The sequence below is a fragment of the Citrobacter sp. Ca225 genome (assembly GCF_030337175.1).
GTDB classification, from domain to species: Bacteria; Pseudomonadota; Gammaproteobacteria; order Enterobacterales; family Enterobacteriaceae; genus Citrobacter_A; species Citrobacter_A amalonaticus.
This window is the reverse complement of the sequence record NZ_JAOWCD010000100.1, coordinates 341,727-398,919: the sequence shown is the minus strand read 5'-3', so window position 1 is coordinate 398,919 and position 57,193 is coordinate 341,727. Positions and strand designations below refer to the sequence as shown.

The window sequence follows — 57,193 nt, the reverse complement described above, 5'->3', positions numbered from 1 at the left end:
TCTATCCAGTACGTTTGTTGAAACACAGCCTGATAATAGCGGCGAAGGTAACAATGGTAACGAAATCAATGTCCTGAGGCCTGAGGCCGGTGCTTATTCTGCTAACGCTTATGCTGCTGATACTATGTTCAACACTACGCTTTCAGATCGTCTGGGAGAGACTGAATACACCGACATGATGACGGGGGAGCGTAAATTGACCAGCCTGTGGATGAAAAATACCGGAGGTCATAGCCGTATAAATGATTCTACCGGACAGCTCAAAACGAAAAGTAACCGCTATGTGCTGATGCTGGGCGGTGATTTTGCTACAGCTTTCACTGAAGGAGGCGGTGCTTTTCGTTTCGGGGCACTTGCTGGCTACGGGTATAATCATAGCAATACCCAGTCCAGTTTATCGAGATATCATGCGAAAGGGTCCGTTAATGGCTATACGACTGGACTTTATGCCACCTGGTATGCTGATGGAGATAGCGAGCAAGGTGCATACATCGACGGTGTTTTACAGCATAGCTGGTTTAACAACCGTGTGAATGGACAACTTCTGGAAGAAGAAAAATATAGTTCTAAAGGATTTAGCGCCTCTCTTGAGTCCGGTTATGTATTTCCTATGAGTAATGACGCTAAATCGGTTGCATGGTTTGTTCAACCGCAAGCAAAAATTCTCTGGTCAGGTATAAAATCAAAGGATTTAAAAGAAGCAAACGGCACGGTGGTGAAAACGGAAGGTGATAATAATCTAACTACCAGCCTTGGTTTGAAAATGTTCATCAAAGGGCATAATGCAATTGATAACCAGAAAGAACGTAATTTTAAACCCTTTGTTGAAGCAAACTGGCTTCATAACATGCATAATCGAGGTGTTGTTATGGATGGAGTAAGCGTTAATCAGTCCGGTACGCGTAACGTTGGAGAATTAAAACTGGGCGTTGAAGGCCGCATGTCACCAGAATTTAATATCACAGGGTTTGTTAATCAACAGATTGGAAATGATGGATACTCTGATACCTCAGCGGTTATTGGTTTTAAATATTCATTTTAGTGTTGACCCGGGTGGATGTGACGGCACAGTCCGGTACCACCCTGAACCTGATGAGCGGCAGTACCCTGACCGGGCGCATTCTGGATGACGGAACCGGGGGCGGGGATGTGACAGTTACCGGTCCTTCCGTCTGGCGGCTGACCGGCGATTCTGCCGTGGGCGCCCTGACCCTGAATGCCGGAACGGTGAATTTCCATGGCGGTCTCACCACCCGGCTGACGCCGGTGGCGCAGGCAGTGACCCTGACGGCCCGCACGCTGTCCGGCACCGGGACTTTCCTGATGAACACGGACATTGCGGCCTGGTCAGGTGACCTGCTGAATGTCACCGGTAATGCCAGTGGTCACTTTAATCTGGGAATTAAGAACACCGGTCAGGAGCCGGTCTCCCCGGGTTGAGCCACTGCGTGTGGTTCATAGCGGCGGCGGGCTGTATGCGGACGGGGTGGTCAAATTTAACCACTTCAGCAACACACTGCAAACACAGATGAGCGATGGCACACCGGTGTATGGAGACTACAGCCAGAACGGATATGGTGTCAGTCTGGAGGTGGGTAAGACCTTCCGTGTGAATGAGACTGTCTGGGCTGAACCTTATGTCCGCGGTACGGCATTCAGTGCGGACGGAAAGAATATCCGGCTGGATAACGGGATGAACCTGGATGTGGGCGGGACGGTGGTGAAGCCGTACCTGACGGCGGCAGTGAGTCATGAATTTGCGGACAACAATAAGGTCCGGATTAATGACAGGTACGACTTCCGTAATGACCTTTCGCGGACAACAGGTAAATATGGCCTGGGAGTCAGTGCGCAGCTGACGCCGAATGCAGGCGTGTGGGTTGAGGCGCGTTACGAGAACGACAGACATACCGAGTCACCGGTAACGAGCAGCGTCGGGTTCCGTATTAACTTCTGAGTTATGTCCTGAACACGGACATTAAACGGTGAATGGCGTGGGCTGGTGAAAAACTTCCCCCGCCATTACGGTTACCGGACCGTGTGTAACCCGGTCATAAATCTATGATGCCCGGCTAAGGGAGCGTGTGACGAACGCTATTTATATTTATTTCTGATGTTCAGGTTGCACCAGTGTTATTTTTTTTGAATGGTGTCCGTAATAACGCACACTTCTGTGTGGTTCTGATATTGGTTCATTATTTACATTACCCATTTACTGTGATTATTTTTTGTAATAAAAATGACTTTTATATATTTAAGACGTGCAATAATATTTGGGGTGGTTATTTTTGCTGTTTTGTTTTATATCAAAGAAGATATCCGTTACCTTTACCGGTTATATGAAAGATATAACGACAAGCCTTCAGCGCTGAATCTACGTGCATATGTGGCAGACATTGAAGGAAAAGAGGTTAAAGGCGTTAAGGATAATTTATCGGGGCTGACCTGGTCAGATAAACACAGACTGCTTTTTGCTGTGGTTAATAAACCGCCGGAAGTGGTCTGGCTGACATCTGATGGTGAGCGGACTGGCAGTCTGCCCATACCTGAAATTACGGATCCGGAAGCTGTGGAGTGGATGGGAGATAACCTGTTCCGGGTAGGCAGTGAGAAAGATGGGAGCGCCTGGTTGGTAAACATAGACATCCTAAAAGGAAACTACCAGCTTCTTTCTAATATACCGCTAGAAGGCTACACCCGACCCGGCAATAACGGTCTGGAAGGACTTGCCTGGGATAAAGAGAACCAGGTGCTGTTTGCGGCAAAAGAGAAAAAGCCGGTAATCATAAGCCGGGTGGACGTCCAGCGTGAAGAAAGCAGTGTCTCCACGTTACCGGCGTCTGTCACATCATCAGTCAGGGACGTGTCGGGGTTGCATTACCACTCCCCAACGGCCTCCCTCCTGGTACTCTCTGATGAATCAAACAAAGTACTGGAAATAAACAGTGAAGGGCTGGTGACTGATCGCCTGTATCTGAATGCCGGATGGGCAGGTCTGGCAGAGGATATTCCCCAGGCAGAAGGGCTTGCTCTTGATGACGAAGCTAATTTGTATATTGTGAGTGAACCTAACTTGTTTTACCGTTTCACCAAAAAACAAAATGGCAGGACAAGACTGTATCGTCCTGAGATGAGCCTGGAATAAAACGTACCTGTTACTGGTTTTGGTTTGTATAGGTACGAAAAAATAACTCGCTATCAGAGATAATAACTAAAAAAACCTCCGGTAGAGTCGGAGGGACAAAGAATATAAATTACACTCTATAATTTTTTAATTTTATATTACTATTCTCAAGTTTTCATTCTAAAAATTCAAGCATAAATCATCCTTCGCTCATATTTTCAGATGTTTTCAGTATGTCTATACTTAGGTGTTTGCCATATAATGTAAAACTGTGATAAGGGATAGAAGTTTCTGATTGTCGATTCATTTACTTCGGTGTGTGATGGTTTTGTAGTGAACTGGCGGTTGCCATAGGAAATGGGTAATTAAGTATTTATGGCAGTCCTGTAATTTAATTAACCATCTAAGCATACAATAACCGACTACTATGTTCAGTAATAGCTCGTCTATGTAGCGTGAAAGTGTTGGAATACTAACTCTATAGATGTACTTAACTAATTGATTTTATGAGTGCAAAATTTAAACGATATTATCAATAAATTGTACAACTTATTGAAAAATAAAAAAATGCGTTCGGTCTTGAAAACCGGCGACCCGAAAGGGTTCCAGAGTTCGAATCTCTGCGCTTCCGCCAGATTAAAAAAAGGGGTTACCGAAAGGTAACCCCTTTGTTTTTTTGGCTGTTGGTATAGTGTTGGTATATTCACTTGGTATATTTCCCCATACAGCCAATGAAATCAGTCATCTTTTCTTATCATTGTGCGATCCTGGTGCTCAGGCGAATAACGCTTGCCAACGATTTTTATCGTTTCAACCGCACATCGCTTCTATTTCTGTTTAAACGTCAAGGGTGCGGCCAGTCTGTCCGAATGGAACATGTCCACAGCATGGCGCGAATTTTTATGCCTGTAGAGTGTGTTTATCTCGTGCACGTTAAGCACAATAGCGCTATCGACGATATCCTGCATCAAGCCTGCGCTGCTATAAACAATAGCGTTGCTCATTATTTCTGCTTCTTGCGCACAACAGACTTAATGATCTTTTATTCTGCTCGCGTTATGCCAGACGCAGATAGGGTTAATGGAACATGTATGACCAATGGAGAGCAGACAATCCATGCGAATAATGTGTCTATTATTGGCCCTACAACGGAAGCGCGAACGACAGGTGTTCTGTCGCTCCCGTTTAGCCAACCACACAGGTGAGGTAATTATTATCATTTAAAAGGGTTAAGTGAATTTTACTCAGCTAAATAACCACCATCAATGGGATAAACGCCTCCGGTACAAAACGCTGAATTGTCTGATAGCAAAAACAATATGAAGTCTGCTATTTCTTGCATTCTTGCCATCCTTTTCATTGGGTGACTATTTGCGAAACTACGTACGATATTTTCAGGGAATTCACTCATTCGTGGGGTCTGGACATAGCCCGGCGCGACCGCATTGATTCGAATGCCTTGACATGCAAACTCAAGCGCTGCGGTTTGGGTTAAGCCGATTATACCATGCTTAGCCGCGGTATAAGGTGCCAACCCAGGAATGCCAACCAGTCCATTTACTGCAGATAAATTAACAATAGAGCCACCAGACTTTATCATCTGAGGTATCTCGTATTTTAAGCAGTAAAAAATGCCGCTCAATGAGGTGGCAATGACCTTATCCCAGTTTTCAACTGTCTGCTCTGTAATATTTTTATCATGCTCTCCTGTTAAGCCTGCATTATTTACAGCATAATCAAGCCTGCCAAAATGTTTGATAACGTCATCTATCATTTTCCGTACTTGTTCAGGCTGCGACACATCACATCCGATCCCTATTGCTTGTTGTCCCTGTGAAGATAACCGTTTCGCTTTTTGTTTAGCCTGCTCTGATGAGCGGGATATAATGACGACCTTCGCACCCTGTTTGTGTAATTGCTCTGCGACGGCTTCACCTATACCTGTAGTACTTCCTGTTATCACAGCTACTTTATTCTGAAAATCCATAATTCCCCCTATGAAGTAGGATTGAGTCTTACTGCTGGGGTAGTATACAAACTCGCTGTGACAGTTTTTGTCAGTACTCTTTCCCCACGCAGATTCCTTCTTTAATTCTCCATTTTTTCAATAAAGTCGTTCTGCTTTCCCTGTACGTGGAATCCAGTTGCACAATCTCTTCGATTTGGTCAGTTCTGAAATGACGAAAATCATTTCTCATCTCACACCATGCAACCAAAAGCCAGCATGATTCCATATATATCAACGCGATGGGCCATATGACCCGAGAAGAGTAAACATCTTTCTTGTCACGATACGTTATGTTGATTCTTTTTTGATTTTTAATAGCACTACGAATGTCTTCGAAAAATAACTCATTCTTTTCTGAAGGGCCGGTCAGATAGGATTGACTCTCAATAAGATTTTTTAATTCACCGGGGATAACGGCATGTATTTTGGCAAGCGCATTCCTTGCGGTGTTTTTGAAATCATAATCCGTATTATGAGAAACCCAATTTAACCCAAGTATAATAGCATTGATTTCTTCATGAGAAAGATTTAAGGGAGGTAAATGAAAGTCAGACCTGATGATATATCCAATTCCTGCGCCTCCTTCAATGGACACGCCCTGGTGTTGTAGCGTTTTAATATCTCTGTAAAGGGAGCGTACACTTATGCTTAATCGATCTGAGAGAGCGGAAGCTGTGATCGGATATCGTTGTGCCCTTAATATCTGTAATAATTCGAGAAGCCTTTCTGTTCTGGTCATGTTGAAAAATCCATCTTGATCCTGGACTTGAGCTTAAAGCACCTGCCGGATAAGCATCTTAATACAAAACAAATGTACCTGCTTAAGTTGAGTGACTCCCCGTTGATTGATATCCCCCATATGCTATGCGTCCTTCAGCGGTGATGATGGACATAAACATCTACTCTTTGTTCAATAGGGACCTTCAGTTTTACCAGCTTGTCCACGCTATGCCATGGGCAGACAGTGCGTACGTCACTACTGCGCCCGGGTTTTCCATTGAGGGGAATAGTGTGCATATCGGAACACCCGTTCCGGGGCAGATTTGTCCCTGGCTGGGGGAGCCCGGAATGCGATCCTCCCCAGAGGATATTCCGCTTATCCTCTGAGGAAGCTGTGGATTATTAAAGCTCGTGTTGGGTAGTCGAGAGTAAATTCAATATTCTCTCCGTAAGTTTATCCTCATAACCTTCCTCTACCGGGTGATTGAACTTTACAAGTGGAGCAGAACTTCTGGTTTGCTCATATGATCTCTCAAGTAAACCAGGTTCACCACTTAGGGTGTTTACCACCGTAGATAAAACGTTAATAGCAACCTTTGATGCGTGCAGATCGAGGCTCAGATCATTAAGGTTTTTCTCGAGGATTTCAATGCGTTCATTTACGTCAGCCATGTAATCTCCTGGGTATCTGGGAATAGAGGATTCAAACTAAATACGTATAACATCAAGGTTATATGAACCCTGGGTGGATAAATATTCAGCCAGAGCAACGATATCGTCCGCCGCGAGTGTATCGATGTTGACATGTTGAGAGCGCTGACAGGTCAGTACTTTCATCAGTCGTTCTCTCCTGTGGTTGGTCTCCACAACATTGTAAAACCGTCCAGTAACAGCATTTATCAGCGCCAGTCGCTTTGCCTGCGATTTTGTAAAAGCAACGATCGCCGCTTTGGTAATCCATAATATTGAGTAGACATAGGTCTTGAAGGTTGCTTTTTGCTGCCAAAAAGTCGACCACTATCCCGGATAGCTTTCTTCACTACGATCGGGGCAGCGGGACGTGGTTGCATTTTTCCGACAAGCTCCGCAAATGGTTGTTGTGGGTGTGGACAAGGCGAGCAGGAAAACGCTCTGTCTTTGTCATAATAGCCACCTTTTTTTCATTATATTTATTAGCCATTCATTCACCTCAGTCTATCTTTCTGACAAGCATAAATAAGCGTAGAACAAATTTAATGAATTCGAAGCATAATAAATGCGGACATATCTGCCTCAGCGCAAAGTGCGGTAGCCAGATGTCGATTCAGCTGTGGTCGCGGATAAGCCCTTGGCAATAAACGTCTTCGCGAACTGTTTCGTTAACACGCCAGCGGTTTTCGCTTCGCTATATGCCGATTTTTTCATTCTCTTTTTCCTTAATCCTCATCAGGAATAATTGAAATATGCCCATTACGCTCCAGAATGGCGTATTTAATTTTACCCGGCTCCGTAATGCCCTGGCTCTGCCGGGCAGCCACTAAGATATCGTCGAGAGAGACATCTACCATTTTCATCTTTTCCATTAATGGTTCGCCGTGTTCCAGCAGAATAACCGGTGATCCATCGAGAGCAGATTCAGCCCCATGCATCTGTTTTTTAATGAATCCGAACAATATGTCGATCGTCACCAACGTGACAATGGTGAGCATTGCTCCGGTAACGGAGAAATCATTGCCTAATAATGCCTGCTGTGTGGCTTCGCTAATTATCAACAGCAAAATCAGGTCGAAACTGGTCATTTGTAATAACGCCCGGCGTCCAGCAATCTTAAACACGACCAGTAAAATAAGATATATGGCTAAGGCCCTCAGCACCATTTCCATACAGACCTCCTACGGATAAATAAATTGCCTGAAATCGATTTCAGGGCCGGAGTTTAATTGAATAACACTTTTTGCGCTGCCAGGCTTTACGGGGGTAACGAGTAACCAGATAGAGGTATCTTGCTGATTTTCATGTGTGTTATACACCAGGTACAGATCGTCTCCCTTGCTGTACATGCTGTCAGGTTGAGGCCAGATATTCGCTGTCTCATAAAAAGAATTGAAATCTCCACCAATGCGATAAATATTCTTCCCGGATCGTTGGTCTGTAGCAGAGATTTTTAATTTAAATTCTGTTTGCAATCGACCAAACCGTTCAAAATTTAATGTCACCTCCCCGGTAGTATTCCTCTTCACCGAATCACTGAAATAACCACCAGAAAAAACACCGACTATGGCCAGGGAAATAATACACAGTAAAATGACAAACCCAATCTTATGAAATCTCGCTTCAAAATTCAGAAAACGCTGACTCTCTTCAATGCCGGGGACTTTTATGTTTTCTCTGGGCATCTTTAACCTCACCGTTTCGCTTGTATCCCGTCAGTTATCTGATTCGTAACACTATTACCTTTTAAGACTCTTCCAGTTTGCCAGATTAAGGAATAGCAATCAGACTTAATAAGTCAAGTCGACAATGAGATGAGGGTGAAATGAAATTATCCGTGGCACCATTACTATGTTGTTTTTTAATCCCGACAGTGTTTGCTGACGATAATGGTGGGCTGAAAAAAGATACGGCACCGCCGCCGCCTCACGCCCTGGATGAGGGGTATCGTGGTGTTGAAGATGCGAGAACCATGACGGTTCAACAAGCTAAAACCATGCATGACGGCGCAACCATCTCTCTGCGTGGTAATCTGATTGACGATCTGGGTGATGATAAATTTGTTTTTCGCGATAAAACCGGCAGTATCCATACGCTGATTCCACTCTCTGTCTTTGATGGTCGCACGGTAAAACCCGATCAAATGATCAGTATTAACGGCAGTCTGGACACCAAAACGCAACCGCTTGTGGTTCGCGTTAACAGAATACAAAAGTAACAATACTGCTGCTCGGCCCATTGCTGACGTTTGTAAGCTGTTAACAGTTGTTTTCTGATACCACGTGAAGGGAGGGGCGCCAGTGAATCGACAACGCGATCCACTGGCGAGAGGAGAATTAAAGAACCATGCTGGCGAGCAGGATAAATATCAGTCCGCAGATGGATAACAGCGTTGACATCAGCGTCCAGGACAGCAGCGTCTCTTTGGTTGTCAGGCCGAAGAAGTCTTTAATCATCCAGAAGCTGGCATCGTTGACGTGGGAGCAGATACAGGAACCTGCTCCAGTGGCCAGCGTAATCAACGCCAGGTTAGTGTTGGGATGTACCGCCAGCAGCGGGATAACCAGTCCGGCAGTCGAGATCGCTGCTACGGTGGCAGAACCCAGGCAAATACGCAGGAACGCGGCAACGCCCCAGGCCATCAGAATCGGATTAATATCCATGCCTGAGACCAGAGTAGAAATGTACTGACCCACGCCAGAATCGATGAGCACCTGCTTGAATGCGCCACCACCGCCGATAATCAGCAACAGTCCTGCGATACCGGCAATGGCTTTGCCGCAGGAGTCCATCAGTTCAGGGATTGTCTTTCCGCGACCCAGACCCATGGTATAAATCGCGAACAGCAACGAGATCAGCATTGCAATCGTCGAGTTACCTAAGAACAGTAATACGTTATAGAACGTGCCTGACTCCGAGGCGTTTTTAGCATGGGTCATCTGGATAATTGTCACTACCGCCATCAGGATCACCGGCAGCATCGCGGTGAGAAAGCTGATGCCAAAGCCGGGCATTTCGTTTTCGCTGAACCGGCGGGTCGCACCGAGGGAGGCAATATTCCCCTCTTTTTTAAACGCGTCAGGAATAATCCGCTGACAGAATTTGTTCAATATCGGCCCGCAAAGAATAAAGGTCGGAATGCCGACAATAATGCCGTAGATCAGTACCAGTCCCACATCTGCGCCATATTCACGGGCAATAACGGTTGGGCCGGGATGCGGGGGTAAAAAACCGTGCGCGACCAGCAAACCGGAAAGCATGGGCACACACATAAACATCGGCGATATTTTCGCTTCACGGGCGATGGCGAATAAAATAGGCACCAGAAGAATTAAGCCAACTTCGAAAAAGAGTGCGATACCGACGATAAAGGCTGAACAGACTACCGCCCAGTCAAGCCGCTTTTTACCGAAATAATTCAGCATGGTCAGGGCGATTCGCTGTGCGCCACCCGCGTCAGCCAGTAAGCGACCGAGCATCACGCCGAAGCCGAAGATTAAACCAATATGGCCCAGCGTACCGCCAAGGCCGGATTCGACCGACGTGACGACTTTATTCAGATCCATTCCACTGGCAATGGCGACAACAATCGAGACAATAATTAAGGAAACAAACGTATTGAGTTTAATTTTAATGGTTAAAAGCAGGAGTAAAGCAATCCCTGCCACAACGATAATTAGTGGCATAACGTCCTCTCATTGTAGGGTTGCGACCGGTCATAGTCCGACTACACAATGTTTTAATAATGTGTAGCCGGGTTATTTAGCGGTCAGGATATTATTATTTTTGCTTTAAGGTGTTATTCATATAATCGTTCAGGGCCGCACCGATTTTATTCACATCGTAAACACAGCCCGTCCATGTCCCACCGCTCACTGCCTGAAGCATCGCCCAAAGCCGGGTATCGTCTGGCAGTTCCGGATCAGGAAGTAAATCCTGATGGCTGGGTCTGGCGTTCAATATTGCGGTAGCCTCCTCCCGTGAGGGTAATTTTTCATCGTTACGGGTTCCGAGGAAATTGACTTCGCCCTGAAGTTCGCGGCAATCAATTTTGATTTCAATAATATCCCCGGTGCGTAATTTACTGATTGGCCCCCCGGCGAGGGCTTCCGGTCCCACGTGACCAATGCACGCGCCAGTGGAAACGCCCGAGAAACGCGCATCCGTGATCAGGGAGACATGCTTACCATAAGACAGATGTTTCAGGGCGCTGGTGACCTGGTAGGTTTCTTCCATCCCGGTACCGGAAGGGCCAACGCCGATAATGACCAGAATATCGCCTGCTTTAATTTTGTCGTGCTTGATATCGTAAATTGCTGTTTTCTCGGACAGATAAACCTTCGCCACCCCTTTATGGTAATAGATGCCTTGATCATCAATTACCGAAGGGTCAATGGCGGTGGACTTGATCACCGATCCTTCCGGAGCAATATTGCCAACCGGGAAGGTGATCGTTGAAGTCAGGCCACGCTCCCGCGCGCGTTGCGGTGACATGATCACCTCGTCGGCGTCGATCTGTTCCTGGTCGCGCAGCAGCTGTTTGAATCGCTGCCGCCGCTCGGAATGTTCCCACCAGTCGAGGTTCTCCTTCAGTGTGCTGCCGGTTACGGTCATCACGTCTTCATGCAGCAATCCAAGACTGCGAAGATGTAACATCACTTCCGGCACACCGCCTGCCATGAATGCATTCACTGTCGGGTGATAAACCGGACCATTCGGGAGCACACTCACCAGTCGGGGCACACGCTTATTGATGCGGATCCAGTCGTCAACGGTCGGGACATGGCAGCCTGCCTGATGGGCAATCGCCGGGATGTGCAGCAGCAGGTTTGTTGAACCGCCGAACGCTGCATGAACCGTCATCGCATTCTCAATCGCTTTGTCGGTAAGGATTTCCCGGGTAGTAATACCTTTTTTACATAAGTTCAACGCTGCCCGCGCGGAGGCTCTGGCGATCTCTTGCCATACCGGCTCACCGGAAGGGGCTAGCGCAGAGTGCGGGATCGCCAGCCCAAGACCTTCGGCCACCACCTGCGATGTCCCGGCGGTACCCAGAAATTGACAGCCGCCGCCAGAGGAGGCACAGGCCTTACAGCCAGCACGACGAGCGTCCTGTAGCGATAACTCGCCATTGGCGAAGCGTGCGCCAATGGTCTGCACTTTGCCGTTATCTTCTCCATCCTTCGCGGGCAGCGTCGCGCCACCAGGCACCAGCACTGTCGGTTTGTCATGCTGCGCGGCGAGGGCCATCATGGTGGCCGGGAGTCCCTTATCACAGCTCGCCACGCCAATAACGGCTTTCGCATCGGGCAAGGAGCGGATCAGGCGGCGCATCACCATTGAGGCGTCATTACGGTATGGCAGTGAATCAAACATGCCCGTTGTACCCTGTGTTCGTCCGTCGCAGGGATCGGAAACATACACGGCATAGGGTAGGGCGCGGTTCGCTTTGATCACCTCTGCTGCCGCTTTCATCTGGATATCCAGCTCGTAGTGACCCTGGTGCAGCGCCAGTGCGATGGGCTTACCGTCTTCCCCGCGTAACCCTCCCAGCGTGCTGAGCAGCAAAATGCCGTCGCGATCCAGCTCATCCGGAGACCAGCCCATTCCGGCATTCATCGTCATCCCGAACAGATCCCCGCTCGGGCGGTTGATGAGCATCTCCGCCGTCAGCGGCAGTTCACCGTCAGGCCCATCGGCGTGCGTTCTGACGGTGTAGATATCGTGACTCTCGTCAGCAAAAATAGAGCGAACAGACATGATCTTCTCCTCAGAGCGATATAATTCCCTGCGCGACCAGCAGCGCATGGACTTTTTCTTTGGCTTCTTCTGACACATCGAGAATCGGCGGCAAGCAATACGTCTCCACCGGCAATCCCACGCACTGCATGCTGTATTTGATCAGTGAGACAAACGGCGTTTCCAGGGCGTAAATCGCCGGCAGTTGCAGCAGCTTTTGATTCAGGGTAGCGGCAGTTGCCAGATCGCCCTCGCGCCAGGCGTGATAGATACCGACAGAGAGCTCCGGAGCAAAGTTCGCGCTGGCGGATATTGCGCCATCGCCGCCCAGCAGCAGGGTGTTGAGTAAATGGTCGTCGTAGCCGCAGAAGACCGAAAATGACGGGCGCACTGACTTAACGGTGTTAATCATCGTGCGCAGATGGCCGACGCTGTCGATAGTGTCTTTGATCCCGACGATGTTCTCATTTTGCAGCGCCAGACGTTTCACGGTCTCTGGGGTTAAGTCCTGACCGGTCAGATCCGGAAAGTTGTACAGGATCACCGGCAGCGTGACGCTACGGGCGATCTGCTGGTAATAGTCGTCAAGATTGCGTGACGCGACTTTCCAGTAGTAGGGGTTAATTGCGACGACGCCGTCAGCGCCGCAGGCCTGGGCATGTTGTGCCAGTTTGACCGCTTCATCAGTAGAAGGCGAACCGACGCCAATCAGGACCGGAACCCGACCACCGACAACGGCAACGGCTTCTTCGGCGAACGCCATTCGCTGGGCGGTATTCATCTGGCTAAATTCACCCCCGGTGCCAAGGTAAAACAGCCCGTCGACTCCCTTATTGATCAGGAAGTCGGCAACCTGACGCATTGCTGTTTTATCAATGGTCCCGTCACGATGAAACGTGCTGGATACCGGTGGAATAATGCCGCTGAATTTTCTCATTACCTCAGTTTCCTTTTCGTAAATACTCATTTTCGTTTCTGTAGCCCAGCCCATAAGATATTTGCCCGGCACATTTGCGGAGCAGTTCCAGATAGCCGTCGATCTTATTTCCTGAATAAACCACAGGATCGCCTGACAGCGAGATCGCATAGTTGACCCGGTTATACATATTGAATACCGGCATACTTAAACATACCGCGCCATAGGTTGATTCTTCACTGTCTATGGCCCATCCCCGAAGTCGTGTTTTTTGCAACTCCTCCAGAAATAACTTTTTATCGGTTAACGTATTGCGCGTATGTGGCGTTAACGTGATCGCATCTAAAAAATAATCCAGTTCTTCCCGTGTTTTCCAGGCTAATAACGCTTTACCCAGCGCGGTAATGTGTAATTCCAGTTTTTTGCCAATCCAGCTTTTACTCGTTGGCACTGATTCCGGGCTTTCAACCTTGTCGAGATAGATAGCAGAATAGCGCTCCATTGCCCCCAGGTGACAAACCAGGCCGCTTTTCAGCGACAGCTCCTGCATAGGCCGTTTCGTCACCTCAAAGATATTTTGGCGGTGCAGTGCCTGACAACCCAGTTCGTAGTTTTTTATTCCCAGCGAATAATGGCCATTTTTGTTTTTAATTAAGAAGCCGCACTCCACCATCACATTTAATAAATTAAGTAGGCTGCTTTTGGGATACTGGAATTCTTTTAATAGCTCCATATAACTCGCCACGCCTACCCATGCAATATGAGTTAATATTTTTTCGGCACGGACTAATGAATTACACCCTTTGCGAACCATACTGGCTCCCTCCTGTGGTTAGAATAAATAATATCGGCATTGCACAGTTGAAAATATGCCTTGTTCAACATGCTGAACCGTAATGCGATGATTAAATGTGATCTTGTACGCAGTTTTAATAGCAGAATTATCGCACTGCCAGTACGCTGAATATGAATACCTGAAAATGAAAGACGACAGGTCGTCGTGGCATGATAAAGTGTAAATTGCACAAAGAACATTCGAGGTTTGCGCGATGCAACAAATTGATTTTTACATGGTTGATGCCTTCAGTACCACGACGTTTGGCGGCAATGCCGCAGCAGTCTGTCCGCTAACCGAATGGTTGCCTGATGAGACGTTACTGAAGATGTCTAAACAACATAACCAGTCAGAAACGGCCTATTTTGTCCCTGCTGAAAACGGCTTTGAGCTGCGCTGGTTTACCACGCAGGGAGAAATCAATCTGTGTGGGCATGCCACGCTGGCGGCTGCTCATGTCATCTTTGAACATCTGGATTATCCGCGCGACAGTATCCATTTTACTACCCGATTTGTTGGCCCGCTGACTGTTGCACGTAGCGGTGAATGGTTGACGCTGGATTTTCCTGCCTGGGGAACCGAGTCCGTCACGCCGCCGTCTCTTCTGCTGGAGGCGTTGGGTATCACGGAATACAAAGACATGCGCGTCGGGCGGGATTATATGGTGGTGCTGGATAATCAGCAGCAGGTTGACGCGCTGCACCCGAATATCCACGCGATGATCCCTTTAGGGAAAATGGTTTGCGTCACCGCACCGGGTGAAGGGAAATACGATTTTGTCAGCCGTTTCTTCTGTCCAGGAGAAGCCGTAGCGGAAGATCCCGTTACCGGTTCAGCGCATAGCATGCTCATTCCTTACTGGGCGGAAAAACTGAACAAAACGGAGATGCTGGCGTATCAGGGGGCCGAACGCGGTGGGGAGCTACGCTGTCAGAGTGCCGGGGAGCGTGTACATATCGGCGGACAGGCAACCACGTATTTGCTGGGTAAAGTTTTGTTGCGCTAGATAGCCCTGATACCAGTCACTACAAGACTCACGAAGTCAGGATGAAGGCGCATCATGCTTAAACCGGAGTATGTCATCAGATTGAATGTCTGTCGGCAAATGACCGTAAAAAGCCAACAGCCGTAATAAATCCGATCGGCAAATACATACCCCGCTCATTGAGCAATGTCAGAACCGCATTCTCATCCATCTTATTTTATCCATACACACTGGATGGCGTACTGAGCGGAAAAGGGACATGAAAAAAAATTCCAGCGTTGCCATCCTGCTCACCGGCCAAGAGATACGTTGAAACCAGCAAAACGGCGATCGCCGGGGATATAAGTTCAATCAATCTTCATTATGGTATAGGTCTGTTCTATTGATCTGACGCGCTTAACGACTCGCTGCCGTTCGGTATGTTAGTCACACGTAACCTGACGGTGACGCCCGCAGGGGGATCAAGCGGATAATCCCTGCGACATCAAATGAGGAGGGAGTATGTTTTCTTACATCATGCTGGGTACGAACGATCTGCCACGTGCGATCGGTTTCTACGATCCGTTAATGGAGCTGCTTGGGCACCCGAAAGCAGGCCGCGGCGAAGAGGGCGCATCATGGGGGATGTTCAGTGAAAACCACACCACCGGATTGTGCGTTGGCAAACCCTTTGATGGCCAGGCCGCAGGTGTCGGTAATGGCACGATGGTGGCGCTGAATGCCCGATCCGTCGAACATATCCAACAACTTCACGCGCTCGCTCTTCGCCTGGGCGGCGCGGATGAAGGCGCGCCGGGTCACAGACCACAGTATGGACAAGGCTTTCATAGCGCCTATGTCAGAGATCCCGACGGCAATAAGCTGGCGTTTGTCTACTATGCAGACGAATACTGAACATATCTTATGCAACAGGCTCCACCAACACTGCAGGGGTTTGATGTTTCCACGCCCGATCAGGTGGCGGATGCAATTAGCGCTGGTGCGACGGGGGCCATTTCAGGCTCTGCCATCGTCAGGATCATTGAGAAAAACAGAGATAATGAGGAAACGATGCTGGCTGAGTTAAAGGCATTTGTGATGAGCATGAAAGCGGCAATGCGTCAGCAGTAAGTACGTTTCTATTGCCTGTCGGTAGCGGCAGGCAATGGGTGACGCGACCCTGAATCTGGCGATCAATTCCGTCATCCTCATCTTCGCAAATATGGCCTGGGATGGTAAATGAGGCAATGTCCACGACGACGGGCGTGATTTCGACGGCGATCACATTTTTCCGACCTGCGCATATCCCTGCTGAAATTACGTGTTACCATTCATCTCGTAAATACCTTTCAACTCAACCCGAGGCTTTGATGCTGGAGAATGTAATCATCTGATAATCAGTTTCCCCGACCTTTTCAGGCCGGACTGATTGTCAATGCGCCGAAATCGAATGCGGACACCGCTGTGTGTTTGCACGTTTTGCACATGATGATTAAACAGGTTTTCCAGTATGAATTTATCCCGTCAGGAACAACGTACCTTACACGTTCTCGCCAAAGGTGGACGTATTGCGCACGTCCGCGATGCGTCAGGTCGCGTCACCTCCGTTGAATGCTACAGCCGCGAAGGGCTGCTGCTCGCCGACTGTACACTTGCCGTCTTCAAAAAACTCAAAACCAAAAAGCTGATCAAATCCGTCAATGGTCAGCCGTACCGCATTAATACCACCGGGCTGAACAACGTGCGTGCTCAGCCAGATAACCGCTAAGGAGAGCGTTATGACAACACGCAACTTCACTATTCATATTACCGATGAAAGTGATGCCAACGACATCCGGGAAGTCGAAACCCGCGCCTTTGGCTACAGTAAAGAGGCCTGCCTGGTGGCTTCTTTGCTCGAGGACGACACTGCGCGTCCAACGTTATCGTTGCTGGCCAGACAGGAAGGTAACGCCGTCGGGCATATCCTGTTTACCCGGGCGACATTCAAAGGAGAAATGGATTCCCCTCTGATGCATATCCTTGCTCCCCTGGCGGTCATCCCTGAATACCAGGGGAGGGGCGTGGGCGGATTATTGATTCGTACCGGTATAGAACACTTACGCTCGATGGGATGCCAGTGCGTTTTTGTTCTCGGTCATGCCACTTACTATCCGCGACATGGATTTGAACCCTGTGCAGGAGACAAAGGCTTTCCCGCGCCTTATCCCATTGCGGAGGAACATAAGGCCTGCTGGATGATGCAGTCCCTCTCCGCACAACCCTTTGATCGTGCCGGCGACATCCAATGTGCGCAGGCCTTAATGAAACCGGAGCACTGGCGTGAATAACAATCAGACTGAACGCTCTCTTATTCGTAACGCAATGAAAGGAATTAACTAATGGATATCCCACGTATTTTTACGATTAGCGAAAGCGAACATCGCATTCATAACCCGTTTACGCCGGAAAAGTATGCCACATTGGGCCGGGTGTTACGCATGAAGCCGGGAGCGCGCATTCTTGATCTCGGCAGTGGTTCTGGTGAGATGCTCTGCACCTGGGCGCGCGATCACGGCATTAACGGTACCGGTATCGACATGAGCCAGCTTTTTACTGCCCAGGCAAAACACCGTGCTGAAGAGCTTGGCGTCAGCGAACGCGTCCATTTTATTCATAACGACGCGGCGGGCTACGTCACGGACGAAAAATGCGACGTGGCGGCCTGTGTTGGCGCGACCTGGATTGCCGGTGGCGTAGCCGGAAGCGTCGGGCTGTTGGCAAAAAGCCTCAAGCCAGGCGGAATGATACTGATCGGTGAACCTTACTGGCGTCAGGTTCCCGCAACGGAAGAGATCGCCCAGGCCTGTGGTGTTTCGTCGAAGGCTGATTTTCTCACCCTTCCTGGGCTCGTCTCTTCTTTCAACGAACTCGGCTATGACGTTGTTGAAATGGTGCTGGCAGACCAGGAGGGCTGGGACCGATATGAAGCGGCGAAATGGCTGACAATGCGCCGTTGGTTAGAAGCTAATGCAGAGGATGATTTTGCCGATGAGGTTCGCGCGGAGTTGACGATAGCGCCTGAACGCCATGTCACCTACACCCGGGAATACTTCGGTTGGGGCGTATTTGCGTTAATCGCACGATAAAGTAAGTAATGCGGCATAGCCTGAGGGCTATGTCGTATTCTCTCCAGAAGAGAAGCGTCGTGGCAAAAGCAACGACCGTATTAAATAATTATCACACCTGAAACCTTCTTCCTTTCTGTCTCACAAAGACGTCCGGCCAGGTGCGTCCACAATTAATCGTTAAAACAGCGAAAATGGATTGTTTCTGTGACGCGGTTATAATAATTATTTAATAATCCATAAAAGGTTAGGACCTGTTTTTAAATACGTTAAATAATTTCTTGTTAATAATTAACATTCTCTTCTCTTGTGTTTGTAGGATAATTCAGTGTTTTCAGAAGATTCTTAAAATGTATTTTTGATAATTCCTAAGATTGATGCTGATATTTATTTATTTTCCTGGACGGCGATTAAATAATCCTGGTTTTTTTATGATTTAACACGTTGTTGTGTTGATTTATTGTTTCTGTTTGTTTTCTGTATTGTTACACCATATGACTTTTTTGTTTTTTGTAACAAATTGATATTTATATAAATATGTTGGTTTTTGTTAATATTCCGATCTGGTGTGACGATAGAAATAAGAATAGTGATAGTTTTTTCCTATCATGATGTATTAGATTGAACAGTTATATCATTTGGCAGTTTTTTTTAAGTTAAGTGTATATTTGCGAATAGCGATACAAGGAGGGATAACGTGGTTGTCGATGATAAAATTTCTCCACTGATCGCTCTTGCGCTGAGTGAAATAAAAAATTGGGCAGCGAGGCCATCAGATCGGAAACCATTCTGCTTTCTTCCTGCAATGTGGGTACAAACACGATGCTGTTGCGCCATAGTCGCTGAATATACATTAGTGAGTATTTCAGATAAACAAGATAATTTGTTCCTGAAACAACATATAAACTATAGTGATTCTATTAGTCTGATTATTGAAAAACTTAAGGATGCGCAGGCTAACAGTGGGGAGCAGACGTGTGAGTTCTGCCAGTTTATGGCGAGGATGAATCGGGCGGATAAACACACGCTCAATGCGATTGTTTGTCTGGATACCTATGCTGACGCTTCGCAATATCTGGGGTTGAGCCAGAAGTCGATATACTCAAGGTTGTACAGTATTCTTGAACGTATTAACGTAAGGGATAAGCGGTTATTTTTTCGCTGGTATAAATATATGTTGATTCATTCAACAACATTCCGGCCTCAGGGCCTGAATATTGTCCTTTCTGTGGCGGATTTTCCACCAGGCTCAGAAGTGAATGAAACGATCAACGGGCACTGAAACGTAACAGAAAAGGGAATCCTTACGGATTCCTTTTTCGCGTGTCCTGTTCAGCACGTCTATGGCAAGGGAGATCCGGCAGGGGGCACCCCTTGCCGCATCAGACTGATATTCTATACAGATGATAAGCCCTTCCGGGTTACGTCAGGATTGACGTTCGTGAATTGAATGGCTTTGGCTACCTGATGTGGGCCATTAAAACCGAACATTTACTGCGACGCCTGTTAGCAGAAAAACATACGTTATGGGCTAAGACCTGCTTTAGAGAGGGAACTTACTGATACCCGCGTTTGCTTCTTCAGACCGCAGTCAGAGTTGTTTTTCGTACAGGCGATAGCGCTTATAGGCAACTCCGCCGATGCGTTCCAGGATTGTGCGCATCCCGCTATTAGACTCCAGAATCCAGGACATCTCCAGCGCGTCAATATGGTGTCTGGCAAACGGGTCGCGTAATGCCTCTATTAACAGCAGAGCCATGACCGGGCCAATGCGGCTGAACTGATATTCCTGACGAACGCCCATCAGAGGCACCCGCGCGGTGCGCACACCGCTCACTTTTAGTCGCCAGAGCAGTTTGGCCCAGCCGAAAGGCAACAGCCGACCGTTGAGATCGGCGATCGCCTCATTAATATTCGGCAGGCCAACGATAAAGGCGCAAGGCACCGAATCTATTTCAGCAATGTGAATCATATCGTCCGGAACAAGGAATTTGAGCTGCTCGCCCATGGAGGCGAATTCGTGTTCCGTGAAGGGGACAAATCCCCAGTTGTGCTGCCATCCGGAGTTGAAAATTTCACGCAGAATCTGCATTTCTTCACTAAACCGCTTACGGTTGATGCTGCGAATGGTGACCTTTTGACGCACCTGATCCATCAGTCGGACCAGCGACGGTGAGAAAGATAAATCTGTGCGCTGCATCCAATAGGCAAGCAGATCGATTCCTTTGGTGTATCCCAGTTGTTCCACGTGAGCGCCATAATAGGGTTTCCCGTGTGGCATCAGCGCGCAGGGCGGCGTCTCAAAGCCATCAACCAGCAGGCCGCTTTCCTGGTTAATGTTCAGGCTAAAAGGTCCGGTGATTTTTTGCGCCCCGGCGGATTTCAGCCATGATTCGGCGGCGGCAAACAGTGCGCTAAAGACCTCAGGGTCGTCGATGGCATCGAGCATGCCAAAATGACCCGTGTCGTTGCCATACCGTTTGCGATGCAGGGTGTCAATTTGTGCCGTGATGCGTCCGACGACCCGTCCTGCTTTTTTAGCGATCCATGCCTGCCAACGAATATGTTCAGAACCCGGATTTTTCGCGGACAGATGCTCTGCACGTTCAAGGTGCAAGGGGTCGATCCAGCTGTCGTCGGCGCAATAAAGTGAAGAAGGGAAAGAGATAAACGTGTTGAGGTCATGTTTATTCATGACTTTTTGTATCTGAATCATAAACAGCCTTAAATAAAAAGTGCAGAAATAAACATAATTACACTGACTGCTATGTTGTCAGTCGAAACGAAATAAATTACTGAATGTTTCTTTCTCTCTTTTACCACTTAATGCGGTTGGTGATAAAACAGGACGGTAAAACATAAGACAGGAGGTGGACAGGGCGTTTAATGATAACTCTCCCTTCGGAGAATGAAATAAAATATTTAGCTGGGTAATATCATAATTATTGAAATTGAAATGCAGAAAAACATTTATTTTGCTGATGATCTTTTAGCCAAAAAAGAGATACTGTTTAATGACTATTTAATTTATATTATCACCCGCCGATTATTTGTTTTGTATATCCATCGATTTTAAATTCAAACATTTTCATGGTGTATATGTCCAATAGAATCTCAACTCATTCTCTTCCTATGCGTTATGCTGACTTTTCAACCCTGGTGGAAGCTCTGGACTATGCCGCTTTGGGAAATGCAGGAATGAATTTTTATGATCGACGCATTCAGCCTGAAGCGGTACTGGAATACCGAGAGCTAAAAATGCGGGCTAAAGCCGGAGCCAGACGGTTGCTTTCATTGAATCTCAACAAGGGCGATCGCGTCGCGCTGATTGCGGAAACCAGCGTCGGTTTTGTCGAAGCCTTTTTTGCGTGTCAGTATGCGGGGTTGGTGGCGGTACCGCTGGCCATTCCTATGGGGGTTGGACAACGCGATTCTTATTCCGCGAAATTGCAGGGCCTGCTCGCCAGTTGTCAGCCTGCGGCTATCATCAGCAGTGACCAATGGTTGTCGCTGATAAATGTGGTCAACGAGCATGGTGCGGCAATCCGCATTCTCAGCAATGCGCAATTTAATGCGCTGCCGGAAAAGGATATTGAGTTGCCATTACCGTCGCCAGACGATATTGCTTACCTTCAGTACACCTCAGGCAGCACGCGTTTTCCTCGTGGCGTCATTATTACTCACCGTGAAGTTATGGCGAATCTGCATGTGATTAGCCATGATGGAATCAAATTGCGAGACAGTGACCGTTGCGTATCCTGGCTGCCTTTTTATCATGATATGGGGCTGGTGGGCTTTCTGCTTACGCCTGTGGCGACTCAGCTATCCGTTGACTATCTGCGCACCCAGGATTTTGCTATGCGCCCGCTGCAGTGGCTGAAATTAATCAGTCAGAACCGCTGCACCGTCTCCGTTGCGCCGCCTTTCGGTTACGATTTATGCCTGCGTCGTATCAATGACAACGAACTTGCCGGGTTGGATCTCTCCTGCTGGCGCGTAGCCGGAGTGGGGGCAGAACCCATTTCCGCCGGACAACTGAATCAGTTTGGCGAATGTTTCAAGCGCGCGGGATTTGACAGCAAAGCATTCATGCCGTGCTATGGTTTGGCTGAAAATGCGCTGGCGGTGAGCTTTTCTGATGAAGCCTCCGGCTCACAGGTGAACGATGTCGATCGCGACGTACTCGAATGCCAGGGTAAAGCGGTTGCGCCGACGAAAAGTACCCGGGCGATATCTACCTTCGTGAATTGCGGTAAAGCGCTTCCCGGCCACCGCATTGAAATTCGTAACGAAGTTGGGAGCCCATTGCCTGAAAGAGACGTTGGCCATATCTGCATTTCCGGTCCGAGTCTGATGAGTGGTTATTTTCAGGATCCGGTTTCGCAGAAGGATATCCAGTCAACGGGATGGTTGGATACCGGGGATCTGGGCTATCTTCTGGATGGCTACCTGTACGTGACGGGACGTATAAAAGATCTGATCATTATTCGCGGTCGGAATATCTGGCCACAGGATATTGAGTATATTGCGGAACAGGAACCGGAAATACATTCCGGCGATGCGATAGCATTTGTGACGTCTCAGGAACGGATTATTTTACAGATCCAGTGCCGGGTCAGTTGTGAAGAACGTCGGGCGCAGATCGTCCATAGCCTGACCGCACGGGTACAAAGCGAGTTTGGGGTTTCTGTCAGCATCGAACTCTTGCCGCCGCACAGTATTCCACGGACATCATCCGGGAAACCAGCGCGTGCGGAAGCAAAAAAACGCTACCTGAATCTCTTTGCTGAGTCGCTTAACTCACCGATCCCTATGCCGGGATACTTGCAATGAGCATCACGGTTGCGGTGACAGGTGGAACCGGCTTTATCGGGAAGCATATTATTGATGACCTGCTGTCCCGCGGTTTTGCCGTTCGGGTGTTAACCCGAACGATTCGCCACGACGTGCGCGATAATCTTGTCTGGATCAGGGGGGCGCTGGAAGACAGTGAGGCACTGGCGCAACTGGTCGCCGGGGCGGAACATGTCATCCACTGTGCAGGGCAGGTTCGCGGACACACAGAAGCGATCTTCACCCGCTGCAATGTTGAAGGCAGCCAACGGCTGATGCAGGCCGCGAAAGAGAGCGGCAGCTGTCGACGCTTTCTGTTTATCTCGTCGCTTGCAGCACGTCACCCGGAACTCTCATGGTATGCAAATTCCAAGTATGTCGCAGAACAACGGCTAACGACGATGGCCGCAGAAATTACGCTGGGGATTTTTCGACCTACGGCAGTGTATGGACCCGGTGACAAAGAGCTAACACCACTGTTTCGCGCGATGCTGCGCGGTTACCTTCCGCGTTTTGGCGCTGCCGAAGCCCGTTTGTCATTTTTGCACGTGAGCGATTTAGCGCAGGCTGTCAGTCAATGGCTCATGGCCGACCAGACGCCGGTCTATCCGTATGAACTCTGCGATGGTGTTGCCGGTGGCTACAACTGGCAACGCATTCAGGAAATTGCGGCCGTAGTGCGCAACGGACCGGTTCGCACCGTAACCATTCCGTTACCGTTACTCACATTGTTTGCCGACGCGAGTACGTTAATCAGTCGGTTTGCCGGAAAAGAACCGATGTTAACCAGGAGTAAAGTTTGTGAGTTAATCCACTCTGACTGGTCGGCAAATAATAAATCTCTGTGCGAGAAAATAAATTGGTTTCCCCGGGTTAGCCTGGAATATGCGTTACGGCAGGGGTTATTTTAATTATTTATAATACAGGTATGTTATTTTCTATGTTAAATCATGAAGAAGTAATGGATTACACCCTTGAGTGTTTACAGGGTATGGTCGAAAGCGGCGTAGATATCCATCCTGACAGCGATCTGGTTAATGATCTTGGGCTGGAATCGATTAAAGTTATGGATTTATTAATGTTGCTGGAAGATAAATTCGACATTTCCATCCCTATTAATATTTTGCTGGATGTCAGAACCCCGGCGCAATTAATGGAAGCGTTAATCCCTTATCTGGAGAGTATCAATGAGTCTCTATGATAAATTTTCGCGCCTGGCCTGCGAGCGAGAACAATTTAGCATGGCAGGAATTAACCCATTTGGCACCTGTATCGATGAGGTGTTTTCCGCAACGGAAGGACGGATTGGCAACCAAAAAATTATTCTGGCAGGTACGAATAACTATCTGGGGCTCACCTTTAATCCACAGGCGATTGCCGAGGGGCAGGCCGCTTTAGCCAGTCAGGGGACAGGCACGACCGGTTCACGAATGGCGAATGGCAGCTATGGACCACATTTAGCCTTAGAAAAGGAGATTGCCGAGTTTTTTGAGCGGCCATCAGCCATCGTATTCTCCACAGGCTATACCGCGAATTTGGGGATAATCAGCACGTTTGCCAGTCACAATGCCGTGGTATTGCTGGATGCTGACAGCCACGCCAGCATTTATGATGCCTGCGCGTTAGGTGGAGCTGAAATTATCCGCTTTCGTCATAATGACGCGAAAGATCTCGAGCGGCGCATGATGCGCCTTGGTGAGCGCGCCAAAGACGCGATCATCATTGTCGAAGGCATTTACAGCATGCTGGGCGACATTGCGCCACTGGTCGATATTGTCGAGATCAAAAAACGGTTGGGTGGCTTTTTAATTGTCGATGAAGCCCATTCCTTCGGCGTGATGGGCGCGAAGGGACGGGGACTGGCGGAAGCCGCCGGTGTGGAGCAGGATGTCGATATTATTGTGGGAACCTTCAGTAAGAGCCTGGCTTCTATTGGTGGTTTTGCCGTCGGCGATCAGGGCATGGATGTCCTGCGTTACGCCAGTCGTCCCTACATTTTTACCGCATCCCCATCGCCATCGAGCATTGCAACCGTCCGCTCTGCGTTGAAAACGATCGCAACACAACCGGAGCTGCGCCAAAAGCTGTGGGATAACGCAGCGCGACTGTATGAAGGGCTTGAGAAACTGGGCTATGAGCTGAGTTCGCACATCAGCCCTGTGGTGCCGGTGATTATTGGCGCAAAAGAAGAGGGACTGCGTATCTGGCGAGAACTGATCGCCGCTGGCGTTTATGTTAATCTCATTTTGCCACCGGCTGCCCCCGCCGGGATTACGTTGCTGCGTTGCAGTGTTAATGCCGCGCATACCTACGAGCAGATTGACGCGATTATTCAGGCATTTGCACAGCTGAAAAAATAATCTGCTCTGCGCAGCAGATATTGTTCCTGAGAATATCTGCTGCGATGTCTTACTCCTGTCCATCACGCCGTCTGATGAATGTTGCGATATCAGGGTTGGCGATCGAATCGATAAACCAGTATTAATGCCACCGCCAGGAGCAATATTGGCGGTGCCAGCGTTGTCATTTGCACGTTCAGGGAATAGAGCAGTCCCAGGTTGACGATGATCTGGTCACAGACGTAAGTAAGTAGACCAACGATCACACCGACGGACAGTCGACTCCCGAGTCCGGGAGCGCGGGGGGTGCTAAAGGTGAAAGGGATCGCCAGTAAAATCATCGCCAGGATTAAAAGCGGATGTCCCAGCTTTAGCCACAACGCCAGCGTAAATTCGAGACTGGGTTGACCTGTACTCTTCAGGTAGGAAATATAATGGCTGAGTTGTTTAACTGAAAAACTGCTGCTGGGCAGGGTGAGTTCCTCAAGACTCATGTCCCCGAACAAAGATGACCACACGACGTTCTCTTTCGTCTCGGTTGTCTCCTTACCGTTGGCCCACGCTTTTTGATTGACGCCCTCAAGCCGCCAGACGCCGTTATCTGAAATGGTGGCAGTCCGCGCATAGATATACCGTTGCAGAGAGTGGTCCGCCCGGTAGTAAAAGAGCTCAATGCCTTCTGGTTGGCGATGCGCATCCAGCGATTTTACCGTCACAAACACATTGCCGCGCCGGGCCCACAGAATGTTTCCTGCCGTATCGTGATTGCTGTAGCGCGTTTTAATCTGCAACGCCTGTTGTTGCATCGGCGAGGCAATCCATTCATCAATGACGCCGAGGGCAACGATTAGCATCAGTCCCGCGCTTAGCGTCACTATGGCGATTTTGAAAATTGAGCATCCCGTGGTGCGTATGGCGGTTAATTCCCCGCTTTTCGACAACTGTCCCAATCCGATAATGCCACCGAGCAAAGCGATAAACGGACCAAGATCGATAAGGGTCCTCGGCAATGTCATCAACACGACCATCACCGCCTGCGTCCAGCGGTATCCGTCTGGACTCACATCATCGAGTTCGCCGATCAGATTAAAGGTGGTAAACAGGGGAAGCAGTAACCCTGCAGCCGCCGCAAATCCTAAAAAGAGATTGCGTATGATATAGCGACTGAAGATTTTCATTTATACGTTTTCCATCGCAGCGTGCCGTCGCGAATCAACAGAATCACCAGACCTGACAGCATGAGCAGGGGGACCAGCCATAGTCCCGGCGTGACGGGCAACGCACCGTTGGCAACCAGCGTACGGCATATATTACCGCCATAAAAAATGATGACGAATAAGAGCGTGAGCGGGAGCAGTGTGGAAAACCGTCCCTGGCGTGGCCTGACGCGGCTTAACGGGACTGCCAGCAGCCCCATGAGTAACGCGCAGACTCCGCGACTTTCCCGCCATTGCAGTTCAGCGGTATCCGCCGGTGCAGAGGAACGAGCGAGCGTCTGTATGGATTTCGCCTTGCGTTTGACCTCGCCATTCTGGTCGAACGGTTTCATATTCAGTTTGAGATTGCGGAAAATTTGCTCGTTATCATCACGGCCCTGATGATCCAGGACATAGGCGGTACCGGAGTGCAACATCACTGAGGGCGTCGTGGAGGAGGGATCAACAACGTCCACGCTGTTGGCCCTGAAGATACTGGTTTTACTGGCAGAGGCGGTGTAGATCAGCGCATCATTCAAATGAGCCGCGTCGGGGTCAATCTGACGGGCGAGGATCATCCGTCCATTGTTGTTGACGTTAAACTTTCTTGCCTGCAGGTGACGGACATCCAGCTCTGACTGCGACTGCTGTTCTAACTGATATATTTGTGCGTAAGCCCAGGGTCTGCCGTACAGAGACAGGAGCAACACCAGAATACTCAATGGAATGGCGAGGAACATCACGGCGAGATAAAGGCGTGAAGGCGTGGCACCAGCGGCGGCTATCGCCGTCATTTCCGAATCGGTATACATCTGACCAAGGGTGACGCCGACGGATACATACAGACCGACCGGAAGCAACATCTCCAGCGCAATCAAAACTTTATAGAAGACAACATTCAGCACAACGCCGAGGGCTAATGTCCCGTTGGCCGCTTCGGTCAGGTAACGCTGTGCGCAATAGCAGGCGAAAATAAAAATCAGAAAGCCCACAAGTGTCACCACCAGTCGACAAATGCCGGTCATGATGTAGTGTTCAATTAATTTCATCACAGGCCTGGCGATTCGTTAACCATCTTTTGTACCATCGCGATGACCTGATGCACCTCTTTCGGCGTCAGATCACCATCCTTAGCCCACGAGACGCGGCCCTCTTTATCCAGCACCAGAATGGTTGAACTCATCTCATTGAGTTGCCAGGTTTTGCGTCCCAGTCCGCTGCTGTCGATGATAAATTGTGCCCACGGGTAGCGACGTTTGTTTTTTTCTATCTTGCCGAGGACAAAGAAACCAGAACCAAAGATCACATCATCGGTATTCACGATGGTGGTCGGTTGAAAGCGGTCCAGAGGGAAATGGGCGGCCTTAACGGCTTTTATCAACATTGCGTTTTTCTTTTTTGCCGATTTTCGCCCGGCAATATACTGAACAATGCGCACCTTTCCTGCCAGTTCACCGCTATTCCAGGTTCGGTAGCTAAACGTATCGCGATTATCCAGCAGTAATTCGCCGCGATCCGTAATGACAATGGGCTTAACCGGCTGGCCACCGACAAAGTTATGTGCTGACGCCAGCCATGGCGAGAGCAGAAGTGAAATCATCAATAATCGACGTATCAGCATCGCAAATCCTTTATTTCGCTGAGTCGGGATGGAGAACCCAGTGTCGGGCAATCTACAGAGGATAACGGGCGAGCCATTGCTCTATACGGCCACGAATATCGCCATTCAGTGCGCAGGGCTCGTCGTACGGTGTTCGCATTTCCATTGCATCGGCCACCATCTCATCATGCCGGTCTCCCATCAGACCGTTAATAGCAGCCAGAAAGCGGGAGATGGCGCGAGCATCGTGATTGTCAGGTTCGAGAGAGCGTAACGTATCGAAATAAGAAACCTGCTGACTGATGATTTTTCGCATAGTGTGGAATTCACGTCCTGTCAGTTGCGGTTGGGCCAGCAGGTCCCGTAGCGTGCGCATTTGCGCCTGACAATAGGTGGTAAATCCGTTGGCCGTTTCTGGCTGACTGTGGTGCAAGGAATACTGGACAACCCACCAGACGGGAAGGCTCAGGAAAAGACGCAAGCGCTTTCCATAGGTGGCAATAATCGTTTTATTTCCGTTACGAAACCCGTCCTGGAAGTGGCCGAGAAAAACGGTGGTTTTGCTAAATAAACGGCCTGCCTGGTGGTTCTTGCGATAGAGACGCAGCGCGAAACGTAAATGCTTATAACGCGCGCGAATGTATTTGTACTGCATCCGTTCGTTATCTGACAGCTCGCCGCCGCGTAATTGTTTCAGTACCAAATGCAGTAAGTCCGTTCGGGTAAAACCCTCCTCCCAAAACTGCAGGCACAAATCATAACAGCGACGGATATTGTCCTCGGTGCAGTAGGTATGAATATGTTCCGGTAGCGTGGCATGGCGATCAACGATGTCGTCTTCTTCCACCGCCGCAAAGAGGCGTTGAAGAACGTCTGGCGAGAATTTTTCGTGTGTCATGAGTGAGTCTCTTTGCCTGCGGTAAATGGCAAGCGCTGACGATGGCGATAGGCGTGTAATGTCGGGATCAGGGAAAGCAGCACATCCAGGCATTGTCCGGCGAAATAAGCAAATGCCGCGCCGATTACGCCAAAGAGATGCGACAGCCCTGGTAGCAGGACTATGTAGGCGATAGAAGCCAGGGTCTGTGCGGTCAGAAAAGCCCGCTGTTTGCCGGACATAAGCAGCAGCGATTCCTGAGGAAACCCCAACATTGAGACGATAATTGCACCAAGCATAATCTGGATGAGGTCATACGCCTGGAGGTATTTGACGCCAAAAACCAGCGAAATAAGCGGCTTACCAACAATCACCACCGCAAGTGCTACGACGATTCCAATCCCGCCGGCCAGCAACGCGGATTTCATTCCCAGTTGCCACGGCTTTTTGCTGCGCGGATCTAAGCGCATCACTTCGGGATAAAAGCTCTTTGCAAGCAGCTGCGCTGGAGTTCCTGTCGCATCGAAAAAAGTCATCGCAATTTTAAACAGCCCGGCTGCAGCAGGGCCGAGAACGACACCCACCAATACCGTGCTGCAGGAGTTGCGAGCAGACCAGATCGTGTGGGCAAAGTTGGTTGCCCAGACAAAATTCCATGCGCCTTCAAGGCTGCGCGCCGACTCAAACAGTCGTGGGCGTAGCGCACCGTGAATATTCCGGCTACGCAGTTCGCGCGCGGCAAACCACCAGTACATTGTGCCGCCGACCAGGCTGGAGGCGTACCAGGTGATCACAAAACCGGCAAACCCAAAATCGCCGAAATACGCGATAACGCTGCCCAGCGCGCGCAGGAAAGGTTTGGTGGCCTGCTGTACGGCAATCAAATCAAAACGGTTTACCGCCCGCAAAATCCCCGTTGGGGTTGATGAGGCCATTGAAGGGATCAGCGTGCAGTACAGCATTGCCAGCCAAAAGCTGTCGGCATCGAGGCCTAATGAATGCGAAAGAAACGGCAGTAACCCCATCCCGCAAAGGATCGCCGCAGCACCGCTGGCGATATCCAGGCTAAAGGAAAAAGAGATCACATCGCGGAACTGCTGCTGATTATTATTTTCCAGCGCGGGTGTGCCGTACTGAACGACCAGTTGCCAGGTCTGGAATTTGGCAAAATCGCTAATGGCTTTGGTGTACGACTGAACAATGACCAGCACGCCGAACATCGCAGGCGTCATCCCTTTACCGGCGCAGGAAAGCGCCAGTAACCCCAGCAGGGCGCTCACCACATTGCTGGAGCCTAAATAGGCGCTGTTACGAATGATGGTGCGAAACGCGCCATCAGCAAACCACTTTTTCATGGGATAAAAACCCGCCAGACCTGTTAATGATCACTCAGCAGGAGCAAACCCGCCCAGCATAAAATCTCAGGCCAGTGACGCGTACGTGCCTGAGTTCAGAGATTCTTTTGCTATGGGTGCTCCCCGATTTCGGGCAGGACGCTGGCGTGTTGTGATAAAACACGCCTGCGCTGAGAATCCCGGGCCGTAACGGAGGCGGCTGCCAGCGCTTTTTCCAGCACCTCGCGGTAGGGCGCTCTGGAATCCAGATCGAGAATTCTCGAGCCGTTGTAGGTGAGCTTCATCATGACGTCGATTTTGTCGCGCAACTCGTTGTAGTCGTGGTCGGGCTTACGGGAAAATGCGGTACCAATATCGATATCAAGACGAATGATGAGTTCAGGACGATATAACGCCATTTCCTGATACAGGCGGGATTCGCGCCTCGCCATGCGGGTTTTCACCCAGCCCGTTGCGCGTTCGACGCCAATCCCCGGTCCGTCATAATGAAAACCGGAAATTTCGGCCTGAGGGTAGCGATCGCTAATCACCAGCACGCCGCTTTGCGCCAGTCGCCGGACCTTGCGTAAGTTAGCCATCCGGCGTAGCGAGAACCCGTACATAATTAACGCCGCCCAAAGTGCGGGAGCCCGGGTACTCATGCTCTGCGTTTTTGACGACTTGGTCGCCAGTCGTCGTTCAAGCCATGTCCCGATAAGCGGCAGACGTTTGATTTTGTCGCCATCTTCTCCGGAAACAAGTCCCAGATAGCGGCGTTCAGTTACCCACTTTTGCTGCAGGTTTTTTACCAAATCCGCTGTCAGCGTGGATTTACCGGTGCCATCACAGCCCACTACGGCAATCAGTCCCGGAATATATTCCGGTAATGGACCGTTCTGGGGGCTTAAGTTCTCTGTGTCCATGTCGTTCCGTCTTAAAAAGGACTCGCAAATCCGATCCGGTGATCGCGAAGAGAGGTCTGAATTGAGCGTAATGACTCAGTAAGAATTTTATCCGCCGACTCCCGACCGTTCAGTTCGAGGATTGGTGCTCCGTTGAACGTCAGATGCGGCGTGACCGCGATCTTCTCGCGGAGCACGGCAAGGGGATGATCAGGCTTACGTGAGAAGGCGGTTTCTTCATCGATATCCAGCCGGATCAACAGCAGAGGCCGCCAGGAGGCCATCCACTGGTACAACTGGAGTTCACGGGCTTTCAGGAGTCGTACCCACCGATTACCGCCAGCCGTTTTGGCCAGTTGTGGCCCGTCGAAGCGAAAACCGGGCACTTCCGCCTGGGGATAACGATCGACGATGAACAGCGTGCCTTGCCGACTCTGAATTAGCATGCTGCGGAATTTGTATGCTCTCCAGCAAGAGAGCAGGAAGATCACCAGCGCCGTGATGTTTCCTGGCGGTGCAGAAGGACTCTGGTGTACGTGTGCCGCTTTTTTTCGCAGATAACGCCCCAACAACGCCCCGACAACAGGCAAATGTTCAATCCATTCACCAATACGACCAGAGGACTGCCCGAGATAAAGCTGTTTTGTTGGCAACTGTAGGGCCAGATGCGACGTCAGGCTGGCTGCCAGGGTTGATTTACCTGAACCATCGCAACCGACTATAGCAATCACCCGTGCGAATGGGGGAGGTATAGTGGGAATAGTATATTGACTCACGAAAGATCCAGTTTAAATAATTAATTGAGGGCGGCGGTTGTGTGCCAAGAATATCTGTTCAATAAAGTTGTGACAATGGGTAATTGTCGTTTTAGTATTAACAATTATATCCGGAAGGAGAGTCGGATAATAAATTATTCATGGTGGGTATTTTTGTCTAAGGGTGTATTTATGCAATCAATTAAACCTCCGCTAATAGCCGTTATTGGCAGCGATGGTTCGGGGAAAACAACGGTCTGCGAACATCTTGTTATCTGTTTGCAGAAATATGGCCCGACTGAAAAAGTTCATCTGGGTAAACAGGCAGGAAATGTAGGGCGCGCCGTGGTTAAATTACCGTTAATGGGTAATTCATTAGGTAACGTTATCGAACGTAATAAAGTTAAAACTGCAAAAAAATTACCTGGAGTGGTACCTGCATTAGTGATTATGTTTTTCGTTGCGCGTCGGTTATTGCGGTTTCGCCATATGCTGACGTGTCGTCGGCAGGGCCTCATTGTGTTAGCCGATCGCTACCCTCAGATACAAATCCCCGGCGCTTATGATGGTACCGTATTTCCCGTCAATACAGAGGGGAGTCGCTTCGTGAGTTGGTTGGCCGAACAAGAACGCTCGGCGTTTCACTGGATGGCCAGCCATAAGCCGGATTTAGTGATAAAACTGAATGTTGATCTCGACGTTGCTTGTGTACGTAAACCCGATCACCGTAGAGAAGCGCTGGCAAGAAAAATCGCGATAACACCACAACTGACCTTTGGCGGCGCGCCTCTGGTTGATATCGATGCTAATCATCCGCTGGATGAAGTGCTGGCGGATGCGGAAAAAGCGATAACCGCGTTTATGGCTGCTCGTGGCTATCATCACACTGACGGTAATCAGCCCGCCGTTAGCTTTCATCCTCAGTAAGTATTGATGCCCAGTCTGGCGAACTGGGCATTCTCAGGTATATTCCGTTTCGCTAAGCCGGCAGTTGACTTAGATAAGTAGCAGGGAAGCCCAATACAGAAACCCGGACAGCAAAATCGCCGCTGGTAACGTGAATACCCAGGCCATCGCGATGCTGGTGACGGTTTTCCGCTGTAATCCGCCGCCGTCGACGATCATCGTTCCTGCGACGGCGGAAGAGAGCACATGCGTAGTAGAAACCGGCATCCCGATATAGCTGGCAAGACCAATGGAGATCGCCGCCGTGATCTGTGCGGACATTCCCTGGGCATAGGTCATCCCTTTTTTGCCAATCTTCTCGCCAATTGTGGTGGCCACGCGCCGCCAACCGATCATTGTCCCCATACCCAACGCCAGCGCGACCGCCATGATTATCCAGATCGGCGCATATTCAATGGTGCTCAGCATGTCGGTTTTCAGTTTTTTCAACAGATGCACGTCGCTACGACTGATATCCGCTAGTTTTGCCACTTTATCTGCCGTATCGGAGATGCACAGCATGATGCGTCGTAACTGACCGCGTTGCGGCACGCTTAATGTGTCGTAACTCTCCAGGTTTGCTGGTAACAGTGTTTTCACGCGACCCAGGGCATCCATCGTATTCGCCGGATGGCAATGAAATTCGGTGGTTGAGGAGGGATTCGCTGTCGGTACAGTAAGCGGTTGAGCCTTATCCACTACCTGTTTTATCACGTCAGGGTGCTGCTGAAAGTAGATTTCAAGATTGCTGACAGCATCACGCGTGCGGGTGATTTCGTAGCCTGAAGCGCTCATGTTCACCACGAAACCGGCAGGCGCAATCCCCACCAGTACCAGCATCACCAGGCCGATCCCTTTCTGACCATCGTTCGCGCCGTGAGAGAAGGCCACGCCCGCCGCTGAGGAGATGAGCGAAATACGCGTCCAGAATGGGGGTTTCTTTTTACCGCCTTTCTTTTTCCGTTCTTCAGGAAGACGGTGGATGCGATCGCGTTTTTTAGTGCCGCTCCAGTAGCGGCGTAGCAGGAAGATCAGGCCGCCTGCGATCACCATTCCGACGACGGGAGACGCAATCAACGACGCAAAGATATTGACCACCGCCGGGATGTTTAACGCATCGACTACCGAAGTCCCGTTCATCAGTGCGTTGGTGAGTCCAATCCCAATAATTGCGCCTATTAGGGTATGAGAACTGGAGGCCGGTAACCCGAAATACCAGGTTCCAAGGTTCCAGATAATCGCCGCCAGTAACAGGGAAAAAATCATCGCGAGGCCACGTGACGACCCCATATTGAGCAGTAAATCCGTGGGTAGCATATGCACAATGGCATAGGCAACGCTGAGTCCGCCCAGCAGGACGCCAAAGAAGTTGAAAACCGCCGCCATCATTACTGCCAGATGGGGTTGCATGGCACGGGTATAAATGACGGTCGCGACCGCATTGGCGGTGTCGTGAAATCCGTTTATGGCTTCGTAAAACAGGACAAAGACCAGCGCAAGTAAAAGCATCAAGCCGGTATATAAATCCAGACCAGAAAATAAATGTAGCATAGGGGATATACCGCCATTTTGAAGAGACGAACGGGCGCATTATCAGTGACTTTCGTGATTCGGGCAAAGTGAAATATCACCTTTTTTTGATATGACATCCGTATCGCATTATTTTTTGGATGATTATTTTTATCTAATTCAACGGGGTAGGCGATAATTTAGAAAGGAGAGACATGCTTTTCTGGTTTTAATAATGGAGTGAATATCGATTGAGTCATTAGGCGAATCTGCATATATTCTCAACAATATAAAAACGGAATCTATAAAAGATTTATAAATATTTATTTTATGAATGATTGAAAATGGAAAAATCCTGTTTTGTGGTGAGCTCCTTCAGGTATATAATTATTTTTGCTATGCAGGAATATATTGGATTAGATAAGGAACCGGGTAAAATGGATTTCAGGTCAGTAATATTGTCATGTGTAACCCTCTCTATTTTGGTGGGTTGTGTCACGCATTCCCCCATTGATGCGAAGAAAACCACATCGCAGGTGGAGAGTTCTGGCCGAAATACGATGTCACCTTCCTGGCTGACGGATAAAGATATTTTTGGTAATGAAACCACGCTGGCGATCTCTGAAGACGATATTCAGGCGGCACTGGCAGAAGACAATTTTCGCGTACCGCTGAACTCACCCGTCATTCTGGTACAGTCTGGCAATCGGGCGCCAGAGACGGTCATGCAGCAGGAAATGAGTCGCTATTACACGGTTGCGACGTTTTCCGGCATTCCGGACAGGCAAAAAAAAGCGATCTGTAATAAAGACAAAAGCAAAGACGAGAACCAGGACGCGGCGGTTGCTGAGAATACCAACTGGATGCAGGCGCTACGCTACATTGCGGCGAAAGGGCATCAGAAAGCGATTATCGTTTATCAGGAGACGTTGCAGTCCGGTAGATTTGATGCCGCGACCAAAAGCATGGTCTGGTCGGATTTTAAAGCAGGGAAACAGCCTGACAGCACATCGCTACGCTATCTGGTGCGTTTCACGCTGGTGGATGTCGCGAGTGGCGATTGGGCGACCTGGTCACCGTTTAATTATGAGACCAAAATACTAACCCCGCAGCCTGGACAGAAGGCATCCGTAGAGACGGTGACGGAACAGCAGATTGTGCAACTTAAGCAACAAACGTATGCCGCAATGGTTAAGGACCTGGTGGCGCGTTATCAGTAACGCGCGACGTCTGCCATAGGTCATCCTGCTGGCAGACGGTTGCAGACGCTTCCCTAAACTGACCTGGCGTCCGTCCAGAGAGGCGAAACAGGTGTATTCAAGAAAGACGGGGAGACAGCGGCACTCCCTTCGTGTGTGCCGCATTCAGCAACCCTTGAGCGAAATGCCAACCCTTTTGGTGAAACAATAAGCACTATCACATTTTGAATGTGAAGTATTGGCTGGCGGTTTTCGTCTTGTCGGCTTTGTAAAATCCGCAATCAGTCCTATAGTCCACAGAGTTTCTTTGTTTACAGGATCCTCTAATGCGTTTTAACGGACTGAATAAAGGGTTTTTCCTCTTTCTTCTCGCCATGGTGACATGGGCTTTCTTCGACGTGCTGTCGCCATACTTTTCCGCCATTTTATGGGCTGCGATTCTGACGGTTATCTTCTACCCGGTAAAAAATAGGCTGCGTTCGGCGTTAGGGGAGCGTAACGGGGTAGCGTCTCTGCTGACGCTGGGTATCATCTGCCTGATCGTATTCATCCCGTTAATGCTGATCCTCTCCTCACTCGCCGTTGAACTGAATGTGGTGTACACCAAGCTGCAGCATAACGACGCTCAGTTCCCGGAAGTGGTGGCGAGCTTGTTTGCGCATATGCCGGAGTGGGCGCGTTCGTTTCTTGCCGATCACTCCCTTGATAACGCCGCAAAAATCCAGCAGAAGCTGTCGGATGTGGTGCTAAAGGGCGGGCAATATCTGGCCGGGAGCGCCTTCCTGATTGGCAAAGGCACCTTTGGTTTCGCGATCAGTTTCGGCATCATGCTCTACCTGCTCTTTTTCCTGCTCAAGGATGGCCCGTTTCTGGTTCGGCAGATCCTCGACTCGCTACCGTTGTCGAATTTCGTTAAGCAACATCTGTTTGCAAAGTTTGCGGCGGTCTCCCGGGCGACGGTAAAAGGCACGGTTGTGGTGGCGATCGTGCAGGGGACGTTGGGCGGAATTGCGTTTTACATTGTGGGGATTGATGGCAGCATTCTGTGGGGGGCGCTGATGGCGTTTCTGTCCCTGATCCCGGCAGTGGGTTCCGCGATCGTCTGGGTGCCAGCCGCCATTTATCTTTTTTCGACGCAGCAACTGTGGCAGGGCTTTTTCATCGTCGGTTTCTTCGTGGTGGTGGTAGGGCTGGTGGATAATATTCTGCGCCCCATTCTGGTCGGCAAAGATACCAAAATGCCTGATTACCTGATTCTTATCACCACGGTGGGCGGAATGGAGATTTATGGCATCAATGGTTTCGTCATTGGTCCACTCGTTGCCGCGCTGTTTATCGCCTGCTGGAACATTCTTTCCGGGCGCGATCACGCGGGGAATACCGAAGAACTCGATAAAGATTTTATTGAGGATGGCATCGCTGAGGATAATAAAGCCGAGTGATGCAAATCCGGATGGCGGCAGATGCCCCATCCGGTATCCATTAATGACCAATCATTCTCGCTTCCGGGATCAACCGGAAGTAGAGGTGATCCGGCACTGGGCTGTTCCAGACGTCCATTAGCATCGCGAATGCGATAAGGGCAAACATTATGCCGAGTACCAGCAGCGTCATCGCCATACCCGATAATGTTCCTCGCCGTATTTCAGCGTTTCCCGTTGGTGTCCGCAGGGAAAATGTCAGCGTTGAAGCCACCGGACAGGATTCCACACAGGTCATACAGCCAGTGCATTCAACCGTTCGCACCTGAATCAGCTTATCCACCGGGATTTGCGACGGGCAGTTTTTGGCACATTTCCCGCAATCAATACAGCTTTGCGCATTGCGGCGGATTTTGAATGGTGAGAGCAGGGAAAGCAGCCCGAGCAAGGCGCCATAGGGACACAGATAACGGCACCACGCGTTGCGAATGAACAAGCTTATGACCACCAGAAGGGCGATGCTCAGCAGGGTGATCGTGCCGATATTGCGAAAGAAATCGAGCATCTTCACATCGATAATAATCCCGTAGGCCGACATTAAAAAATACTGAATGCCCTGCGCTGGCATCGACAGCGAAATGTAGAGAAAAAAGGCCAGCAGCAGATATTTCAGGCTGCGCAGAGGGATATCCAGCCAACGGGGCAACGTAAAATTGCGACCAAACAATCTCTTACCCACATCGGCGATGAGTTCAGACAACGTACCTACCGGGCACAGCCACGAGCAGAACGACTTTTTGAGCAACAGACTTACCAGCATAAACGCGGCCAGCAGCAGCATGGCGGCGGCGTGAACAGGGGGAAGGATGCCGGTTTCCAGCGTATAGCGCAGGTTCATCAGGCCTGCGATGGGCAGCCAGCCTTCAATGCCGCCAGGTCGGGAAACGTACAGACTGGTGCCGCCGGTTTCGTAATAACGCACCCAGTAGTAAAACGTCACGCCAATATAAATATTGATCGCCATCAGCAGCCACTGCGTAGCTTTGCGCCAGGTAGAGGCATTACGCCAGTCGTTCCATGGCAGTTTACCGCCCGTTGTTCCGGGGCGGCGTTGCCAGCGCTTTCTGCTTTTTTCGCTCATTGCCTTCTGACGTCCATAAAGTGGCATTTTGAATGCTACTATCGTACGGCTATCCCGTTGAGCCAGCGTTGATTTATATCATTGCCTGATAATTGGGCAGCTTATGCTGCCCAATTCTTATAGATGAGTAATAAAACGCGCGAGCCGCTGTCGTAGCAGGCGGTTTTCCTGTCGTAAACGTGCGTTCTCTTCCAGTAGCGTGAGCGCCACGGCGATCCCCGGCCAGTCAAGCGCCAATTCTTCACGTAACCGTAGGGCGCGCTGTACCACAGTGGCGGCATGATCGTCGAACTGCCAGCTGTCCGCCGTTTCGGTGTAAGGTTCGATGACGCCCAGACCCACGATCTCGTTCAGGTCTTCCTCCGTCACGCCGGTGCGCAGGCAAAATTCGGTAACCGTAAAAGTGATGGTGACGTTAGCCATTATGCTTTCCCCCAATCTTTGCGCGGATCAAATCCTGACTGTGCCTCTGCCAGTTGCTGCCACAGCGCAGTCGCACGTTCATCCGGTTTAGGCGGCATCACGATCTTCAGCACGACATACAAATCACCGGTCTGTTTTTTACTGACCAGACCTTTACCTTTGATGCGTAAACGTTGTCCGGCCTGGCTGCCGGGGGGAATGGTGACCAGAATGCTCTCTTTCAGCGTGGGGACGGCAATCTTTGCGCCCAGCGCGGCTTCCCATGGGGCGAGCGGGACCACAATTTCCAGATCCTGGTTAACGATATCAAACAGGGGATGTGGTGCGATGTGGATCACCAGCCATAAATCGCCATTCGGTCCGCCGTTTTCACCCGGCGTCCCCTGGCCTTTCAGGCGAATGCGCTGACCATTTCCGACACCCGCCGGAATTTTCACATTCAGGGTTTTTGGAATTTCACGTTCAATCATGCCAAACGCATTGTAGACCGGCAGGTTATAGCTAATGGTTCGGTTGTGTTCAGCGAGTGTTTCTTCAAGAAAAACCGCGACTTCAATTTCAATATCATGTCCACGGCTGGCATGGCGCTGGCGAGACTGACGCGCGTGCTGACCAAAAATAGAGGAGAAGATATCGTCGAAGTCTTCGGCGTTGTAACTCTGGTTCTCTCCCTGCTGGAACTGACGGTTGAATTGCGGGTCATTGCGGTGTTGCCAGAGCTGATCGTACTCCGCGCGTCGCTGCTCATCGCTCAGCACTTCCCAGGCTTCAGCGACCTCTTTAAAGCGGGCTTCAGCATCGGGTTCTTTACTGACATCGGGATGATATTTGCGGGCCAGTCGGCGGTAAGCGGTCTTGATAGTCTTGAGATCGTCCGTCGGTTTCACGCCCATGATGGCGTAATAATCCTTTAATTCCATAGCGTTCTCTCGGGTTAATCAATACAGGCTAAAGGGATCCCTTAAAAGGTGTCATCGATAAGTGTAGGGTAATCCTGTCGAGGATGAATGCCAACCAGCGAAACAACATATCTTTACAGCCCAGAGGTTGCGTAAAACACGCCAGCCGCTAAGATAACTCGCGTCAATGAGTGAGGGTGTGATGGCGAAACGTCAACGGATGGGATGGTGGTTCCTCTGCCTGGCATGTGTCGTGGTGATGGTCTGTACCGCGCAGCGCATGGCGGGCCTGCATGCGTTGCAGATGGAGACCACCGCGATCGCGGCGACGGCGTCGCCGACGTCCGTGACAGAGGAAGCATCTCCCGTGACCCCGTGCGAGCTCAGTGCGAAATCGCTGCTTGCCGCGCCACCGGTCGTTTTTGAAGGCGCGATCCTCGCGCTCTGTTTACTCCTTGCCTTGTTAACGCCGTTCAGGACCGTACGCTTACCGTTCTTCCCACAACGCGTTATTTCTCCCCCCAGACTTCGGGTCCATCTCAGATTCTGCGTTTTCCGCGAATGACAGACTGGCTGTTTCGTACAGTAAGTTAATCATTCATGGAGAAAAATTATGATGTATGCCTTCAGGCAGGGACTGATCTGCCTGTTATTACTCTGGCTGCCCGCATCGTGGGCGACAGAGAGCGGCTGGCTGCGTTCCCCGCAGAACGATCATGCCAGCGTACGACTGCGTGCCGATACGTCAGCACAGGGGGAAACCCGTCTGCTGATCGACGTCAAACTGGAAAACGGCTGGAAGACATACTGGCGTTCGCCGGGGGAAGGCGGCGTTGCACCTGCCATTGCCTGGCAAGGAGAGATGCCCGTGGTGGACTGGTTCTGGCCGACACCGGACCGTTTTGACGTCGCCGGTATGACCACCAAGGGCTATCACCAACAGGTCACGTTTCCGCTGGCCGTCCGGGGACACACTCCCGACCGCATTGCCGGTGTGCTGACGCTCTCTACCTGTAGCAACGTGTGTCTGCTGACCGACTACCCGTTTTCGCTTACGGCCTCTCAACAGGATGCCGGATTTGCGCATGATTATGCTCAGGCGATGGGACGTGTGCCCCTGGCCCAGGGTCTGACTCAAACCCTGATCGCCGGTGCGCGTGACGGCGAGTTGGTGATCGAGGCGCAGCGCCGCGGTGGCTGGACCGCACCCGAGCTGTTCCTCGATAGCGTAGAGGACACGGATTTTGCTAAACCGCTGATCCGGGTCGATGGCGACAGACTGCACGCGACGGTGCCGGTTCACGATAGCTGGGGGGATGGGGCGCCGAATTTACGCGGTAAATCGCTCACGCTGGTGCTGGCGGATAACGGTGTGGCGCAGGAGAGCCAGCTTATCGTGGGTGATGCGCCGGTGACAGAATCCGCCAGACTCCCGCTCTGGCAGGTGGTTCTTATGGCGCTGATGGGAGGCGTGATCCTTAATCTGATGCCTTGCGTATTGCCGGTGCTGGGGATGAAGCTGGGTTCGATTTTGCTCGTTGAGGAGAAAAACCGCCACCAGATACGACGGCAGTTCCTCGCGTCGGTCGGGGGGATTTTGATCTCCTTCATGGCGCTGGCATTACTGATGACCGTGCTAAGACTGAGCAATCAGGCGCTCGGTTGGGGTATCCAGTTCCAGAATCCGTGGTTTATTGGCGCGATGGTGCTGGTGATGCTGACCTTCAGCGCCAGTCTGTTCGGCCTGTTTGAATTTCGCCTGCCGTCATCAATGACCACCCGACTGGCGACTTACGGTGGTAACGGCCTGGCGGGACATTTCTGGCAGGGCGCGTTTGCCACGCTGCTGGCGACACCGTGCAGCGCACCGTTTCTCGGTACAGCCGTGGCGGTGGCGCTGACGGCATCGCTGCCCGTGCTGTGGGGGCTTTTCTTCGCCCTCGGCGTTGGGATGAGTCTGCCGTGGTTGCTGGTCGCCCTGCGTCCGGGTCTGGCGCTTCGTCTGCCGCGACCGGGACGCTGGATGAACGGACTGCGACGCTTGCTCGGCTTAATGATGCTCGGTTCGGCCCTCTGGCTGGCAACGCTACTTCTGCCTCATCTGGGTTTTACCTCCCACAGTGCGGCGAAAGAGAGTGTCCGCTGGCAGCCGCTTAGCGAGCAGGCGATCACCGACGCGCTTGCGCAAAATAAGCGCGTATTTATCGATGTGACCGCCGACTGGTGCATTACCTGCAAGGTCAATAAATATAACGTGCTGAACACCGACGCGGTGCAGGCGGCGCTACAGCAACCGGATGTCGTGGCCCTGCGCGGCGACTGGACGCTGCCGTCTGATGACATTACGGCGTTTCTGAAATCACGCGGCCAGGTTGCCGTACCGTATAACCAAATCTATGGTCCCGGCTTACCGAAAGGTCAGGCGCTGCCGACGTTATTAACGCGCGACGGTCTGTTAGAAACACTGGCTAAAGCGAAAGGAGAAACGCCTTGAAATCCCTGATCATCCTGTTATTTACCCTGTTCAGCGCGTTCAGCCATGCCAAAGATGCCGCGCCGTTTACCCCGGAGCAAGAAAAACAGATCGAAGCCCTCATTCAGGAGGCGTTGTTTAACGATCCGGCCAGTCCGCGATTTGGCGCAAAACAGGCAAAACTGACGCTGGTGAATTTTACCGACTACAACTGTCCGTACTGCAAACAGCTTGATCCGCTGCTGGAAAAACTGGTGGCGAAATACCCTGACGTGGCGGTGATTATCAAACCGCTGCCGTTTAAAGGCGAAAGCTCGGTGCTCTCTGCGCGGACGGCGCTCACCACCTGGCGTGAGCATCCACAGCAGTTCCTCGCGCTGCATGAAAAGCTGATGCAAAAGAAGGGATACCACACTGACGTCAGCATTAAACAGGCGCAGGAAAAATCGGCGGCCAGCCCGGTCATACTGGATGAAAAAAGCAATGAAACGCTACGTACCAATCTGCAACTGGCGCGACTCGTCGGCGTTCAGGGAACACCCGCGACGATCGTTGGTGATGAGCTGATCCCGGGGGCCGTCTCCTGGGAGGTGCTTGAAGAAGTTGTTAAAGAAAAACTGGCGGTGGCAAATGGTCAGTAAGTTGCGGCGATGGCTGCGCGAAGGTGTGTTTTTTTTGCTCCTGTTGGCTGGTGGAATGTGGCTAATGGATGCCTGGCGCGCGCCACAGGCACCAACGGCTTTCGACAGTACACCGCTTTACACGCTGGATGGCGAACGGGTAACGCTGGCGGCATTAAGTGAGGAAGAGCCGCTACTGATCTATTTTTGGGCCACCTGGTGTGGCGTTTGCCGCTATACCACACCGGACGTTGCCCGCTTGCAGGCACAAGGGGAGAAGGTGCTGACCATCGCGCTGCGTTCGGGAGATGAACAGACGATTGCGCGCTGGCTGGCGCGTAAAGGGATCTCTTTTCCCGTGGTCAACGATGCTAATGGCGCACTTTCCCGCAGTTGGGATATCAGCGTCACCCCCACGCTGATTGTGTTGTCAAAAGGGCAGGTGGTTTCTACGACCAGCGGCTGGACCAGCTACTGGGGGATGCGCCTGCGGCTAGGGTGGGCGAAAATCAGTTGAGTCAAAACCGGGGAAACCCGGTTTTTTTACACCATAAAATAGCCGTAACACTATGTGATTTAAATATTTAAGGCAGAAAGTAAACGGGTTGAATCTATATTTTCGCGGTTTTTATCATTGCAAATGACAAGGAGTAATGGCATATCATGTAGCGATATAACGTTGTTAATGCTTACAGGGATTATAAATAAATGCGCAAGGGTAAAGTTATTATTGCATCAATGATGGTGCTTTGTGTCCTTATTTTTCTGATTGCGATCGCCTGGTTTATGTTGTTTCAGGGGGAAATGACGGCGCCGACGGCAGAAGAAAAAAAAACTGCTGTTTTACAGGCTGCGGGCTTACTTAAGACGGATGCTCAGGATAAAAAATCGATTGAGAGTTTATATCAGCGTGCGATTATCGTGCGCACGGTGAATCTCGATTCCGGCGAGTGGGTGACGGATAAAACGGCCGCACAAGGATGTAAAAAACTCGCTCCGGAGCAGGACCCTGCACAGATTCGTCAACGCTGTTCGCTGGCGGAAGTTTATCTGGTAAAAGATAAGTATAATAAGATTCAGCAGGTTATCATTCCTGTTTCGGGCAAAGGAGCGAAATCGATGATGCATGCATTTCTCTCTTTGGGACTGGACGGTCGTACGGTGAACAATCTGTATTATTATCAGCAGCGGGAGACGCCATTTCTGGGGGCAAGAGTGAAAGATGAAAGCTGGCGTCAACAATGGCCGGGGAAAAAGGTGGCTGATGATAATGGAACGCCGGCGTTGAAAATAGTTCAGGAGAAATCAGGGAAGTATAATGAATATACCGTTGATGGTATTTCTGGTGCGACGCTGACGTCAACGGGCGTTGAAAAGAGTATTAACTACTGGATCAGTGAGCAGGGTTATGGCCCATTTTTGCAGCGACTGAAACAAGACCCGGAGATGTTGTATCGCTGAATCAAGTGTACCTGCGGATAATTTACTTTAAGCCAGTAGGCGCAGTATCAATCATTTTTTACGGATTTACGCAACGTAACATTTAATTCCTGACGGTCGGGGGCGTATATTACCCGCCGTCAGATTTCGCCCTCCATCACATATCAATGAAATAAATTTACATAACTTGTCACCCGTTGACATTTTTATGATCCAGGTCATGTACAACGCCAGTAAAAATCGATAATGATAATAATTATCATTTGTGTTATTTGGTGCGTATCGTGCGTAAGTTTTGCCTCTCACTGCTGGTAACTCTCTTCAGTCTGCTCATAAGCGTTAGCGTATGGGCCGCGACAAACTATGCTCCGTTTATTGAGGATATTGAGCAACGCCTTGATAAAACAGCAGAACTTTATTCTCAACAGCGCACCGATGAGGCGCGCCGCACGGTACAAATGGCCTACTTTGAGGTGTTTGAAAATCTCGAAGGCCCCATCCGCATCAACATCTCCGCCAGTAAAAGTTACGAAATGGAGAGCGCCTTCGGTGAAATCCGGCGGATGATTGGCGAGAAAAAACCGCTCGCTGATGTGCAGTCGAAAATCGACTGGCTGAAGGCATCGCTACGAGAAGTCGAACCGGTGCTGGACGGCGGACACCGACTGGTGGCGGAAGAGCAGCACAGCGCGCTCACCCGAACGGATATCGCTGTTCACTGGCAAGAGAGCGTCCGTATTATCGACGATCTGCTGGCCCAGGCGGTGAATGACTATCAGGCCGGGAACTACGCTACGGCCAGTCAGCATGTCCAGCAGGCGCACTATCAGGGATTCAAAAACTCTGAGATGGAAATGTCGGTCAGGCAGAATCGCTCAGCCAAAGATGCCGCAGCCATCAACCAACAGTTTTCCGCGCTGATTGCACTTGCCGCTCAACCCGATCGCCTCAACGACGTCTCTTATCAGGTCACCACGCTCTTACAGGATATTGAGGATATTCTGCCAGGCTTACCGACAACCCGCGACGATCAGCTGATTGCAGCCCCACAAACCGCAGACAACGGTCCGGCGGCGGAGGAGAGTACGCGGACAAACTGGGGTGAAGTGGCGGGCGGAATCAATCAGAGCATTCAGGACGCTATTGCGCGGTATCAACGCGGCGAGACGCAGAATGCCATTCTGGATGTTCAGGACAGCTATTTCGATCGCTTCGAAGCCAGCGGCATGGAAAACAAAATCGGCTCCCGTGATTCGGCGTTCAAAACCACGCTGGAAGCCTACTTCACCCGTCTGGTCAGCTTGATGAAGGCTGGTCAACCGGCAGAAAGACTCCAGTCAGAAGCGAGCGCGCTCGAGCAGGATCTGCAAAAAGCGGTGACGATGCTTGGCGAAGGAGAAGAGACGCAATGGAGTCTGCTGCTTTACAGCCTGATGATCATCGTCCGTGAAGGGTTGGAAGCCCTGCTGATCGTGGCGGCGATTGTCGCCTACATGGTGAAAAACAATCATCAGGATAAGCTGCCGCTGATTCGCCAGTCAGTGATCGTAGCCCTGGTCGCCAGCGTAATCACCGCAGTGATTTTCCAGTTGCTGTTCACCAACTCGGGCGCCAGTCGGGAACTGCTGGAAGGCATCACGATGTTGATTGCGGTCGTGATGCTGTTCTTCATGAGCTACTGGCTGCTGTCCAAAGTGGAAGCCCGACACTGGAAGGCCTGGCTGGAAGGCAAGCTGTCCCACTCACTGACGACAGGGTCGCTGGTAGGGCTGTGGCTGACTAGTTTCCTCGCGGTCTATCGCGAAGGCGCCGAAACGGTTCTGTTCTACTACGCCCTGATCGGCGATGCCAAAGATGTCGCCGGACACATGGCGATTGGCGCGGGCTTTGTTATTGGCTGTGTCGTGTTACTGGCGGCGTGGCTGGTCATGCGTTATTCGGTGGTGCGTTTGCCGCTGAAACCCTTCTTTATGTTTACCGGCAGTTTCATGTACCTGATGGCCTTCGTGTTTGCGGGCAAAGGTGTACTGGAGCTGGTGGAAGGCAAACTGTTCCAGCCAACGTTGATTAACGGTTTCCCGGAAATCAGCTGGCTGGGGATTTATCCCTATGTGGAAACGCTGTTACCGCAGGCCGTATTGCTGCTCGCTGCGCTGGTTGCGCTGTGGGTTATGCGGCGAAAAAGCGCCGTTCCTGGGGAAACAATAAAAAACACTCTGTAGTTGTGATTTTAGACGAGAGGATATGTCTGATGACCATGAAGAAAACCCTAATTGCCAGCGCAGTGATGGCCGGAATTTTCACCGCACCGGCAGCGTTCGCCTTTAAAGAGTACCCGGCGGGCGAGCCTGTCGTGATGAATGAAATGGAGCTGGCCGCCGTTTATCTGCAGCCGATTGATATGGAGCCGCGCGGCATGGGCTTACCGGCAGCCAAAGCCGATATTCACCTTGAGGCGGATATTCACGCGGTCGAAGGCAGCAAAAACGGCTTTGGCGCAGGAGAGTGGATCCCCTATCTGACCATCAGCTACACCCTGGTCAACAGCGATACCGGTGAAAAACAGGAAGGAACGTTTATGCCGATGGTCGCCAGCGATGGCCCTCACTATGGCGCGAACGTCAAGATGATGGGCGTGGGCAACTACAAAGTGACTTACCACATTGAACCGCCGTCAAAAGCGGGGATGCACCGTCACACCGACAGTGACACTGGTGTCGGTCGCTGGTGGAAACCGTTTGATGTGAGCTACGAATTTAAATACGTCGGTCTGAACTAAGAAAACCGATGCGCCGGGATGCTAACTCATCCCGGCCGAGTCAATCCGCTGTTCTGAGTCGATGTCATGAGTTACTTTTTCGTCACCACGTTACAGGTCTTTTTCTGCATCGCGTTACTCTCCGGCGTTCTCTGGAGTCGAAACGATCCCCCTTCCTTACGCCCTCTGGGCTGGACGCTGCTTATTGGTCTGGCAGCCGGCGTGCTGGCAGGACTGACGCTGCGCGGTTCACAACCGGTACAGCTGTTACTGGTCGGAACGGAAGTGATGGTCACGTTGCTGTTTGTGCTCAGCTTCTGGTGGGCGGGAAACCGTGTGCGCTATTTGTGGCAAGGGATTCTGGTCTTTGGCGCAGCGCGTCACTGGGCGCTCGATCCGAATCTCGGTGGCTTAACCAGCACGCATGTCCTGAATACTGAACTGCTGCTGAATTTGACGGCAGTGGTGCTCGCCTTCGCGATCCTTTGTCTGGCTGGCGTGCTTTGCGCCATGCTGCTGCGCCGAATCCGCGTGCTGTACTGGCCATTCACCCTCATTCTGCTGGTCATGCTGTGGCTGCCGTTAAGCGGTAATTTGCTGTTGCTGTTGATGAAGCTACAGGTACTGCCGCTGGCGAAATCGCTGCTGAGCTTTGTGGCGAAAGTGACCAATAATGCGCCAGCCTATAACTGGATGGCGGTGGGATTACTGCTGCTCCTGGCGCTGTGCTGGCTGCCGTCGTTGCTGAGCGCTCATCGTCAGACGCGGGCAACAGAAGAACCGATTGCACATCGCCTGGCGCTGGCGCAGCGGCGTAATGCGCTACGGCTTTGGCTGGTCACCCTCGGCTGTGCCGTGGTGGTGATTGCCGGGCAACTGTGGTGGGACAACGTCGCGTCTCAGCCGCCGCAGCTTTCGCAAGCCATCCCGGTAACGCTCGCCAGCGACGGCAGTATTCATCTGCCGGTTGAACAACTGCGGGACGGTAAGTTGCATCGCTTTGTCTGGGTGGCTGACGATGGCAAAGCCGTGCGCTTTTTCATCATCAACCGTTATCCCGACAAACTGCGCTTTGGCGTGGTGTTTGATGCCTGTCTATTGTGCGGCGATCAGGGCTATGTGATGGAAGGCAATCAGGTCATTTGCGTCGCCTGTGGGGTACATATTTTTATCCCTTCCATTGGCAAACCCGGCGGTTGCAATCCGGTACCGATTGAAAACTGGCACAACGATGAAAAAGAGTTAGTGATCCCCGGTAAAGAACTGGCCGCTGGCGTGAACTACTTCTCGACGGTGATGACCATTCAGGTGACCGATCCGGTTGATGGTTCAACGCTGACCAATACCTCGGCGGACTTCAAGTACAGCTACGGCGGTAAGACCTGGTTCTTTTCCTCCGAAGAGAACTATGACCGTTTTCGTCAAACGCCGGAACAGTTTGTTCCTGCTGAACTGAGGGAGGAGTAACGATGCTGTGGCGAATGTTACGACAATCCTGGGGACGCAACCTGCGGCGTAAAGGGCTGGCGATTATCACGGTCTTTCTTGCAGCCAGCCTGATCTCGGCGCTGCTGGCGGTGTCGATCGATATCGGTGACAAAATGTCGAGGGAGCTCAAATCCTACGGCGCAAACATCCTGATTGAGCCTGCCGGACAAGCGGCATTGCCTGCGCTGTTTAGCGAAAGCAGTAATCCGCTCTCTGGGCAGGATTTCCTTGATGAAGCTGAATTGCCGAATATCAAAGATATTTTCTGGCGCAATAACATTGTCGGTTTTGCGCCGATGCTGGGCGGTGAAGTCACCGTGAACGATAACGCGGTGCGCATTCTCGGGACGTTCTTCAGCCAACCGGTCGATATTCCGGATGAAGGGGGATATGAAACCGGACAGAAAACGGTTAGCCCGTTCTGGCAGGTGACCGGCGACTGGCCGCAGGAAGGCGAGAACAGTCCACCGCAAACGCTCGTGGGGCATGCGCTGGCGCGACAAACAGGATGGAAAGCGGGTGATACGCTGGTATTAAACAACGCGGATACAACAGTGCCTGTCACCGTCAGCGGGATCCTCTCCAGCGGCGGCGAGGAAGATAACCAACTGGTGATGCCGCTCGCGATAGCGCAGACGCTATTGGGGTTGCCCGGCAAGGTGCAGGCCATTCGTGTTTCGGCGCTGACGGTACCGGAAAATGAGCTTTCACGTCGCGCGCGGGAAAATCTGGATGCGCTTAATGCGGAAGAGTACGACCTCTGGTACTGCACTGCTTATGTTTCTTCTATCGCCCACCAACTGGAGGAGGCGATCTCCGGGGCGGAGGTGCGCCCGGTCTGGCAAGTCGCCGCCTCTGAAGGGGTGGTGATTGACAAAATTCAGTTGCTGATGGCGGTGGTGACGATTGCCGCGCTGGCGGCATCGGCAATGGGGATCGCCTCGCTGATGACCAGCACCATTATGGAACGAGCCAAAGAGATCGGTCTGATGAAGGCGCTTGGCGCGCGTCAGTGGCAGATCATGCTGCTGTTCTACCTCGAAGCCGCTTCCAGTGGGCTGGCAGGCGGGGCGCTGGGATGCGTTGCCGGATGGGGGCTGGCGAAAGCGATTGGCGTGATGCTGTTCGACGCACCGCTTGAATTCGCGTGGATTGTGGTGCCATGTGTACTGGTGGTTGCGATGTTGATTGCCCTGATCGGAACCTGGTTCCCGGCGCGGCGCATTGCGCGACTGTATCCCGTGGAGGTGCTGTATGGCCGCTAAACGGACAATGCTCTGGCTGCTGGTGTGGCGGGCGCTGCGCCTGCGTTTTCAGCGGGTCAGCGTGGTTTTTGCCGCGCTGATGGTGGGGGCGACCATCGTGACGGCGCTGAGCGCGGTATGGTTCGACATCAATACTAAAATGAGTGAAGAGTTACGCACCTTCGGCGCCAACTTCTACATCGGGCCGGGGCACGGCGCGAGTATGCCGCAGCGGGAGCTACAGACCCTTCTGGATGATGCGCCAGCGGGGCTGGTTCACGGTGCCAGTCCGTGGTTATACGGCATGGCGCGTACCGAACTGGAAAAAGTGGTGATCGTCGGCGTCTGGTTTGAATCATTGCAAAAACTGGTGCCTTACTGGCAGGTCCAGGGGAGCTGGATTGGCGTCAGCTTCGACGATCGCAACGCGATGATTGGCGTCAAGCTGGCGGAGCGCCTCAACGTTCAGCCCGGCGATAACGTCGCGCTGGTCGATCATAACCAGCGGAAAAACCTGCAGATTAAAGGCATTGTTGAAGCCGGTTACGCCACGGACAACATGCTGATCGTCAGCCTCGACGTGGCGCAAGCCTGGCTGCATCAGCCGGGGAAAATCAGCCACGGCCTGTTGAGCGTCAGTAATGATGTTGGCCAGGTTGATCGCTATGCCAGCCGGTTGCAAAGCCAGTATCCGGATCTGGAGATTCGCCCGGTGCGTAAAGTCTCCGCCTCAGAAGGACAGGTGCTGGATAAGATCAAAGGGCTGATGGGACTGGTATCGCTGGTGATTCTGGCGCTCTCTTCCCTGTGCGTGAATACCACCCTGATGGCGATAGTCGGCGAGCGTGCCCGCGAGTTCGCTCTGCAAAAAGCGCTGGGTGCCAGCAATGGCGACATCGTACGGCAAATCTTGCTGGAAACCTGCATTATCGCCCTTGCGGCCGTAGTGTGCGGCTGGTTGTTGGGGTATTTGCTGGCGCAACTGTTGGGACTGACAGTATTCAACGCGGCGATCTCGCTGCGTCTGCCGGTGCTGCCCATCACCCTCGTATTGTCTTTACTGGTCGCCATTCTGGCGGCGATTGTTCCGGTACGGCGTGCGGTCAGCGTCGAACCCGCTAACGTGCTGAAAGGAGAGTAGCGCCATGTCCGTGACGCAGATTCCACAGGTGGCGATCGAAACACGTCACCTCTATAAACGGTTTGGCGACGTTACCGCCCTGGATGATATTAACCTGCGAATTACGCAAGGGGAGTTTGTCGCCATCATGGGGGCCTCCGGCTCCGGGAAAACGACGCTGATGAACATCCTCACCTGTCTGGATACCGCAACGGAAGGTCAGGTGTTTCTTGAGGGTACGGACGCCGCCGCGCTGGATGAAGAGGGACGGCGTCGTTTTCGCGCCGAGAAGATTGGCCTGGTGTTCCAGCAATTCCATCTCATTCCCTTTTTAACCGCGCTGGAAAATATCATGCTGGCGCAGCACTACCACAGCGTGGTGGACGAGGCAGCAGCCAGAAAAGTACTGGAACAGGTCGGCCTTGGGCACCGCGTCACCCATTTACCCAGCCAGCTTTCCGGTGGGGAGCAGCAGCGTGTCTGTATTGCGCGGGCGCTGGTGAATGAGCCGCCGGTCATTTTCGCGGATGAACCGACAGGCAACCTCGATGAAGAGAATGAACAGCGGGTGTTGGATTTGCTTACCGATTTGCACCGCCAGGGGCGCACGATAGTCATGGTGACGCATAACCCGGCGCTTGGGCAGTTTGCCGATCGCATTTTGCGTCTGCAACATGGAAAGTATCTGGGAGAGGAGGCGATGCAACATGCGCTGGCTTAACGTTTTCATTCTCTCACTGGCGGTATTGCTCAGTGGCTGTAAAGAGGAAAAGCTGGCTGTCGGCGAAACGGCTCCGGCGCTGGCGGCCTTCGATTTACAAGGCCAGGAGTCCGGACTGGATCGCTGGCAGGGAAAATCCATCTACCTCAATTTCTGGTCGGCAGGCTGCGGTGGTTGTCTGGCGGAGATGGATTCGCTGGAAACGCTCAGCCAGAAATGGGGCGATAGCGTGGTAGTGGTGGCGGTGAATACCGATCCGGGTACGGTCAACCTGGATGCGCTACTGGCGAAGCACCAGGTGTCGTATCCGGTCCTTCGCGATCAGATGAAAATCACTCAGGAACGATACCAGGTCATCGGCACACCGACCTCGGTCCTGATTGATCCACAAGGCCGGGTGCTGGAGTGGCATCAGGGAATGCGTAAACCGGCGGAATTAGCCGCCACGTTCGCCCGTCTCGCGGGGCAATAAGTTTTCGGTGGAGGGATACCGCTGATGGCATTTATCTGGAACGACGAGAGCCTGGCTCTCCTGCGTGAAAACGCGGGCGTCCTCTCGACGCAACACATTGCGCAGATGCTGTGCACCAATGTGACGGTGGTGCGCAATATGGCTTACCGGCTGAAACTCAGTTTGCGTGTGTCGGCGTATAGCCAGAAGAGAATTCAACAGGTTCAGGCATTGTATGAATCCGATGAACCGCTGACCATGAAGGAGATTGCCGTGCGAACCGGGCTTACGTTCAGCACGGTGCAGTACATCGTCTATGTCAAACTGAAACATAAGCCCTATGCCACCCGCGAGTTTATCGCGTTCGAAACACAGGATGCGGTGCATTACCGCGTGCAAAAAGAGTTTGTCGATACCGAGCGTACGCGACTGCAACAACCGATGGATAACAGCCGTTTTCAGGAACTGTATCTCAAAGACGGGACAGCCTACTGCGCGCGTAACATCCGCCATGAAGTCATTATCTCTGAATAGCGGAAACCACATTTCGTTCGCTGACGAAGCAAGCATCGTCGCAAGCATTCAGGATAGGTCATCTTCTCCTTACAGGACGCTGAAGCATGACCCTTCTTTTTGCATTCGACCCCGACCAGGTTGTGATGATTGCCTTAACCTTTGTTCTTGCTGGGATGGTGAAAGGCGTCACCGGCATGGGGCTGCCTACTGTGGCAATGGGGATCCTCGGCTCGCTGATCTCTCCGGTTGCGGCGGCGGCTATGCTGTTGTTACCTTCGCTTATCAGCAATCTGTTTCAGTTTGGCGGCGGTGGAAATACCCGGATGTTGCTGAAGCGACTCTGGCCTATGCTGCTAACGGTGGTGATTGCCACACTGTTGGCCAGCGTCTGGATCACCGGTGGCGAGACTTCCCGCACACAGTTTGCGCTCGGGCTGGCGCTGATGGTGTATGCGCTCTGGACCCTGGCGGGAAAACGAATTGCGATCGCACCGCGGCGTGAAAAACCGCTCTCACTGGTTGTCGGATTCGCTACCGGCTTGTTGACCGGCGGAACGGGCGTCTTTGTGATGCCGGCGGTGCCGTGGATCCAGTCGCTGGGCTTTGAGAAGGATGAACTGGTTCAGGCGCTCGGTATCTCTTTTACCTTTTCCACGCTGGCGTTAGCACTGGGTCTGTGGTGGCACGACGCGCTCCCCGTGCAGTCGCTGAGCTTATCGGCATTCGCCATCGTTCCGGCGCTGCTCGGCCAGTGGGCAGGCACTCGTATCCGACGGGTCATCTCACCCGTTGTCTTTAAACGTTGCTTTCTGTTTTGTCTGCTGGGGCTAAGTATCGAAATGATGCTCCGTGCTGTGACTTAATGACAAAATCGTGCCATGGTTAACCCCTCCCCGAGGCTGAGAGGTCAGTATGACGTCAATAGTCGTAAATGAAGAAGACGGCGAACTCGAATCACGAATGGCGCTGACGGCGGCGGTGATGGCGGACAAATCGCGATCCCGGATGCTGTGTGCGCTGATGGATGGCCGGGCATGGACGGCGACGGAACTGAGCGCGGTGGCGGATATCTCGCCGTCTACCGCCAGTGCGCACCTGGCCCGTCTGTGCGAGCAGCGGTTCGTGGTTTCTCTCGCCCAGGGGCGGCACCGCTATTTTCGCCTTGCAAGCGCAGACATTGCGGAACTGCTGGAGCGTCTGATGGGCGTCGCCTGGACATCAACGGCGTCGCGGAAAATCACTACGCCTTTGAGTTTGCGTCAGGCGCGGACCTGTTATGACCATCTGGCCGGAGAAGTGGCGGTGAGACTGTTTGATACGCTGGTTTCCCGACAGTGGCTGACGGCAGATGGCGAAACCCTGACGCCTCTGGGTGAGGAGAAACTGGCGGATCTGGGCATTGTGGTACAGGCCAGCGTGTCGCGACGCAAATTTAGCTGCGGCTGTCTGGACTGGAGCGAGCGACGTTATCATCTGGGTGGTGTACTTGGCGCGGCGCTACTGACCTGGCTTACCGGGCAGCGGTGGATCAAAACAGCACCGGGAAGCCGCCAGGTCACCTTCACGCCCTCCGGGATCCGCAAGCTGCAAATGATATTTGGCATCAATATGATGCGCTGAATCCCTGTTTTTGCGGTCTCGTTCCCAAAAATGTGTCATATATCTGTCACACTTATGAATGACGAATAACAACACGAGGTCGTAGGGATGAACAAATCGTTAATTGCCGCCGCTGTGGCAGGGGTTGTGATGGTGTCTTCTGCCGCGCAGGCACAAACGGTGCCGGAAGGCTATCAGCTACAGCAAGTATTGATGATGAGTCGACATAACTTACGTGCGCCGCTGGCGAACAATGGCAGCGTGCTGGAGCAGTCCACTCCGAATAAATGGCCTGAATGGGATGTGCCGGGCGGACAGCTCACCACCAAAGGTGGCGTGCTGGAAGTGTATATGGGCCATTACATGCGTGAATGGCTGGCAGAGCAGGGGATGGTGAAATCCGGCGAGTGCCCGGCACCGGATACGGTCTATACCTATGCCAACAGTCTGCAGCGTACGGTCGCGACCGCCCAGTTCTTTATCACCGGTGCGTTCCCTGGCTGCGATGTTCCGGTGCATCACCAGGAAAAAATGGGCACCATGGACCCCACCTTTAACCCGGTGATCACCGATGATTCGGCGGCTTTCCGCGAGAAAGCCGTACAGGCGATGGAAAAAGAGCGCGGCCAGATGCAACTTGATGACAGCTACAAGTTGCTGGAACAGATGATCAACTACAAAGACTCGCCATCATGCAAGGAAAAACAGCAGTGTTCGCTGACTGACGCTAAAGATACCTTTAGCGCGAACTATGAGCAGGAGCCCGGTGTCTCCGGACCGCTGAAAGTGGGGAACTCGCTGGTGGACGCCTTCACGCTGCAATACTACGAAGGATTCCCGATGGATCAGGTGGCCTGGGGCGAAATTAAATCCGATCAGCAATGGAAGGTGTTGTCGAAACTGAAAAATGGCTATCAGGACAGCCTGTTTACCTCTGCGGAGGTCGCACGTAACGTGGCGAAACCGCTGGTGAAATACATCGACAAAGCGCTGGTGACCGAACAGGCGAAAGCGCCGAAAATTACCGTGCTGGTGGGGCATGACTCAAACATCGCCTCACTGCTTACCGCACTGGAATTCAAACCCTATCAGTTACATGATCAAAACGAACGTACGCCGATTGGCGGCAAAATTGTCTTCCAGCGCTGGCATGACACGAAGGCCAACCGCGATCTGATGAAAATTGAGTATGTGTATCAGAGTTCAGAGCAGCTGCGTAATGCGGATGTGCTGACGCTGAAAGCCCCGGCGCAACGCGTGACTCTGGAGTTGAAAGGATGCCCGATTGATGCGAACGGTTTCTGTCCGATCGACAAGTTTGACGCGCTGCTGAATGAGGCGGCGAAATAAATGAGGTTCCCCCGCGCAAGCGGGGGATTTAACGGCTTAAACGTTTTTACGTTCGATGGTCTGTTCGCCCCAGAAGAGCGCGTCTTTATCTGTCTTATCAAAGGCTTTGATGAGCACTTCATCGCTGCCTTCTTCCCAAATTTTTTCTGCCAGCTTTTCGTCATATCCGGCAACTTCAAATATGGCTTCGGCTATTTCCGGCGATGTATTGCGCAGACTTGCCCACTCACCGACGTGATGAGCCTTCGCTTCTTGAGTTGGCATTCTTATCCTCCCGTTGAAGATTAGCCGTTGAGCTTCACTGCCAGACCGGCAACGTATTCGCCCTGATAACGTGCGATAGAGAGTTCTTCCTGACTGGGCTGGCGTGAACCGTCACCCCCGGCAATGGTCGTTGCGCCATAAGGCGTACCACCGCGAACTTGCGAAACATCGAACAGTTCCTGTGCGGCGTAGCCGATGGGCACAATCACCATCCCATGATGGGCAAGTGTAGTCCATGTAGACGTAATCGTTTGTTCCTGACCGCCGCCTGTCCCGGTAGAACTGAAAACGCTGGCGAGTTTGCCATACAGCGCGCCGGACGCCCACAATCCGCCCGTCTGATCGAGGAAGGTACGCATCTGGCCTGACATATTGCCAAAGCGCGTTGGCGTACCAAAAATAATGGCGTCGTAATCCGCCAGTTCTTGCGGGGTGGCGACGGGCGCATTTTGCGTCTTGCCTCCGGCTTTGGCAAAAATTTCAGCTGGCATGGTTTCCGGTACACGCTTAATCACGACCTCTGCGCCGTCCACTTTGTTTGCCCCTTCCGCTACCGCGTGCGCCATCGTTTCGATGTGTCCGTACATGGAATAATAAAGCACCAGAACTTTAGCCATTTGTACTACTCCTCGTATTAACCGTGTCTGTAGCGATTCGCTACCCTCTTTAAAGATATGACGTGGCGCTGAGAGTGCAAATATCACGACCATTTCTTTGATTTATAACAAATTTTAGGACAGCCTGTTTTGTAGCAAAATGATACATTTTCTCGCCGCTAAATTTTGCTAATCATAAGAAAGGCTTATTGATAAACTGAGGCAATTATTTCTCAACACGGACTTAAGCTGTTGCAGGATATTACCAGCGGCGGGCCGAACGCTCTGTATTGCCTAAGCTTAGTTTCACGTCGCGAGGTGAATGGCATCCGCCATCCGTGGCGTGAGGAGTCACTCCTCAGTACCTATGCAATATGATGTCTAATCAATGACGGAGGTCAGTAATGGCAAACCATCGAGGCGGTTCCGGTAATTTTGCCGAAGACCGCGAAAGAGCATCAGAAGCAGGTAAGAAAGGTGGTCAGCACAGCGGGGGGAATTTTAAAAATGACCCGCAGCGTGCCTCTGAAGCAGGTAAAAAAGGGGGCAAGAGCAGTGGTGGTAGCCGTAACAGCTAGCATTGCCGCACTTGTCGATCATCATGTTCAGCCTCCCCTTACTGCGTGATGACGCCACCGCCGCCGGATACTCCGGCGGTTTTTTTTGCCCGTCAGGTTGAACTGAAAGGAAACGCCACGCAGACTATGCGCCACTGACAGATTCACCGAACAAGGAAAGGGCATGGCCGAACGTGCTGAGAAAAAAACAGGTAAACGCTCGCAGGCGGTCAGCGCGAAACGCGAAGCGATTCTGACAGCCGCATTAAATACGTTTTCACAATATGGTTTTCACGGCACCCGTATTGAACACATTGCCGAGCAGGCCGGCGTCTCCAAAACCAATCTTCTTTATTACTACCCGTCAAAAGAGGCGCTGTATGTCGCCGTGCTACGTCAAATTCTGGATATCTGGCTGGCGCCCTTAAAAGCGTTTAGGGAAGATTTTGCGCCATTGGCTGCCATTAAAAAGTACATCCGGCTGAAGCTGGAAGTGTCCCGTGATTACCCGCAGGCCTCG

The 57,193-nt window shown here is 51.3% G+C and carries 59 protein-coding genes and 3 pseudogenes (2 of these 62 only partly in view); 37 read left to right on the top strand and 25 right to left on the bottom strand.

The features are described from left to right. From OGW13_RS22680 to OGW13_RS22670, 4 genes are all read left to right on the top strand, one after another. Positions 1-1,042 carry the 3' portion of an autotransporter outer membrane beta-barrel domain-containing protein gene (locus OGW13_RS22680; protein WP_287116497.1) on the top strand. The gene continues 1,535 nt to the left of window position 1, outside the view, so 1,042 of the gene's 2,577 nt are visible here — the last part of the coding sequence; its start codon lies beyond the left edge, outside the window; the stop codon is at positions 1,040-1,042. A 17-nt stretch (positions 1,043-1,059) separates the two neighbouring features. Then, on the top strand, positions 1,060-1,440 hold the full coding sequence (locus tag OGW13_RS25785) for a pertactin-like passenger domain-containing protein (RefSeq protein ID WP_353622490.1): 381 nt from the start codon (positions 1,060-1,062) through the stop codon (positions 1,438-1,440). Between the two features lie 10 nt (positions 1,441-1,450). Beyond that, positions 1,451-1,957 (top strand): autotransporter outer membrane beta-barrel domain-containing protein, encoded by a 507-nt coding sequence (locus OGW13_RS25780; protein ID WP_353622489.1) that lies wholly within the window; start codon positions 1,451-1,453, stop codon positions 1,955-1,957. 282 nt (positions 1,958-2,239) lie between these two features. Beyond that, entirely contained in the window at positions 2,240-3,145 is a 906-nt protein-coding gene (locus OGW13_RS22670) for an SdiA-regulated domain-containing protein (protein ID WP_044265716.1), read from the top strand. A 1,219-nt stretch (positions 3,146-4,364) separates the two neighbouring features. Here the strand turns inward: OGW13_RS22670 and OGW13_RS22665 are convergent. The 6 genes from OGW13_RS22665 to OGW13_RS22640 all read right to left on the bottom strand — a co-directional run bounded on the left by OGW13_RS22665 (position 4,365) and on the right by OGW13_RS22640 (position 8,227). Continuing rightward, complete coding sequence (locus OGW13_RS22665) at positions 4,365-5,111, bottom strand: SDR family NAD(P)-dependent oxidoreductase (protein WP_090050582.1); 747 nt, start codon at positions 5,109-5,111, stop codon at positions 4,365-4,367. A gap of 70 nt (positions 5,112-5,181) precedes the next feature. Further along, entirely contained in the window at positions 5,182-5,871 is a 690-nt protein-coding gene (locus OGW13_RS22660) for a helix-turn-helix transcriptional regulator (protein ID WP_043001089.1), read from the bottom strand. A 383-nt stretch (positions 5,872-6,254) separates the two neighbouring features. After that, positions 6,255-6,524 (bottom strand): hypothetical protein, encoded by a 270-nt coding sequence (locus OGW13_RS22655; protein WP_044258129.1) that lies wholly within the window; start codon positions 6,522-6,524, stop codon positions 6,255-6,257. 600 nt (positions 6,525-7,124) lie between these two features. After that, a complete protein-coding gene (locus OGW13_RS22650; RefSeq protein ID WP_258956081.1) occupies positions 7,125-7,256 on the bottom strand; it encodes a CinA family protein in 132 nt (43 codons plus the stop codon). A gap of 11 nt (positions 7,257-7,267) precedes the next feature. Further along, complete coding sequence (locus tag OGW13_RS22645) at positions 7,268-7,714, bottom strand: DUF421 domain-containing protein (RefSeq protein ID WP_043001087.1); 447 nt, start codon at positions 7,712-7,714, stop codon at positions 7,268-7,270. 9 nt (positions 7,715-7,723) lie between these two features. Continuing rightward, on the bottom strand, positions 7,724-8,227 hold the full coding sequence (locus OGW13_RS22640; RefSeq protein ID WP_287116496.1) for a hypothetical protein: 504 nt from the start codon (positions 8,225-8,227) through the stop codon (positions 7,724-7,726). A gap of 140 nt (positions 8,228-8,367) precedes the next feature. Here OGW13_RS22640 and OGW13_RS22635 point away from each other — a divergent pair, with 140 nt between their 5' ends. Beyond that, entirely contained in the window at positions 8,368-8,760 is a 393-nt protein-coding gene (locus OGW13_RS22635; protein WP_043001085.1) for a YdeI family stress tolerance OB fold protein, read from the top strand. A 118-nt stretch (positions 8,761-8,878) separates the two neighbouring features. Here the strand turns inward: OGW13_RS22635 and OGW13_RS22630 are convergent, their stop codons facing one another. The 4 genes from OGW13_RS22630 to OGW13_RS22615 form a co-directional block, all read right to left on the bottom strand. Beyond that, positions 8,879-10,228 carry a GntP family permease gene (locus OGW13_RS22630; RefSeq protein ID WP_043001084.1) on the bottom strand — a complete coding sequence of 450 codons (1,350 nt, stop codon included), beginning with the start codon at positions 10,226-10,228 and terminating at the stop codon, positions 8,879-8,881. Between the two features lie 94 nt (positions 10,229-10,322). Then, on the bottom strand, positions 10,323-12,302 hold the full coding sequence (yjhG, locus tag OGW13_RS22625) for a xylonate dehydratase YjhG (protein ID WP_141227494.1): 1,980 nt from the start codon (positions 12,300-12,302) through the stop codon (positions 10,323-10,325). Positions 12,303-12,312: 10 nt separating this feature from the next. Beyond that, positions 12,313-13,218, bottom strand: a complete 906-nt coding sequence (locus tag OGW13_RS22620; protein WP_043001082.1) for a dihydrodipicolinate synthase family protein — start codon at positions 13,216-13,218, stop codon at positions 12,313-12,315. 4 nt (positions 13,219-13,222) lie between these two features. Beyond that, positions 13,223-14,011, bottom strand: coding sequence for an IclR family transcriptional regulator (locus OGW13_RS22615; protein ID WP_043001081.1), 789 nt, complete (start codon positions 14,009-14,011; stop codon positions 13,223-13,225). A 235-nt stretch (positions 14,012-14,246) separates the two neighbouring features. Between OGW13_RS22615 and OGW13_RS22610 the strand changes: the two genes are divergently transcribed. The 7 genes and pseudogenes from OGW13_RS22610 (at position 14,247) to OGW13_RS22580 (ending at position 19,385) form a co-directional block, all read left to right on the top strand. Then, positions 14,247-15,038 (top strand): PhzF family phenazine biosynthesis protein, encoded by a 792-nt coding sequence (locus OGW13_RS22610; RefSeq protein WP_287116495.1) that lies wholly within the window; start codon positions 14,247-14,249, stop codon positions 15,036-15,038. A 480-nt stretch (positions 15,039-15,518) separates the two neighbouring features. Next, entirely contained in the window at positions 15,519-15,911 is a 393-nt protein-coding gene (locus OGW13_RS22605; RefSeq protein WP_044258118.1) for a VOC family protein, read from the top strand. Between the two features lie 18 nt (positions 15,912-15,929). Further along, positions 15,930-16,127 (top strand): annotated as a pseudogene (locus OGW13_RS22600) (tryptophan synthase subunit alpha); the annotation flags it as partial. A 379-nt stretch (positions 16,128-16,506) separates the two neighbouring features. Further along, on the top strand, positions 16,507-16,764 hold the full coding sequence (locus OGW13_RS22595) for a YjhX family toxin (protein WP_163447137.1): 258 nt from the start codon (positions 16,507-16,509) through the stop codon (positions 16,762-16,764). 10 nt (positions 16,765-16,774) lie between these two features. Continuing rightward, positions 16,775-17,322: pseudogene (locus tag OGW13_RS22590) on the top strand (GNAT family N-acetyltransferase). A 55-nt stretch (positions 17,323-17,377) separates the two neighbouring features. Further along, positions 17,378-18,124 (top strand): SAM-dependent methyltransferase, encoded by a 747-nt coding sequence (locus OGW13_RS22585; protein ID WP_287116494.1) that lies wholly within the window; start codon positions 17,378-17,380, stop codon positions 18,122-18,124. 676 nt (positions 18,125-18,800) lie between these two features. Then, positions 18,801-19,385 carry a hypothetical protein gene (locus OGW13_RS22580; RefSeq protein WP_044264020.1) on the top strand — a complete coding sequence of 195 codons (585 nt, stop codon included), beginning with the start codon at positions 18,801-18,803 and terminating at the stop codon, positions 19,383-19,385. A 51-nt stretch (positions 19,386-19,436) separates the two neighbouring features. Here the strand turns inward: OGW13_RS22580 and OGW13_RS22575 are convergent. After that, positions 19,437-19,594, bottom strand: a pseudogene (locus OGW13_RS22575) (deoxyribose-phosphate aldolase); the annotation flags it as partial. 100 nt (positions 19,595-19,694) lie between these two features. Then, positions 19,695-20,819, bottom strand: coding sequence for a hypothetical protein (locus OGW13_RS22570; protein ID WP_043001073.1), 1,125 nt, complete (start codon positions 20,817-20,819; stop codon positions 19,695-19,697). Positions 20,820-21,202: 383 nt separating this feature from the next. On the opposite strand from OGW13_RS22570, the gene OGW13_RS22565 reads away from it, so the two are divergent. From OGW13_RS22565 to spt, 4 genes are read left to right on the top strand one after another with little or no spacing between them, the layout of a single operon-like run. Then, the gene (locus OGW13_RS22565; protein ID WP_206268216.1) at positions 21,203-22,936 is read left to right on the top strand and encodes a fatty acyl-AMP ligase; all 1,734 of its coding nucleotides are present in this window, start codon (positions 21,203-21,205) and stop codon (positions 22,934-22,936) included. Continuing rightward, a complete protein-coding gene (locus OGW13_RS22560; protein ID WP_043001071.1) occupies positions 22,933-23,847 on the top strand; it encodes an NAD-dependent epimerase/dehydratase family protein in 915 nt (304 codons plus the stop codon). Before OGW13_RS22565 ends, OGW13_RS22560 begins: the two co-directional genes overlap by 4 nt. Positions 23,848-23,876: 29 nt before the next feature. Next, positions 23,877-24,137, top strand: coding sequence for an acyl carrier protein (locus OGW13_RS22555; RefSeq protein ID WP_043001963.1), 261 nt, complete (start codon positions 23,877-23,879; stop codon positions 24,135-24,137). Beyond that, the gene (spt, locus tag OGW13_RS22550) at positions 24,124-25,296 is read left to right on the top strand and encodes a serine palmitoyltransferase (RefSeq protein ID WP_287116493.1); all 1,173 of its coding nucleotides are present in this window, start codon (positions 24,124-24,126) and stop codon (positions 25,294-25,296) included. The genes OGW13_RS22555 and spt overlap by 14 nt, the downstream gene beginning before the upstream one ends. 89 nt (positions 25,297-25,385) lie before the next feature. On the opposite strand, the gene lptG is transcribed toward spt, so the two are convergent. The 7 genes from lptG to OGW13_RS22515 all read right to left on the bottom strand — a co-directional run bounded on the left by lptG (position 25,386) and on the right by OGW13_RS22515 (position 31,960). Next, the gene (gene lptG / locus OGW13_RS22545) at positions 25,386-26,453 is read right to left on the bottom strand and encodes an LPS export ABC transporter permease LptG (protein ID WP_287116492.1); all 1,068 of its coding nucleotides are present in this window, start codon (positions 26,451-26,453) and stop codon (positions 25,386-25,388) included. Next, the gene (gene lptF / locus OGW13_RS22540) at positions 26,450-27,520 is read right to left on the bottom strand and encodes an LPS export ABC transporter permease LptF (protein ID WP_248382221.1); all 1,071 of its coding nucleotides are present in this window, start codon (positions 27,518-27,520) and stop codon (positions 26,450-26,452) included. Before lptF ends, lptG begins: the two co-directional genes overlap by 4 nt. Continuing rightward, on the bottom strand, positions 27,520-28,092 hold the full coding sequence (locus OGW13_RS22535) for a YtfJ family protein (protein WP_043001067.1): 573 nt from the start codon (positions 28,090-28,092) through the stop codon (positions 27,520-27,522). The genes lptF and OGW13_RS22535 overlap by 1 nt, the downstream gene beginning before the upstream one ends. 52 nt (positions 28,093-28,144) lie before the next feature. Continuing rightward, entirely contained in the window at positions 28,145-28,969 is an 825-nt protein-coding gene (locus OGW13_RS22530; RefSeq protein WP_043001066.1) for a hypothetical protein, read from the bottom strand. Continuing rightward, positions 28,966-30,321, bottom strand: a complete 1,356-nt coding sequence (locus tag OGW13_RS22525; protein WP_174217527.1) for a lipopolysaccharide biosynthesis protein — start codon at positions 30,319-30,321, stop codon at positions 28,966-28,968. The genes OGW13_RS22530 and OGW13_RS22525 overlap by 4 nt, the downstream gene beginning before the upstream one ends. Positions 30,322-30,413: 92 nt before the next feature. Next, on the bottom strand, positions 30,414-31,205 hold the full coding sequence (locus OGW13_RS22520) for a nucleoside/nucleotide kinase family protein (RefSeq protein ID WP_044258098.1): 792 nt from the start codon (positions 31,203-31,205) through the stop codon (positions 30,414-30,416). Positions 31,206-31,216: 11 nt separating this feature from the next. After that, a complete protein-coding gene (locus OGW13_RS22515) occupies positions 31,217-31,960 on the bottom strand; it encodes a nucleoside/nucleotide kinase family protein (protein ID WP_248382217.1) in 744 nt (247 codons plus the stop codon). A 171-nt stretch (positions 31,961-32,131) separates the two neighbouring features. Here OGW13_RS22515 and OGW13_RS22510 point away from each other — a divergent pair, with 171 nt between their 5' ends. Then, a complete protein-coding gene (locus OGW13_RS22510) occupies positions 32,132-32,866 on the top strand; it encodes a dTMP kinase (RefSeq protein WP_054177322.1) in 735 nt (244 codons plus the stop codon). Positions 32,867-32,935: 69 nt separating this feature from the next. Here OGW13_RS22510 and pitA read toward each other — a convergent pair whose 3' ends face one another. After that, a complete protein-coding gene (pitA, locus tag OGW13_RS22505; protein ID WP_181628342.1) occupies positions 32,936-34,435 on the bottom strand; it encodes an inorganic phosphate transporter PitA in 1,500 nt (499 codons plus the stop codon). 395 nt (positions 34,436-34,830) lie between these two features. Between pitA and OGW13_RS22500 the strand changes: the two genes are divergently transcribed. Further along, a complete protein-coding gene (locus OGW13_RS22500) occupies positions 34,831-35,613 on the top strand; it encodes a lipoprotein YafT (protein WP_090050563.1) in 783 nt (260 codons plus the stop codon). 305 nt (positions 35,614-35,918) lie between these two features. Continuing rightward, the gene (locus tag OGW13_RS22495; protein ID WP_043001062.1) at positions 35,919-37,034 is read left to right on the top strand and encodes an AI-2E family transporter; all 1,116 of its coding nucleotides are present in this window, start codon (positions 35,919-35,921) and stop codon (positions 37,032-37,034) included. Between the two features lie 40 nt (positions 37,035-37,074). Here the strand turns inward: OGW13_RS22495 and OGW13_RS22490 are convergent, their stop codons facing one another. The 3 genes from OGW13_RS22490 to cbpA form a co-directional block, all read right to left on the bottom strand. After that, positions 37,075-38,154, bottom strand: coding sequence for a 4Fe-4S binding protein (locus OGW13_RS22490; protein WP_061070261.1), 1,080 nt, complete (start codon positions 38,152-38,154; stop codon positions 37,075-37,077). Positions 38,155-38,271: 117 nt separating this feature from the next. Continuing rightward, positions 38,272-38,577: a chaperone modulator CbpM gene (cbpM, locus tag OGW13_RS22485; RefSeq protein ID WP_044258082.1), complete on the bottom strand. Its 306-nt coding sequence runs from the start codon at positions 38,575-38,577 to the stop codon at positions 38,272-38,274. Beyond that, positions 38,577-39,497 carry a curved DNA-binding protein gene (gene cbpA / locus OGW13_RS22480; protein ID WP_044258080.1) on the bottom strand — a complete coding sequence of 307 codons (921 nt, stop codon included), beginning with the start codon at positions 39,495-39,497 and terminating at the stop codon, positions 38,577-38,579. Before cbpA ends, cbpM begins: the two co-directional genes overlap by 1 nt. Positions 39,498-39,678: 181 nt before the next feature. On the opposite strand from cbpA, the gene OGW13_RS22475 reads away from it, so the two are divergent. The 16 genes from OGW13_RS22475 to agp all read left to right on the top strand — a co-directional run bounded on the left by OGW13_RS22475 (position 39,679) and on the right by agp (position 55,256). Then, positions 39,679-40,041 (top strand): hypothetical protein, encoded by a 363-nt coding sequence (locus OGW13_RS22475; protein ID WP_043001957.1) that lies wholly within the window; start codon positions 39,679-39,681, stop codon positions 40,039-40,041. A 48-nt stretch (positions 40,042-40,089) separates the two neighbouring features. Then, positions 40,090-41,970, top strand: coding sequence for a cytochrome c biogenesis protein CcdA (locus tag OGW13_RS22470; RefSeq protein ID WP_248382215.1), 1,881 nt, complete (start codon positions 40,090-40,092; stop codon positions 41,968-41,970). Next, the gene (locus OGW13_RS22465; RefSeq protein ID WP_044264187.1) at positions 41,967-42,590 is read left to right on the top strand and encodes a DsbA family protein; all 624 of its coding nucleotides are present in this window, start codon (positions 41,967-41,969) and stop codon (positions 42,588-42,590) included. Before OGW13_RS22470 ends, OGW13_RS22465 begins: the two co-directional genes overlap by 4 nt. Next, complete coding sequence (locus tag OGW13_RS22460; protein WP_044258074.1) at positions 42,580-43,086, top strand: protein disulfide oxidoreductase; 507 nt, start codon at positions 42,580-42,582, stop codon at positions 43,084-43,086. Before OGW13_RS22465 ends, OGW13_RS22460 begins: the two co-directional genes overlap by 11 nt. 191 nt (positions 43,087-43,277) lie before the next feature. Continuing rightward, a complete protein-coding gene (gene nqrC / locus OGW13_RS22455) occupies positions 43,278-44,030 on the top strand; it encodes an NADH:ubiquinone reductase (Na(+)-transporting) subunit C (protein WP_044264182.1) in 753 nt (250 codons plus the stop codon). Positions 44,031-44,293: 263 nt separating this feature from the next. Then, positions 44,294-46,231 (top strand): FTR1 family iron permease, encoded by a 1,938-nt coding sequence (locus OGW13_RS22450; protein WP_054177336.1) that lies wholly within the window; start codon positions 44,294-44,296, stop codon positions 46,229-46,231. Between the two features lie 29 nt (positions 46,232-46,260). Next, positions 46,261-46,788: an iron transporter gene (locus OGW13_RS22445; protein ID WP_042319779.1), complete on the top strand. Its 528-nt coding sequence runs from the start codon at positions 46,261-46,263 to the stop codon at positions 46,786-46,788. Between the two features lie 66 nt (positions 46,789-46,854). Then, the gene (locus OGW13_RS22440) at positions 46,855-48,234 is read left to right on the top strand and encodes a Fe-S-containing protein (RefSeq protein ID WP_044258071.1); all 1,380 of its coding nucleotides are present in this window, start codon (positions 46,855-46,857) and stop codon (positions 48,232-48,234) included. A 2-nt stretch (positions 48,235-48,236) separates the two neighbouring features. After that, a complete protein-coding gene (locus OGW13_RS22435; RefSeq protein ID WP_287116491.1) occupies positions 48,237-49,520 on the top strand; it encodes an ABC transporter permease in 1,284 nt (427 codons plus the stop codon). Continuing rightward, a complete protein-coding gene (locus OGW13_RS22430; protein WP_287116490.1) occupies positions 49,510-50,640 on the top strand; it encodes an ABC transporter permease in 1,131 nt (376 codons plus the stop codon). The genes OGW13_RS22435 and OGW13_RS22430 overlap by 11 nt, the downstream gene beginning before the upstream one ends. Before the next feature lie 4 nt (positions 50,641-50,644). Beyond that, positions 50,645-51,340, top strand: coding sequence for an ABC transporter ATP-binding protein (locus tag OGW13_RS22425; protein ID WP_043001051.1), 696 nt, complete (start codon positions 50,645-50,647; stop codon positions 51,338-51,340). After that, the gene (locus OGW13_RS22420) at positions 51,327-51,812 is read left to right on the top strand and encodes a TlpA family protein disulfide reductase (protein ID WP_043001050.1); all 486 of its coding nucleotides are present in this window, start codon (positions 51,327-51,329) and stop codon (positions 51,810-51,812) included. The genes OGW13_RS22425 and OGW13_RS22420 overlap by 14 nt, the downstream gene beginning before the upstream one ends. 24 nt (positions 51,813-51,836) lie before the next feature. Further along, entirely contained in the window at positions 51,837-52,325 is a 489-nt protein-coding gene (locus OGW13_RS22415) for a MarR family transcriptional regulator (RefSeq protein ID WP_044327672.1), read from the top strand. Between the two features lie 86 nt (positions 52,326-52,411). Beyond that, a complete protein-coding gene (locus tag OGW13_RS22410) occupies positions 52,412-53,170 on the top strand; it encodes a sulfite exporter TauE/SafE family protein (RefSeq protein ID WP_043001048.1) in 759 nt (252 codons plus the stop codon). Positions 53,171-53,219: 49 nt separating this feature from the next. After that, the gene (locus tag OGW13_RS22405) at positions 53,220-53,927 is read left to right on the top strand and encodes an ArsR/SmtB family transcription factor (RefSeq protein ID WP_044258062.1); all 708 of its coding nucleotides are present in this window, start codon (positions 53,220-53,222) and stop codon (positions 53,925-53,927) included. An 87-nt stretch (positions 53,928-54,014) separates the two neighbouring features. Beyond that, positions 54,015-55,256 (top strand): bifunctional glucose-1-phosphatase/inositol phosphatase, encoded by a 1,242-nt coding sequence (agp, locus tag OGW13_RS22400; RefSeq protein ID WP_104446370.1) that lies wholly within the window; start codon positions 54,015-54,017, stop codon positions 55,254-55,256. 36 nt (positions 55,257-55,292) lie between these two features. On the opposite strand, the gene OGW13_RS22395 is transcribed toward agp, so the two are convergent. Together OGW13_RS22395 and wrbA are read right to left on the bottom strand one after the other, a co-directional pair. Beyond that, complete coding sequence (locus tag OGW13_RS22395; RefSeq protein ID WP_042319758.1) at positions 55,293-55,520, bottom strand: YccJ family protein; 228 nt, start codon at positions 55,518-55,520, stop codon at positions 55,293-55,295. Positions 55,521-55,540: 20 nt separating this feature from the next. After that, positions 55,541-56,137 carry an NAD(P)H:quinone oxidoreductase gene (gene wrbA / locus OGW13_RS22390; protein ID WP_043001045.1) on the bottom strand — a complete coding sequence of 199 codons (597 nt, stop codon included), beginning with the start codon at positions 56,135-56,137 and terminating at the stop codon, positions 55,541-55,543. A 383-nt stretch (positions 56,138-56,520) separates the two neighbouring features. Here wrbA and OGW13_RS22385 point away from each other — a divergent pair, with 383 nt between their 5' ends. Then, positions 56,521-56,694 (top strand): con-10 family general stress protein, encoded by a 174-nt coding sequence (locus OGW13_RS22385; RefSeq protein ID WP_043001044.1) that lies wholly within the window; start codon positions 56,521-56,523, stop codon positions 56,692-56,694. Positions 56,695-56,857: 163 nt separating this feature from the next. After that, positions 56,858-57,193: the 5' portion of an HTH-type transcriptional regulator RutR gene (rutR, locus tag OGW13_RS22380; protein WP_043001043.1), read on the top strand. Its footprint extends 303 nt past the window's final position; 336 of the gene's 639 nt are visible here — the first part of the coding sequence; the start codon lies at positions 56,858-56,860; the stop codon falls past the right edge of the window.

Coding starts and splice junctions, on each gene's coding strand:
- OGW13_RS22670 (WP_044265716.1), top strand. CDS start 2,240: ATGACTTTTATATATTTAAGACGTGCAATAATATTTGGGGTGGTTATT.
- OGW13_RS22665 (WP_090050582.1), bottom strand. CDS start 5,111: ATGGATTTTCAGAATAAAGTAGCTGTGATAACAGGAAGTACTACAGGT.
- OGW13_RS22660 (WP_043001089.1), bottom strand. CDS start 5,871: ATGACCAGAACAGAAAGGCTTCTCGAATTATTACAGATATTAAGGGCA.
- OGW13_RS22655 (WP_044258129.1), bottom strand. CDS start 6,524: ATGGCTGACGTAAATGAACGCATTGAAATCCTCGAGAAAAACCTTAAT.
- OGW13_RS22650 (WP_258956081.1), bottom strand. CDS start 7,256: ATGAAAAAATCGGCATATAGCGAAGCGAAAACCGCTGGCGTGTTAACG.
- OGW13_RS22645 (WP_043001087.1), bottom strand. CDS start 7,714: ATGGAAATGGTGCTGAGGGCCTTAGCCATATATCTTATTTTACTGGTC.
- OGW13_RS22640 (WP_287116496.1), bottom strand. CDS start 8,227: ATGCCCAGAGAAAACATAAAAGTCCCCGGCATTGAAGAGAGTCAGCGT.
- OGW13_RS22635 (WP_043001085.1), top strand. CDS start 8,368: ATGAAATTATCCGTGGCACCATTACTATGTTGTTTTTTAATCCCGACA.
- OGW13_RS22630 (WP_043001084.1), bottom strand. CDS start 10,228: ATGCCACTAATTATCGTTGTGGCAGGGATTGCTTTACTCCTGCTTTTA.
- yjhG (WP_141227494.1), bottom strand. CDS start 12,302: ATGTCTGTTCGCTCTATTTTTGCTGACGAGAGTCACGATATCTACACC.
- OGW13_RS22620 (WP_043001082.1), bottom strand. CDS start 13,218: ATGAGAAAATTCAGCGGCATTATTCCACCGGTATCCAGCACGTTTCAT.
- OGW13_RS22615 (WP_043001081.1), bottom strand. CDS start 14,011: ATGGTTCGCAAAGGGTGTAATTCATTAGTCCGTGCCGAAAAAATATTA.
- OGW13_RS22610 (WP_287116495.1), top strand. CDS start 14,247: ATGCAACAAATTGATTTTTACATGGTTGATGCCTTCAGTACCACGACG.
- OGW13_RS22605 (WP_044258118.1), top strand. CDS start 15,519: ATGTTTTCTTACATCATGCTGGGTACGAACGATCTGCCACGTGCGATC.
- OGW13_RS22595 (WP_163447137.1), top strand. CDS start 16,507: ATGAATTTATCCCGTCAGGAACAACGTACCTTACACGTTCTCGCCAAA.
- OGW13_RS22585 (WP_287116494.1), top strand. CDS start 17,378: ATGGATATCCCACGTATTTTTACGATTAGCGAAAGCGAACATCGCATT.
- OGW13_RS22570 (WP_043001073.1), bottom strand. CDS start 20,819: ATGATTCAGATACAAAAAGTCATGAATAAACATGACCTCAACACGTTT.
- OGW13_RS22565 (WP_206268216.1), top strand. CDS start 21,203: ATGTCCAATAGAATCTCAACTCATTCTCTTCCTATGCGTTATGCTGAC.
- OGW13_RS22560 (WP_043001071.1), top strand. CDS start 22,933: ATGAGCATCACGGTTGCGGTGACAGGTGGAACCGGCTTTATCGGGAAG.
- OGW13_RS22555 (WP_043001963.1), top strand. CDS start 23,877: ATGTTAAATCATGAAGAAGTAATGGATTACACCCTTGAGTGTTTACAG.
- spt (WP_287116493.1), top strand. CDS start 24,124: ATGAGTCTCTATGATAAATTTTCGCGCCTGGCCTGCGAGCGAGAACAA.
- lptG (WP_287116492.1), bottom strand. CDS start 26,453: ATGAAAATCTTCAGTCGCTATATCATACGCAATCTCTTTTTAGGATTT.
- lptF (WP_248382221.1), bottom strand. CDS start 27,520: ATGAAATTAATTGAACACTACATCATGACCGGCATTTGTCGACTGGTG.
- OGW13_RS22535 (WP_043001067.1), bottom strand. CDS start 28,092: ATGCTGATACGTCGATTATTGATGATTTCACTTCTGCTCTCGCCATGG.
- OGW13_RS22530 (WP_043001066.1), bottom strand. CDS start 28,969: ATGACACACGAAAAATTCTCGCCAGACGTTCTTCAACGCCTCTTTGCG.
- OGW13_RS22520 (WP_044258098.1), bottom strand. CDS start 31,205: ATGGACACAGAGAACTTAAGCCCCCAGAACGGTCCATTACCGGAATAT.
- OGW13_RS22510 (WP_054177322.1), top strand. CDS start 32,132: ATGCAATCAATTAAACCTCCGCTAATAGCCGTTATTGGCAGCGATGGT.
- pitA (WP_181628342.1), bottom strand. CDS start 34,435: ATGCTACATTTATTTTCTGGTCTGGATTTATATACCGGCTTGATGCTT.
- OGW13_RS22500 (WP_090050563.1), top strand. CDS start 34,831: ATGGATTTCAGGTCAGTAATATTGTCATGTGTAACCCTCTCTATTTTG.
- OGW13_RS22495 (WP_043001062.1), top strand. CDS start 35,919: ATGCGTTTTAACGGACTGAATAAAGGGTTTTTCCTCTTTCTTCTCGCC.
- OGW13_RS22490 (WP_061070261.1), bottom strand. CDS start 38,154: ATGAGCGAAAAAAGCAGAAAGCGCTGGCAACGCCGCCCCGGAACAACG.
- cbpM (WP_044258082.1), bottom strand. CDS start 38,577: ATGGCTAACGTCACCATCACTTTTACGGTTACCGAATTTTGCCTGCGC.
- cbpA (WP_044258080.1), bottom strand. CDS start 39,497: ATGGAATTAAAGGATTATTACGCCATCATGGGCGTGAAACCGACGGAC.
- OGW13_RS22475 (WP_043001957.1), top strand. CDS start 39,679: ATGGCGAAACGTCAACGGATGGGATGGTGGTTCCTCTGCCTGGCATGT.
- OGW13_RS22470 (WP_248382215.1), top strand. CDS start 40,090: ATGATGTATGCCTTCAGGCAGGGACTGATCTGCCTGTTATTACTCTGG.
- OGW13_RS22460 (WP_044258074.1), top strand. CDS start 42,580: ATGGTCAGTAAGTTGCGGCGATGGCTGCGCGAAGGTGTGTTTTTTTTG.
- nqrC (WP_044264182.1), top strand. CDS start 43,278: ATGCGCAAGGGTAAAGTTATTATTGCATCAATGATGGTGCTTTGTGTC.
- OGW13_RS22445 (WP_042319779.1), top strand. CDS start 46,261: ATGACCATGAAGAAAACCCTAATTGCCAGCGCAGTGATGGCCGGAATT.
- OGW13_RS22440 (WP_044258071.1), top strand. CDS start 46,855: ATGAGTTACTTTTTCGTCACCACGTTACAGGTCTTTTTCTGCATCGCG.
- OGW13_RS22435 (WP_287116491.1), top strand. CDS start 48,237: ATGCTGTGGCGAATGTTACGACAATCCTGGGGACGCAACCTGCGGCGT.
- OGW13_RS22430 (WP_287116490.1), top strand. CDS start 49,510: ATGGCCGCTAAACGGACAATGCTCTGGCTGCTGGTGTGGCGGGCGCTG.
- OGW13_RS22425 (WP_043001051.1), top strand. CDS start 50,645: ATGTCCGTGACGCAGATTCCACAGGTGGCGATCGAAACACGTCACCTC.
- OGW13_RS22420 (WP_043001050.1), top strand. CDS start 51,327: ATGCGCTGGCTTAACGTTTTCATTCTCTCACTGGCGGTATTGCTCAGT.
- OGW13_RS22415 (WP_044327672.1), top strand. CDS start 51,837: ATGGCATTTATCTGGAACGACGAGAGCCTGGCTCTCCTGCGTGAAAAC.
- OGW13_RS22410 (WP_043001048.1), top strand. CDS start 52,412: ATGACCCTTCTTTTTGCATTCGACCCCGACCAGGTTGTGATGATTGCC.
- OGW13_RS22405 (WP_044258062.1), top strand. CDS start 53,220: ATGACGTCAATAGTCGTAAATGAAGAAGACGGCGAACTCGAATCACGA.
- agp (WP_104446370.1), top strand. CDS start 54,015: ATGAACAAATCGTTAATTGCCGCCGCTGTGGCAGGGGTTGTGATGGTG.
- OGW13_RS22395 (WP_042319758.1), bottom strand. CDS start 55,520: ATGCCAACTCAAGAAGCGAAGGCTCATCACGTCGGTGAGTGGGCAAGT.
- wrbA (WP_043001045.1), bottom strand. CDS start 56,137: ATGGCTAAAGTTCTGGTGCTTTATTATTCCATGTACGGACACATCGAA.
- OGW13_RS22385 (WP_043001044.1), top strand. CDS start 56,521: ATGGCAAACCATCGAGGCGGTTCCGGTAATTTTGCCGAAGACCGCGAA.